This is a genomic window from Hymenobacter sp. 5516J-16, from assembly GCF_022919335.1.
GTDB lineage: Bacteria > Bacteroidota > Bacteroidia > Cytophagales > Hymenobacteraceae > Hymenobacter > Hymenobacter sublimis.
Genome location: NZ_CP095058.1, coordinates 4,115,301 through 4,171,915, shown reverse-complemented (window position 1 = coordinate 4,171,915; position 56,615 = coordinate 4,115,301). Strand labels below are relative to the sequence as shown.

Here is a 56,615-nt window from a genome sequence, read left to right as displayed (position 1 = left end):
CGGAGCAGCGCCAGCAGTTTGAATACGCCGGGGCCGGAGGCGGCTACCTCGATCAGCTTGGCTACCCCTTTTGCCGCGGCCGCCTCTTCGACACGTTGGAAACCGATACTGGCCAATACGACGACCCGCGGCCGGTGGCCTGGGCTACTGGGGCCTGCATGCTGGTACGGGCCGCTGCCTGGCACGAATTGGGCGGACTGGAGCCAACTTTCTTCGCCCACATGGAGGAAATTGATTTGTGCTGGCGCCTGCAGAATGCGGGCCATGAGGTATGGTACCACGGCGGAGCCACCGTGTTTCACGTGGGCGGCGGCACGCTGCACAAGTCCAACCCGCGCAAAACCTACCTCAACTTTCGCAACGGACTGGCTTTAGTCTACAAAAACACCCACTCGGCTGAGCTGCCCGGCGTCATGATCAGTCGAGTAGCCTTAGATTGGGTAGCTGCTGCGCGCCTGTTGCTGCAAGGTGCCACTGCTGATTTTCAGGCTATTCTGCGGGCCCACTGGCATTTCGTGCGGCAGCTTCCCTACTGGCGTGCCCAGCGGCAGAGGTTTCCGCCGCGCTTGCGCTCCACTGAGCGTAGGGGCGTATACCAGGGTAGCCTGGTCTGGTCGTATTTCGGGCAGGGCAAGCAGCGGTTTTCGGAGTTAAATCCGCAACAGCTAACCTGAGTTGCAGCCCTATAGGCTACCAAAAAAGCCCGCGGCTGCGGTGAAGCGGCGCGGGCTTTTCAAGAAGTTCAGTAAATCGGAGGCTGCGGCAGGCTACAAGTCCCAGACGGTGCTGCGCTGCCGGCGCATGGCCCGGCGCACGTTCATCCAAAAAGCCAAAGCGAAGTACAGTACGATGGGCGAGCCAAACGTAAAAAATGATGCGTACACAAAGGAAAGCCGAACGCTGCTGGTGGAAAAACCAACCCGCTTGCCGATGACGTCGCAGACGCCGAAGCTCTGCTTCTCAATAAAGTCGGTTAGTCGTTTCATAACTCCTGCTGTTTCAGTTGCCCGCGGTGGCTAACCTGCTTTCAAAATACAATGATTTGCGGCCTGTGTCAAGCACTTACGCAGGAAAGCTCCCGCAAGATACGTCGGTCGGCAGCCTTTTTCCGTTTGTTGTCTGAATTTCGCGCTACCCCTGCCTTCTGCTCATGAGAATTTTGTTGTTGCGTACTCTGCCGGCAGCGGCGCTACTAATTACTGGCGGCCTACTACCGGCCTGCTCTCCCCTATCGAAGGTGCTGAAAAACGCCCAGGCCGGGCAGGAAATTACGGTGCAGCCCACGGTGCTGGAAAGCAACGGCGAAAACGTGCTGTTCGAGGTGACGGCCAAGGTGCCCGCCAGCCACTTACGCAAGGGCGCGGCCTACAACCTGGGCCTGAGCTACCGCTACAACAACGGCCTGCGCGAGGACACCGTTGGGCGGCTCACCTTTATTTCGGGCGAGTACCTCTACGACGAGGAGCAAAAGAATAAGCTGGTTATTCGCAAGCAGTTCTCTTTTCCGTATTCGCCCCAGAAAAGCCCCGGCGAGCTGCTGGCCCTACCCGATGCCCGCGAAACCAAACCCAACGGCAAACGCGTGAAAGGCAAACAGCTGACGCTGGCCCGCGGCATCGTGACCACCAGCCGCCTAGTTGTGCGCCAGGACACGGCCATTACCCTGCTACCCGAAACGGTCGATAACAACATGAGCGGCACCCGGGTGCTGCCCTTTTTCTTTGACGCGGGCAAGGCCGAAATTCGCAATTACCTGGGCACCAACGTAGCCGCTCTAGAAGATTTTATTGAGGCCAACCAGCACACCGACAAGGTGATGATTGTGGCCGGCCACTCGCCCGACTCCCTGGACCGCCACGATGCGCGCCTAGCCGACAAGCGGGTACGGGTGCTGCTCAACTACTACAAAAAGCGCGTCGATACCGATTCCTACCTCAACAAGGTCAGTAACATCGACTTCGAGACGGAAGCCTACCACCGCCGCTGGGACCTGTTCCTGAACAAGGTGCAGCAGTCGGCCCTGAAGCCAGCGCAGGTTGATTCGGTGCTACTGCTGATTAACGATACGCCCGGCTCCTACGCCACCAAGGAAAAGAGCCTGCATCAGCTCACGTTCTATGATTACATCGAGCAGTACATCTACCCGGTGATGCGCTTTGGCACCATTGCCGTGCGCTACACCGCTCCCAAGCGCTACGACTCGGAAATCTATCTGCTGTCCAAAAAGATTGTGGAAAAGCAGACCGAGGCCGACGCCCTTACGCCCGAGGAACTGCGTTACTCCGCTACCCTCACGCCCCTGCTGGCCGAAAAGCAGCGCATTTACGAGACTTCCGTGGCTACTACGGGCCTCTGGCAGGCCTACCATAACCTGGCCGTAGTGCTGCTGCAGCGTTCCGAGAAGGAGGTGAACCCCAAGGTGCAGAAAGCCTACCAGCGCCGGGCCGCCGTGAACTTCACCCTGGCTGCCCACCGCAACCCCACCGCCGAGCTGTTCTACCGCGTGGGCAGCGCCTACCACCGTGCCGGCGACAAGCTCGAAGCCCTGCAGAATTACGACTACGCCATTAAGCTAGGCGGACCACGCCCGGTGCTGAGCAAGATATTCTCGGACAAGGCGGCCCTGGAAATTGAAGTTGGCCAGCTCGACGATGCCCTGCGCAGCTTGAGCTACAGCTCCAAAACCTACCAAACCATCATGAACCGGGCCCTCATCTACGTGCTGAAGGGCAACTACCAAGGCGCGGCCAACATTTACGCCGAAGCCATTGCCCTGCGGCCCCAGGACCCATTGCTATACTATTGCCTAGCCGTAGTGGCCGCACGCCAGCAGAATGAGTCGGCCATGGCCATGCACCTGCGTCGCGCCGTACAGCTAGACCGCGCCTATGCCAACCGCGCCGTTGAGGACCTGGAGTTTCGGGATTTCGCCAAGGGCAAGCAGTTTCTGGAGGCCTTGCGGTAAGCGCTACTTATTAGTCTTTAAATCTGCTACACGAGTGCATTGAAAGAAAATATTTATACTTGTAAGCACTTACGTAAACGTAATATACTGACACATGGATTTCTTTGAGCAGTTAGGACCCGCTGCCCTGGGCAGTCGGCTTCGGCGCCTTAGTGAGCAGATGACTGGGCAGGCTGCCGAGGTGTATTCCTTGTACCACGTGCCAGTGGAGCCGCGTTGGTTTCCGGTATTGTATGCAGTAGCAACCCAACCGGAGCGGCACGTGGGTGAAATAGCAGAACTGATTGGGCAAACGCACGCGGCTGTCAGCCAGGTGGTTAAAGAGCTGGTTAAGCAGGATCTGGTTAGGGTGCAGCGCGGTGAAGCGGACTTGCGCCGTAGCGTGGTTAGCCTCACGGAGAAGGGAGCAGCCTTGTGGCCCACGTTGCAGCAACAAACAGCCGATGTACGCCAGGCCACAGAGGCCCTACTGCACGAAACCCGGCACAACCTGTGGCTGGCCATTGGGGAAATGGAGTACGCGTTGTCGCGCCAGAGCTTGGCTAGTCGGGTAAAAGCTATTCGCGACCAGCGTGTGGCCGCTGAAGTACAGATTATAGACTATGCGCCGCAATATCAACCCGATTTCAAGCAGCTGAACGCGGAGTGGATTGAGCGGTATTTCCGCCTCGAAGCAGCCGACCTCAAAGCCCTCGACCACCCTGATGAGTACATTATTCAGCGCGGCGGCCACATTCTGCTGGCTGCCTACGGGGGGCAAATGGTAGGTACTTGCGCTCTAATTCCCATGGACAACACCACCTATGAACTGGCGAAAATGGCCGTATCACCCGCGGCGCAGGGGCTTGGCATTGGGTGGCGGCTGGGCGAGGCGGCCATTGCCAAGGCCCGCAGCCTGGGAGCTCAGCGTCTGTATCTGGAAAGTAATACCAAGCTGGGTCCGGCCCTGAGCCTGTACCACAAGCTGGGTTTTCGCAAAACGGTTTCCGGCCCGCCTTCGCCCTATGAGCGGTGCAATATTCAAATGGAACTGCCCCTGTTTCCTTAAGCTCCCAGGCAGGAGCTTGAAATGCCGCTGGAGGGTAGCAAAGCGTCTACTTCCCACTGGCACCTCAAACGCACTATTTCACCACTTCACAATTTCACCGTTTGCCCGTCCCGGCTAGTCGTTGTAGCTTTACGGGCCGGATTTGCGCCGGCTTTTGTTTCTGAACAGACCTTTTTGACTTTCCTACCGATTATGCGGACCATCCAATTCCGGGAAGCCCTGCGTGAAGCCATGTCTGAGGAAATGCGCCGCGACCCGCGCGTGTTTCTGATGGGCGAAGAAGTTGCCGAGTACAACGGCGCCTACAAAGTAAGCCAGGGCATGCTCGACGAATTCGGCCCGGAGCGCGTGATTGACACGCCCATTGCCGAGCTTGGTTTCGCTGGTATCGGGGTGGGTGCAGCGGCCAACGGCCTGCTGCCCATCATCGAGTTCATGACCTTCAACTTCTCGTTGGTAGCAATTGACCAGGTGATTAACTCGGCCGCCAAAATCTACTCCATGTCGGGCGGGCAGTACTCCTGCCCATCGTGTTCCGTGGCCCTACCGGCAACGCCGGTATGCTGTCCTCGCAGCACTCCCAGAACTTCGAGAACTGGTACGCCAATACTCCCGGCCTGAAAGTGGTAGTGCCCTCTACCCCTTACGACGCCAAAGGCCTGCTGAAAAGCGCCATCCGCGACGCCGACCCGGTTATCTTCATGGAATCGGAGCTGATGTACGGCGACAAGGGCGAGGTACCCGAAGAAGAGTACCTGATTCCGATTGGCAAAGCCAACGTGGTGCGCCCCGGCGAAAACGTGACCATCGTGAGCTTTGGCAAGATGATGAAGGTAGCCCTGGCTGCCGCCGACGAGTTGGCCAAGGAAGGCATCAGCGCTGAGGTTATCGACCTGCGCTCGGTGCGCCCGATTGACTATGATACCCTCATCGAGTCGGTGAAGAAAACCAACCGCATGGTGGTGGTGGAAGAAGCCTGGCCCCTGGCCAGCATCAGCTCGGAGCTGTCGTACATGGTGCAGCGCCGCGCCTTTGATTACCTCGACGCCCCCGTGCTGCGCATCACCAACATGGACGTGCCCCTGCCCTACGCTCCAACCCTCATTGAGGCCGCTTTGCCCAACGTGGAGCGCACCGTAAAGGCCGTGAAGGAAGTGCTGTACGTGAACAAGTAACACAGCTGGCATCTGGCGGTATTGTTCCGCTCAATGCAGTAGCAAAAGGCCCCGCCCGGTATGGTGCGGGGCCTTTTTAGTAGCTATTCTAGCCATCAGCAAACTCAGGTTTGGCGTTTGAGCAGGACCAGAGCAACTGCTTTGCTGTTTAAGCTATCCGGTACCTTGCGGGGTGGGTTGGCTTAGGGGAAGTGCCTGTGCGGGGTTCTCAACTAAGCTGGACAGGCAGATTTTACGTACCTTTTGCTCACAGCTACGCGTCTTTCCATCCCGACATGAACCACCGCCTACACCTTCGGTTTGAACAGCTTGAACGAGCTACTACCCAGTTATTTCACTCCGTGGAAGCCCTCGGTGACAAGGCCCGACAAGCGCCTGGCCCCGGGCAATGGTCTGCCGTGCAGGTAGTCCAGCACCTGGTGGTTGCGGAAACAGGCATTGGGCAGTACATGGAAAAAAAGCTGCTGCAGGCAGAGGGCTTGCACAAGGCGGGATTCGCCTCGTTCCTGAAGTCGCGGCTGCTGCGGGTGCTGCTGCGGCTGCCTTTTACGCGCTTTAAAGCCCCAGCGGCGCTGGCCAAGCTCACGCCCGCGGAGATTCCGCCCCTGTCTGAGTTGCAGGCCGAGTGGGAAGCGGTACGCCGCCGCTTGGAGCGCCTGCTCAATGAGTACCCGAGCAATCTGCTCGACCGCGCCATTTTCAAGCACCCCCGCTCGGGCATGCTCACCATTTACCAAACCCTGGACTTTATGCTCGACCACGTGTTGCACCACCAGAAACAGGTAGAACGCATCACAAAGGCCGTTGCGCTTAACAAAACAAACCCGGCGCTTTCCACCACGTAATGCGCGCACAGTAGCGGCATTAGTGGGCGGGAAGCGCCGGGCGGCACTGGACCCAAAGTCTATTTAACGGCCTATTTGGCCTTGCGCACAATATCGGCGTACGACTCGTGGCGGGGTAGCTGGCGCATGAGGTCGGTAATTTCGGGGGGTGGCACTAGCAGCTTACGCGCCCGCAGATCCAGCCAAGCACCCTCAACGGCTACCGTGGCGGCGGGCCGGCCATCGGCCTTGAATAAGGTGTGCAGGATGTTCCAGCGGCTGCCGTCCTCGCTCAGACCCGATAGTTCTCCCGTCACGCGCAGAGCTTCGTTGATGTGCAACTCCTTAAGAAAGCGCGTGTCCTCGCGAAATAAGATCGGGCCGAGGCCAAGCTGGGCAAAGCGCATGAGCGTGAAGCCGTGCTCAGCCAGGTATTCAATGCGGTGCTGGGCGGCGTAGTCGGCGTAGGCGGAATGACGCATGTGGCCGTTGGGGTCCATATCGGCCCAGCGTACGGTATAGGTTCTTTCGAAGGAAGCGGACATAAATTAGGTTCGTTGGCGGAAAGGTAAGCCGTCGGGGGGCAAATTAGTAGGCAAGCCTACTAGGTAGCAACCCAACTAGTGGGCCTAGCGCAGCGTGAGGCGCACCAGGTATTGTTGCTGGTCATCTTCTTCCAGAAACTCAACCTCATAGCCTGCCGCTTCGGCGTAATCCTGTAGCAGAGCTGGATCGGCGAAAATCCAGGGGAAGCTCGCGCCGGTTTCCGTGGCATACTGCATGGTGTATTCTACCTCCCCATAGTACGGACCGTTCAAGTCGAACACCAGAGCCCCATCCTCGTCCTCATAGAGGTAGCTGATGTCGGAGGAGGTAGCCAAGATCTGACCGCCAGGGGCCAGCAGGCCCTTGGCATGCTGCAGAAAGCGCTCCAGCCCCTCTAAGGTGCCCGTCAGCCCGATACCATTCATTAGCATCAGTAGCGTATCAAACTTCTCTCCCTGGGTCAGGACCGCGTCAAAAATATCGTGGCAGGCCACTTCGCGCAGCCCCCGCTCCTGCATCACCTGCACCGCGCCGGGCGAGATATCCACGGCTTTCACCGCAAAGCCCCGCTGCTGCAACTCCAGGGCATGGCACCCGGCCCCGGCGCCCAGATCGAGGATGCGGCCGCGGCATTCTTCCAGAGCCGTCCGTTCCATTTCGGGCATTTCCCACAGGGAGCGAAAAAAGTAGGCCGCGGGCAGCACTTCCTCGTCGGCCACGGAACTATGGACGGCCAAGGTGGCGCTCAGGTGGCCGCGCTGGTAGGCTAGCAGGGCGTGGCCCAGGGCATCGGGGGCAGTAGAAGCAGATTGTGACATGCGGCAAAGATAAGGCCCCTGATAGGGCCTAGCAGCGGTGGCCTTAAACTTGTGCCGCGCAATGCCGTTAGCTGGGTGGTATTTCAGCTCCTCCATGCCTGCCTCCAACCTGCCTAAACGCCTGACAAAGGGCAACCTACCCACCAAGATTTGCGCTACCTGCGGCAGGCCCTTCGAGTACCGCAAAAAGTGGCGCGCCTGCTGGGACGAGGTAAAATACTGCGGGGAGAAGTGTCAGCGGAACCGCCCCGCTACGGCTACTACCCCACGTAGCCCGCCAGGGGAAGAACGGTGGCCGCGGCGGGCGCATCTTTTCAGCGGCATCCTGCGTTCTGAAGCCCAACTTAACCTCTCAGTTCTCCCCTGCTATGGCTAGCAACCTCGACTACCTAGATCCTGCCCTGCAACCTTTGGCCGATAAAGTTCAGGCCTATATACAAGCCGAAAAAGAATTTCAACGGGCCGAAGTGGAGGCCGTGGCCACCACCCATCAGCCAGCAGACGCCGCTTCCCATACATCACCTCAGCCAGCTGCTAGCGGTAGTGCTGCCCAGCCCCTTGAGCAAATTCAGCTGAAACTCCAGCACTTACGCGAAGAGCTTCAGCAGCTACGCCAAGAAGTTATTGCCTTGCTGCCGGTCCGGGATGAGTGGGTAAAAATTAACCTAGGCTATGGCCCTAGCCGAGTAGGCGCCTTCTCTACCCCTGCAATAAACGCTACGGATGCTACCCCTGAATACGATTTGCGCGTTGTCGTGTAACCGTTTCCAACTTTTCGCAACGTAATCACCTACCCTGGGAAGGCTACTTCTCAGGGTAGTTTTTGTAAGGCCTAACCTTGAACAAGCGGTTTGCAAGGCTAACGCACTTTGTTGCCGGTCAAGATAATAAGCCGCCCTAGACTGCCTCTTTCGCAAACAAAACCAGCAAGCACCAGCGCCAAAATCAGAGGTATTATCTAATTAGAAACTCAAGCCTACGGCCGGACTCACCCCGAGGCTACTGCTTGCAACCATGAGGTACCTGTACTCATGCCCTCCTAAGTTAAAGCAGCAAGATGTGGTACAGAGTAACGGCAGATAACAGGTTATAGAATCATATAAACTTATTATTCAAGCGTATAAAAAAAGGGCGACCAACAGCCGCCCCCTTTTCCACAACCAAAACACCTAAAAAACTATTCTTTCATTTCTCAGAATATCAAATTCCGGGCCAGATTTCTCTTTTGCCGCAACAGCTATTCTGAGTGAGGAATAGTATTTATGTGTCTACACGATACAGAGTCGGGCAACTGGGGTCGGGGTTGCATGGGTAGCCGAAAATTTAATGCACTTGCATAGGAGTAAACTAGCAGGCAACAAAGGCTCGCTTGCATCCTCTATTCCGTGGCATTTAGGTGGTGAAGAATTCCACAAGCTGTATTTTGCGCAGTTTTTGACCGGGCTAACCGGTAAGTCAGTTTTCCTCATCCTTTGAAGCCCGTTCTATGGAAGCGCCCAACCCCGACTTTATGCGCGAAGCAATTCGCCTGTCAATTGAAAAAATGCAGGCCGGCTACGGCGGACCTTTTGGCGCCGTAGTGGTTAAGGACGGTCAGATTATTGCCCGGGGCTTTAACCAGGTTACCAGCACCCACGACCCTACCTGCCACGCCGAAGTAGACGCCATTCGGAAAGCATGCACGGCCTTGGGCACTTTTCAGCTCGATGAGTGCGACCTATACACCAGCTGCGAGCCGTGCCCTATGTGTTTGGGAGCTATTTACTGGGCCCGGCCCCGTCGCGTGTTCTACGGCAATACAAAGCAGGATGCGGCCGCTATAGGCTTCGATGACCAATTTATATATGAGGAATTGGAAAAGCCTTTGTCTGCTCGCCATATCCCAATGGTAGAATTACTCCGTGAGGAAGCTGGCGCTGGCTTCCGGGCCTGGGAGCAACACGAAGGCAAAACCGAGTATTAAACTTTATTTATACGCGAAGTTCCGCTATTTCCCAACGCGGGTGAGTCCATCCTATTTTCGGAATAGGATGGACTCGCTGTTTATACGGCTTCTGATCAACTAACTTTATTTCAGAATAGGATGAAACTCTTTTGGTGGCTTAGCTATTACAACTCCAATTTCCTATGAAGTCAGATCTAAAATTAGCACTAAATCAATAATAAGTTTTGAGACGAAAACTTTTACTAGCACTTCATTTTCTCTATTTTTTTATCTTCTCGGCTCACGCGCAAACCGGTAGCTGGAACCCCGCAGGAGCTACCTCAACCTTTCCCCGGACCTTGCTCACCGCGGCAGCTATTCCAGCGGGGCAGGAGTTTATAGCGCAACCGGCTAATCTGACGCTCTACGAAAGCGTGTACGGCAGCCTTGCGGCGGGTCTAGGCAGTGAGAATAGCTCAGCGGATGGGCGACGAGCCCGGGCCACTTTCGCCAAGAATGCTGCCTTTGTGCTGCTCATGGACCGCAAGCCTGACGCTGGTACCCTAACGGCCTTACTTACCTCAGAGCGCACGGCATATCAGCAGCAAGTGGTTGCTGCACTAGAAAGCCTTAACCCCGCCGTGGAAGCATTTGCCAGCTTTTCCGGCACTACGTACACGGAGTGGCAATGGCGCTCCAAGGAGCTAATTGATTACCTCATTGCCTACGACTTGCTGCGCGGCACGGGAGTGCCAGAATCACAGTTGCTGGTCAGCAAAGCCAAACTTCAGCAATTTGCCGGCAACCTGTACCGGGAGTCGAACCGAGCTTTTCTGGGAGTGTATTTTTACCGGCAAGTAAAGAACAACCACACTCTGATGACAGCCGCCGCGCTGGGCATGGCGGCTGTGGTGCTTAACGACGCTACCAGCCTCGACATTAATCAACAGCCCGTTAACTGGATTAACGCAGGCCTTTTTCACATTGATAATGTGCTTTGGGAAGATGCTCAGCGTCAATCAGACCCGGCAACCCTAGCGGGGTACGCGGAAGGGCCGTATTATTTCAAATATGCCTTTTTGAACTGCTTACCCTTCTTTCGGGCCCTTGGCAACTTTGCCCCGGATGCTAACTTCTCCTGCACTTACAACGGCACCACACGCAGCATCCGCAACCCGTATTTCGACCCGCGCTACGACCAGCTTTACGAGTGGATAACGGCCATTCTGATGCCAGACGGTCTTTTTCCGGCCCTTGAGGATTCGTACGTGGATATGGGAATGCCAGAACTGGCCCTCACGGGTAAGAGCCGCTACGTAGTGCCCCTGCATCTGCAACACCTGGCGCCCGGGCAACTCAATTCCCTTACGGCCCAGCTGCGCGATGTAACCGTGGATATGCGCGCCGCCTACCTAGCCGCCCAAATTACCCCAACTCCACGCTCCCGCCCTACCCTCACCCACCTGCCCCACAGCGGCAACCTCGTGCTGCAGGCCGGCCCCGATTCTGCCGCTACCTACCTGCACCTGTACGGTAAAAGTGGAGCCGTGCAAACGAACTCCGGAGGCCACAACCAAGCCGACGCCACCAGCTTTATTCTGCACGCTCAGGGCCAGCTGCTGGCCCTCGATGCCGGTTATCTAAGCTTTAACCGCCGGGCAGAGGTTGGCCAAGCCGCCAACCACAACCTAGTGCTGATTGACGGGGCCGGTCCGGCGATGGGTACTGCTGGGGCAGCCAACGAAGCTAGCACCTCCTTGCCGCGGGCCTTCGCGGCGGCGGGTCTGGCTTTTGGGGAAGCTCGGACTACTTACCAGAACGCTACCGTTACCCGCAAGGTGCTGTTTATTCGGAACCGCTATTACCTATTGGCTGATTTTGTGCAATCCGCCGCACCGCGCCGCTACACCTGGCAGTTGCACGGCTACGGGCTGGCCGGCGGCACGGCCCAAACCGGCACCTTTCAGAGCAGCCTAGCTCAGCACGAAGGCAGCTGGGAGAAAAACGGGGCTCGCCTGCAGGCCCACATTGCCACGCCTAGCCCCGCCGCAACTTACCGCACGGCTACTGGCGTGCACGAGCTGGTGTACAACACCCCCGAAAACCACACCACACTGCTGGTTGATCAAAGTGGGGCGGCCCAGACGCAGTTTCTAGCGGCCCTCTACCCTGGCACTGCTGCCGCCACTCCCGCCCACATTACGACCACTAGCACGGCCGCTACCGCCGCGCTAACTACTACCACCGATGGTTTTCGGGATGCCGCCTTCACCCAGTCCGATACGGTGCTGACTACTAATTCGGGGCTGACCCAGACCATCAGTTCTGATGCGCTGCTGACCTTTCTTTCGGTTGATGATGTGGATATGCCGGTTCAGGCCTTCCTGGATCAGGGGACGCAATTGCGCTACGGGTCGCACCTGTTGTTGCAATCCACGCGTCGGGTCACGATGAGTTGGCAGCAAACCGCTACCAGGTCATTCGCGGGCTACGTGAGCGGGGCTACTACGCTTCGCATCAGCCTGCCTTCTGGGGCCGCCGTTACCGGGCCTGGCGTTACTGCGTCAAGCTTTAATGCCGCAACCGGGCAGCTGGTCATTACGTTTTCGCAGGCCTCCAGCTTTGAGGTGCAGGTTGCCAGCCGGCCGCTTCCGGTAGAGCTAACATTCTTCGGGGCCCGCCGCCAAGGGGCAGCCGTGGAACTGAGCTGGCAAACCGCCACGGAGCTGCAGAACCAGGGCTTCGCCGTTCAGCGCAGCCTCGATGCGGGCCGCACGTTTCAGTTGGTAGCTTTCGTGACGGGCCGGGGCACTAGCACCCAAGCCGCTACCTACCGCTACACCGATAAAGCGGCTCCCGCCACACCTGTTCACTACCGTCTCCAGCAGCAGGATCTGGATGGCACCGCGCACTACTCGGCCGTAGTACGGGTAGCAGGCGCCACGCCCGCTGCTACCCTGACCGCCGCGCCGGTTCCCGCCCGCGACGTCCTCACAGTTTCCTTTCCTGACCCCAGCCAACTGGTTCACCTGCACCTGCTGGACAGCCAGGGCCGGGTAGTGGTGCGGCAGCAATTTCAGCACCAGACGCAGCTACACCTGCAGGCCTTGCCAGCTGGGCTCTACTACCTGCGCGCGCTAAATACCACCGGGCAGCTAATTGCGCCTGCGGTAAAAGTGCTGGTAGAGAAATAAAGCCTCGCACAAACACTAGAAAGCCCGAATATCAACGTATTCGGGGCTTTCTAGTGTTTGCGAAGGAGTTGACTGGCTAGCGGATAGGGCCTTTCATGCCCATCATACGGGCCATTTGCTGCATGCCACCTTTGGTCTGGCTCATCTTGTTCATAGTGCGCATCACTTTGCGCATGTCCTCGAACTGCTTCATCAAGTTGTTAACCTGCTGAATGTCAGTACCCGAGCCTTTGGCCAAGCGGCGGCGACGGGAGCCGTTTAGCAGCTCGGGCTGGGCCCGCTCCTTCGGCGTCATGCTCTTGATAATGGCCTCAATTGGCTTGAAGGCATCATCGTCGATTTCCACGTCTTTCAGGGCCTTGCCCATGCCCGGAATCATGCCCACCAGGTCCTTTAGGTTGCCCATCTTCTTAATCTGCTCTAGCTGGGAGAGGAAGTCGTCGAAGTTGAACTGGTTTTTGCGAATCTTCTGGTTGATGCGCTTGGCCTCTTCCTCGTCGAACTGCTGCTGGGCCCGCTCTACCAGCGAAATCACGTCGCCCATGCCCAGGATGCGCTGAGCCATCCGGTCGGGGTAGAACAGGTCCAGGGCTTCCATCTTCTCGCCCGTGGAAATGAACTTGATGGGTTTCTCCACCACGGCCCGAATCGAGAGAGCCGCGCCACCGCGCGAGTCACCGTCGAGCTTGGTTAGCACTACCCCATCAAAGTTCAGCCGGTCGTTGAAGGTTTTGGCCGTGTTCACGGCGTCCTGACCCGTCATGGAGTCCACCACGAACAGGGTTTCCGACGGGTTGATGGCCCGCTTCACCTGCTCAATTTCGGCCATCATCTGCTCATCCACGGCCAAGCGGCCGGCGGTGTCAATGATAACGACCTTCTTGTTGTTCTTGCGGGCAAACTCGATGGCGTTCTGCGAAATCTGCACCGGATTCTTGTTTTCCGGCTCCGAGTACACTTCCACACCTACCTGCTCACCCAGCACTTTCAGCTGGTCGATGGCGGCGGGGCGGTACACGTCGCAGGCCACCAGCAGCACGTTGCGGCCCTGCTTTTTGATGTGGCTAGCCAGCTTACCGGCGAAGGTGGTTTTACCCGAGCCCTGCAGGCCCGAAAGCAGGACCACGGCCGGCTCGCCCTTAATGACGATGTCCTGCTTTTCGCCGCCCATGAGCTGGGTCAGCTCATCATAGACGATTTTGGTCATCAACTGACCCGGCGACACGCTGATGAGCACGTCGCGGCCCATGGCCTCGTCCTTGATTTTATCGGTTACCTCCTTGGCTACCTTGTAGTTCACGTCGGCGTCCACGAGGGCGCGGCGGATTTCCTTTACGGTGGCGGCAACGTTGATTTCGGTGATGCTACCTTGGCCTTTAAGCGTCTTAAAAGCCCGGTCGAGTTTGGTACTGAGATTATCGAACATCGGTTGATGTGCTGATTTTTAATGTAATGATGGGCTGAGTTTAGTTAGGAAGCCTTGCGGAGCACAATGCTTTCAAGTACCTCCAAGCGGTGCAGCATATCGGCCTGGGTGGCTTGGTTGGCTTCTACCCGGGCCAGCCGCTGGTCAATCTGCTGCACATCGGTGCGCAGCCCGGCCACTTCTTCCTTGACACTAGTTACTTCCTGCTTCACGCCAGCTACCTCTTGTTTGACGCCGTCAATCTTCTTTTCCATGCGGGAAAAACCATCCGATGTAGCCTCGGCGAAACGGTTGAAGATGGCTTCAAATCGGTTGCCTAAGTCATCGATATTGCGCTTATTTTCCTCGGTCTGCCGGTCCACGGCGCGCAAGACGTCGCCCATGAGGGCCAGTAGGTCGGTGTAATCGGCAGCCATAGAGCAGTGTACGAAAGAGAAACCGGGTTCAGCCTCCAAAAGTAACCAGAAAACCCCGAAAGGCCGCAGGTGCGTACCTTCGCGGCTTCCTTGCTACCCTCACCTGTGCCCGTGTCCGCTGCTCGTCCGCTTCGCCTGCTTGTTATTACGTATTACTGGCCGCCTTCAGGCGGGGCCGGCGTGCAGCGCAGCCTCAAATTTGTGAAGCATTTGCCCCAGTTTGGGGTAGAACCCACCGTGCTTACCGTGGATGCCAGCCAGGGCGCCTACCCCGTCCTCGACCACTCGCTGGCCGCCGATGTGCCGCCCCAGGTGCGGGTAATCCGGACCGATACGTTTGAGCCCTTCGACAGCTACAAAAAGCTCACGGGCCGCCAGCAGGTGCCCTACGGGGGCTTTGTGGGCGAAAGCAAAACCAGCCTCGTGCAGCAGCTGTTCAAATTTGTGCGGGGCAACCTGTTCATTCCCGATGCCCGCCGGGGCTGGAACCGCTACGTGCTCCAAACCGTAGCCGACCTGCTGGCCGCCGGCGAGCAGTTTGACGCCGTCCTGACCAGCTCGCCCCGCACTCTACCCAACTCATTGGCCTGGAGTTGAGGCGCCGCTACGGCCTGCGCTGGCTGGCCGACCTGCGCGACCCATGGACCGACATTTACTACTATAAGGAGCTCAACCACCTGCCCCCGGCCCGCTGGCTTGATGCTCGCTACGAGCGGCAGGTACTGGAACAGGCTGATGCCGTGCTGGTTACCAGCCCCAGCACCAAGCGCCTGTTCCAGCATAAATCAGCCCGCATTGCGCCCGAAAAGATTCAGGTGCTACCCAATGGCTACGACGAGGCCGATTTCCGCCAGCCCAGCACGCCACCCCAGGATGCGCTGCTCATCACCCATACCGGCACGATTTCGGAAACCTACCACATTGAGCAGCTGCTGGCAGCTGGCGCCGAGTGCGCCCGCCGCTACCCCCAGGTACCGCTGCGCCTGCGCTTCGTGGGCAAAGTATCGAATGGACTGCGGCAGCAGGTGGTGGCCGCGGGCCTCAGGGAACAGACAGAGTTTATTCCGTTTGTGCCCCACGATGAATCGGTGGGCTATTTATTGCGCAGTACGGTGCTGCTGATGGCTATTCCGGATGTGGCGAATAACCGGGGCATTTTACCCGGCAAAGTTTTCGAGTACCTGGCCGCGCGCAAGCCCATCCTGTGCGTGGGCCCCAGCGGCTCCGATGCCGACACTCTGCTCCAGGAATGCGGCGCGGGCCCGGCCCTGCCCTACACGGATTACGCGGCCATGCTAGCGCGGCTGGAAACCCTGGCCGCCCAGTGGCAGCGCAACCCCAACCTCGACCTTGCGGGCACTGGTTACACCCGTTATTCCCGCCGGGCCCTAACGGAGCAGTTGGCTAAGGTCGTAGCCGCGAAATAGCGGGTACGCTGGTCTATCATGACGTCGCGCTGCTTGCTATGATGGTATTATTTAAACAGCCCGCGCAGCTTGCCAGGCACTAGGCTTGCGGCCCGGGCTTTCAGGTCGGTCCAGGAGGAATGGGCTAGGTGCTGGCCGCGCCACTCGCCAATGGCCGTGGCGAGGCGCTGGGCCAGGGTACGGTAGTGCTGGCGGTGGTAGTGGCGCAGGTTGTTGGTTACGTCAGCGGGGGTTCGGATGAAGTCGCGTACGTCTAGTACGTAGCAGTTAGGCGCAGCGGCGGCAAACGCAGCCAGCGCCCGGTTCAGTACGATGTGGCGCTCAGCGGCTCCGGTTTCACTGGAGCTAGGCACATCAATTTCAGCACCGTTAAGAAAGAAAATAGGCACTTGCGCGGGCACCTGGGCCCGTAGCCACTGCAGGTTTTCGGTGAACTGAGCCGGCGTAATCTGGCCTACTAGCTCGAATTCCTGCTGAAATTGGCGCAAAAAATCCTCACTCATACCCTGAAACCGGCGCTGCGTGTACTTCGCAGCCTGTGCCGCGGGCTCCACCGCAGTCAGGTTCTGGTAGCCGCCGAAGGGAATGGCGCGGCCGGTGACCTTTTCACGGTACAGCTCCTGGGTGTAGTCCATCAGGGGGCTGTACACCAGCACATCGTAGCTGGCCTGCCACAGTTGGGTTTCGAAGGATTCCCGGCCGAGGAAGGGTAGCGCGGCGGCCAGGCGCTGCTGCTCCGCTGCCGGCCACTCGCGCCCAGCCCGCAGCAGGGCCGTATGCTCCAGATGCACTGGAATCTGGTTTTCATTATTGTAGTTGAACTCCTCTACCACGTCCAGCTCGAAAGCCTGCAGAAATGGCGTCAGCTGGCCCAGGTCGCAGCCTCCTTTGAGCAGCACCCGCAGCCGAGCCTCGGCGGGCGCCGTGACATCTACTCCCGAGCTGGCTGCTACCTTCGGCGCATTAGTAGGGTCTACTATGGTAATCCAGTCGGGACTTTCCGTGGTATTCAGGTGGGTGGCTACTTCGCCCTGCACTTCCAGGGCCGGAAAGCCCAAGTAGGCGTAGGTAAATTGCTCCACGCCCAGATGCAGGATGCGGCAGGAAAACACGAGTTGCTCCAACTGCTCCGTCTCGGTATTGAGGCAATAGACGCCTACTAGCCCGTAGTCCCCGAATCGGTCGTGCACGCGCACGGTGCCCCAGCGGCGGGCTGGATCTTCCAGACTAGCCTGCACCTCTTCTTTCCTGACGCGACGCTTGGTGAAATTCAGCTGATTGGAGCGGTTGATGAGCTCCTCTATCCGGTCCAGATCGGGCAGTATGGCCTCACCCTCGCGAAACTCGATGCGCACTTGTGCGTCGTGCAGGAAGGCCAGGTTGTCGTTGTACTGGGTGCGGGCCTGTTGCTGGCGCTCCAGCAGCTTGTACTGCTCCAGACGCGAAAACGTGGGGTCGGGCTTGCCAGTGGCCCGCAGCTGGGGGATAGTGCGGGCAGGTCGGTGGGGTCGGCTACCTGCAATTCGGGGTTGTAGTACTGAGCCTCGGCCCGGTTCATGGAGTTATCGTCCAGGAACAGAGCGTTGGGCGCGCGTAGCTGCATCTGCTCCAGCAACTGCTTAATAATGGGGCCCTTGGGCTGCCAGCTAATTTGCGGAAACACGAACAGCTCGCGAATGCCGAGCTCCACGAGCTTGGCCTCGGCGGGAGCAAAATCATTTTTGGAAACAATGGTGTGCACAATGCCGCGCGCGGCCGTGTCGCGCACTAACTGTACGTTCTCCTCTAGCGCCTCTACCGCGCCTTCCGAGAGCGTGCCCTTCCAGAAGGTATCATCCAAATCCCAGATGATAACTTTTACGGGGTGGGGTAAGACGGGGGAAGAAGCAGGAGAAGGAGGCGTCATGCTGAGCGAAATGAAGCATCTCTCCCGCTTCGGTGAATTATTGCTGCAACGAAGCGGGAGAGATGCTTCAACTTCGCAGACGTCAGATCAAGCAGGACAGGAAGCGCCCTTTCCGTCCGAACTACAAAAGTACGCAAGCTCCGGGCGGAATGTCTACTTTTGCCCTCCTTACCCCGGAGGTCAGGTTCAGGTGACGTTTCACCTCTGCTCCTTCTCACCTCATTACTTCCAATGGCCCTCGACCTCAATCATAAATCCATTCTGGTAACCGGCGGCACCGGTTCGTTCGGTAAGCAGTTCGTGCAGACGGTGTTCGAGAAATACCCCAGGTAAAGCGCCTGGTGGTGTATTCCCGCGACGAGCTGAAGCAGTTCGAGATGTCGCAGATTTTCCCCCACTCGCAGTACCCGGCCATTCGCTACTTCATTGGCGACGTGCGCGATGCGGAGCGCATGAAGCGGGCCTGCGAGGGCATCGACATTATTGTGCACGCCGCGGCCCTCAAGCAAGTGCCCGCCGCCGAGTACAACCCGATGGAGTGTATCAAAACCAACATCTTCGGGCCGAAAATGTGATTAACGCCGCCCTGGACTGCGGGGTGAAGGACGTGGTAGCCCTGAGCACCGACAAAGCCGCCGCGCCCATCAACCTCTACGGCGCCACCAAGCTCTGCTCCGACAAGCTGTTTGTGGCCGCTAACAACATGAAGGGCTCCCGCGACTTGCGTTTCTCGGTAGTACGCTACGGCAACGTAATCGGCTCCCGCGGCTCGGTGGTGCCGTTTTTCCTGCAGCGCCGCCACACCGGCGTACTACCCATCACCCACCCCGACATGACCCGCTTCAACATCTCCCTGGAGGAAGGCGTGGACCTGGTACTTTATGCCCTGGAGCACAGCTGGGGCGGGGAGATTTTTGTGCCCAAGATTCCGAGTTACAAAATCACGGAGGTAGCCAAAGCCATTGGTCCCGACTGCCGCCAGGAAATTGTGGGCATCCGGCCCGGCGAGAAGCTGCACGAGGAAATGATTACCGAAACCGACGCCCTGAGCACCGTGGAGCTGGATAAGTACTACGTTATCCTGCCCTTTACCCGCGCTGGGACGTCGACGACTTCATCAAGCACTTCGGGGGCCGCCGCGTGGAGCCCGGCTTCCATTACGACTCCAGCAACAACACCGAGTGGATGGACGCCGAGCAGATTCGGGAGGAAATCCGCCTGCACGTGGACGCGGGATTTGCGGTGTAGTATCGTCGCTTTAGCAAAACTGAAGGCCGTTTTCTGAGGAGAGCGGCCTTTTTTGCTTTCCGAGTTGTTCTGGCACCAGCTACCTTTGAATCTACTATGCCAGCTACCCCTTCGTTCCTACCCGCCCCATTGCCTACGGCCGCCAGCAAATCACCCCCGAAGACGTGCAGGCCGTCACGGAAACACTCTACTCCGACTACCTCACCCAGGGCCCCAAAGTGGCGGAGTTTGAGGAGAAGTTTGCCGCCTACGTGGGCGCGAAGTACGCGGTAGCGGTAGCCAACGGCACGGCGGCTCTGCACCTGTGTGCCCTAGCCCTGGGCGTGCAGTCGGGCCAGCGCGTGATTACTACCCCCATTACCTTCTCGGCCTCGGCCAATTGCGTGCGCTACTGCGGCGGTGAGGTGCATTTTGCTGATATCGACCCGGCTACCGCTCTGCTTGACTTGAAAGCCGTGCGCCGTCTGTTGGAAAGTCACCCCAAGGGCCATTTCCACGGCCTGATTCCGGTTGATTTTGCGGGCCTGCCGGTGAATCTGGAGGAAGCGCGTCAGCTTTGTGAGGAATTTGGCTTGTGGATGATTGAGGATGCCTGCCACGCGCCGGGCGGCTTTTTTACGGACAGCCAGGGTCAGGAGCAGCGCTGCGGCAACGGGCAATTTGCTGACCTGGCCATTTTTAGCTTCCACCCCGTCAAGCACATTGCTACTGGCGAGGGCGGCATGATTACCACCAACCGCCCCGACCTCTACGAGCACCTGCTGCGCCTGCGCACCCACGGCATCACGAAGGAGCCCGCGCAGATGAGTCGCAACGAGGGCGGCTGGTACATGGAAATGCAGGAACTAGGCTACAACTACCGCCTGCCCGACATGCTCTGCGCCCTGGGCATCAGCCAGCTCACCCGCGCCAACGAAGGCCTGGCCCGCCGCCGCGCGCTGGCCGCCCGCTACGATGCCGCTTTTGCCGAAATGCCCGGCGTACAGCCCCTGCTGCCCGCCGCCGGCCATGCCTACCACCTCTACGTTATTCAGGTAGCCGACCGCAAAGGGCTATACGATTTCCTGCGCACCCGCCAGATTTTCGCCCAGGTCCATTATATCCCGGTGCACACCATGCCCTACTACCAGCAGTTCGGCTGGCAACCCGGCGACTTTCCCCTAGCCGAAACCTATTACGCCCACTGCCTCAGCATCCCGCTGTTTCCCAGCCTCACCGATGAAGAGCAGTTGTATGTACTTGACTGCATCCGGGAGTTTGTGGGGTAGCGACGTAACCTTCCCTGTCTCACCTTTCACCTATTCCTCCCTTGACCAAAGTCGGCATTATCTCCCAGGCCCGCATGACCAGCACCCGCCTGCCGGGCAAGGTGCTACACCACGCCGCCGGCCGGCCCTTGCTGGACTACCACGTCGAGCGGCTGCGCCAGAGCCAGCAGCCGCTTTACTTAGCCATTACCGCCAATGCCACTGATGATGCCCTGGCGGCCTACGCTCAGCAGCACGCCCTACCCTGCACCCGCGGCTCCGAAGACGACGTGCTGGCCCGCTTCCTGCAGTGCGCGCAGGAGCACGATCTGGACGTTGTTGTGCGCGTAACCTCCGACTGCCCGCTGCTAGATGGGCAGTTGATTGGGCAAGCCGTAGAGCAGTATCGGGCGGCGAATAATCCGCGGCTTTACCTCTCTAATGTGCTGGAACGCACGTTTCCGCGGGGGTTTGACTTCGAGATTTTTTCCAGGGAGCTACTGGAGGAAGCCTTCCGAGCCGCTACCCTGCCCGCCGAACGGGAACACGTGACTCCCTACATTCATCAGAACCGCTCCGGCCGGGTGACGTTTAGCCATGTGCGCCGCCCTGAGGACCGCAGCACCTACCGCCTCACGGTTGACACACCCGATGATTTCGTGTTAATCAAAACATTGATTGAGGACTACCGGGCGGCGGAACTATCGGGAAATGAACTGATTGCTTTGCTGGACGCCCACCCCGAGCTGGTCGCGCTGAATGCCCACATCGAGCAGAAGAAAGTCTGACTAGGTCTTGCCCGCACGCCAGCTTCGGGTGAGTTTCTACCTTCGCGGCATGGAAACTTCAGCCCCTACCCATTCTGCTACCCGCCGTGCCGCGCCGCCTGCCCGCCTGATTCTGCGCGCCGATGGGAATTCCCGCATCGGGCTGGGGCATGTGATGCGGCTGCTAGCCCTGGCGGAAATTCTGCGGCCGGTTTTCGCGGAGCAGATTTTTCTGATTCGGGAGCCCGGCCCAGCCCTGGCTGAGCAGTTGCGGGCGGCTGGGCTGCAGGTGCGGGAGCTTCCCGGCCAGCCCCTGCCCGAAGAAGCCGCCTGGCTGGTGCGCCAGGAACTGCGCCCGACTGATGTACTGGTGCTGGATGGCTACGATTTCCGCTACGACTACCAGAACACGGTGCGCGGTGCCGTCGCCCGCCTGGTGTATCTGGATGACCTGCACGCCTTTCCGTTAGCAGCTGACCTGATTCTGAACCCGGCCGGGGCCTGACGCTGCAGCAGTACGAGCTGCGCCAGCCGGGCGGCCGCCTGCTCAGTGGGCCGGCATTTGCTCCCTTGCGGGAAGCGTTTCGGGCTAGCCCAAGCCCTACGTCGGGCGCTGCCCTGCCCGATACCGTGCTGGTGTGCTTGGGCGGAGCCGATCCAACCCACCAAACCCAGCGCATAACCGCGGAGCTGCTGGCCCTGCCTTCGGTGCGGCTGGTGCACGCGGTGGTGGGCGGGGCCTACCTGGGCTGGACCGGCCTGAGTGCCTGGGCCGAGGACCAACCCCGGCTCCAACTGCACCGCAACTTGTCGGGCCCGGAGCTGGCGGCCCTGATGCGGCAATGCGGCGCGGCCGTGTGTTCGGCTAGCACCGTCAGCTACGAGTACGCCGCGGCCGGGGGCGGGCTGCTATTTGTGCTGGCCACGGTTGATAATCAGCGGGATATTGACTTCTACCTGCGCAGTGCCGGCCTGGCCCTACCCTACACCTCAGCCGCCAACGTGCTGACCTCGCCGGAGGCTGAGCGCCTGACCAGCCGCCTGCGCCAGCAGCAACAGCGGGTTTTCGATGGCTTGGCTCCCGCCCGGCTGCGCCAGGAGTTTCGGGCCCTGCCCTTGCCGACGGCCCCCTTTCACCTGCGCCTCGTTACGGCCGCCGATTCTGAGCAGCTGCTAACCTGGACCAACGAGCCGACGGTCCGGCAGTTTTCATTCAACCCCACTCCCGTTGCCCGGCCCGACCATGAGCAGTGGCTGAACGCTCGGTTGCAGGACCCCAACGCCCTGTTGCTACTGGCCCAGGATGCGGCTACGGGGCGGCCGGCTGGTCTGATTCGGTTTGCGGTTACGGAGGGCGAGCAAGAGGCTACGCTAAGCTATTTGCTGGATGCTGGTTTCCGGGGCCGAGGCTTGGCGCCGCTGCTGCTGCTGGCGGGCACTCGCCGCCTGCTGGCGCAGTTTCCGGCAGTGCGCCACGTGGTAGGCCACGTCCAACCGGCCAATGTCGCCTCGGTGCACGCATTTGAACGGGCCGGGTTTTACCGGCGGCCAGCCCCAGCCGATGATGCCTCGCTTACCTACGTCTGGTACGGGGTTGGTGCGGCCTAGCAGCGGCGGCGACGAATCCATCCGCACCTTGTATTTTTACGCATGCAGATTTCCCTTGGCTCCCGTCTCATTGGCCCCGATCAGCCGCCGCTTATTATTGCCGAACTCAGCGGCAACCACAACCAGGACCTGAACCGCGGCCTTGCTATTGTAGACGCCATGGCCGCGGCCGGTGCCCACGCCATCAAGCTCCAGACCTATACCGCCGATACCATGACGCTGCCCGGCACCTACCGCATCGACGACCCTAACTCCCTGTGGTACGGCCGGGAGCTGCACGAGCTCTACCAAGAAGCCCACACGCCCTGGGAGTGGCACAAGCCTCTGTTTGACAGGGCCCGGCAGCACGGGATGCTGGCTTTCAGCTCGCCCTTCGACGAAACTGCCGTGGATTTTCTGGAAACCCTGGACGTGCCGGCATATAAAATTGCCTCCTTCGAGAATACCGACTGGCCGTTGCTCCGCCGGGTAGCAGCCACGAGCAAACCCGTGATTATGAGCACCGGAGCTAGTCAGCTGGCCGAGGTAGCGGAGGCCGTACAGGTGCTGCGCGAGGCTGGTTGCCGCGAGCTAGTGCTGCTGAAGTGCACAAGCACCTACCCCGCCACGCCCCAGAACACCAACCTGCGCACCTTGCCCCACTTCCAGCAGCTTTTCCCCGATGCGCTGGTGGGCCTCTCCGACCACACCATGGGGGTAGGCGCGGCCGTGGCCGCCGTGGCCCTGGGCGCGTGCGTGGTGGAAAAGCACGTGACCCTGCGCCGCGCCGATGGCGGTGTAGACTCCGCTTTTTCCCTGGAGCCGGAAGAAGTGGCCCAATTAGTTACCGAAACGGAACGCGCTTGGCAGGCCCTGGGCCAGGTGCAGTACGGCGTGCAGCGGGCCGAGGAGAAAAGCCGCCTCTACAAACGCTCCTTGTATGTAGCCCAGGATATTGCCAGCGGTGAGGTGTTCACCAAGGACAACCTGCGGGTGGTGCGGCCCGGCGACGGGTTGCCTCCGCGCTACTACGATCAGCTCTTGGGCAAGCCGGCCCGTCAAAACCTGAGCGCCGGCACCCCGCTCACCTGGGATGCCCTGTAATATTCCATAACGCAAGCTTTCTGATGGCGCGCTGCTCCCGGGTGGCGCGCTATTTTTGTGCATCATGCCCGATTCTGCCACTGCCCGCCTGCGCGACATTTTGCAACTGCGTTTCACCGACCTGTTTGCGTCCCTGCCGCCGCATATGCTAGCGACTATTTCCCCAGCCAGCCCCTGGAAGCGCCTGGCGAAGGTGCTGGGGTACGCCGGCCTGCGGCTGGTAGGCAACCTGTTTCGGCCGGTGCGCAACCCGGAGCAATTGCGCGGCGCCGTGTGGCTGTACGTGGTCAGCCAGAACAACTATGACTCGCTGCATTTCCTGCGGGAGGCCTTGCCGGGAGCGTGCTGGTGGCGGGTCAGAGCAAGCAGATTGGACGCTACAACAAGGCAGTAAACCGCTTATCGTTGCGGCGGAAACTGCTGTATTACGGTCAATTTCCGGGGGTGTACTACGGGTTGAAGCGCACGGAAGGCCCGCGGGCGTGGCGCTTTTTCGACCTGATTTTCAACGCCATTGGGTACTACGAGGTGTACGTGCGGGCCCTGCGCCATTACCGCCCCCGCGCCATCGTCTTTGCCAACGACCACAACGACGACGCCCGGGCCCTACTGCTGGCGGCCCGCGCTTGCGGCGTGCCCACGGCCTACGTGCAGCATGCCAGCGTGAGCACCAACTTCCCGCCGTTGGGTTTTGATTTTAGCCTATTGGAAGGCCAGGATGCGTTGGATAAATACCGGCAGTGCGGTCCGGTTTATGGGCGCACCGAACTAGTGGGCATGCCCAAGGCTGATGCGTTTCTGGCGCGTAAAAACCAGAACCCCACCGTGCAGCGGGTAGCTATAGCCATCAACACCCTCGATGACGCGGAAGCAGTAGCGGCGGCGGTTGACCACCTGCTGCGCGAATTTTCGGGTCTCATCTTCACCTTGCGCCCCCACCCCGGCGACACGCGCGACTTTTCCTTTCTGCGCCGTCAGTATCCGCAGCTCCATTTTTCCGATGCCCGCCAGCAAACCGTATTCGAGTTTCTGGCCGAACACGACGCTCTAATTGCCGCCGACACGAGTACTCACCTGGAGGCTACCCTGCTCAACTTGGCCAGTATCTACTTCCGCTTTGGCACCCACGGCGTGGCCGAGGATTATTACGGCTATGTCGCCCACGGCCTCGTGGAGCGCGCCCACACCCTACCTGAACTGTCGGCCGCGTTACGCCGCTACCAGCAGCACAAACCCGCTGATTTGTACCACCGGGCGGCCTACTACAACGCTACCCTCGGCACGCCCGACGAAGGTCATAGCCAGCAGCGGGCCGCACGGTTGCTTTCCGAGTGGCTGGGCAAAGCGGCCCCTACCCCAACTGTCACCACGTAACGCGGCGGCTAGAGGAGAAAGAATAGAGTTGCGCCATCTGGCTTACTTTGCAGCTATGCTGCCTCCCCCGCTTCCCGCAGTGGCTCCCGTTGCCGCAGAAACCCGCATTGCCTACGTGCTTCGGCATTTTCAACTGGCATATGAAGCCGTGCCGCTAGTTTCTATCGGTTACGCTGACACGCAGCCGCACATTGAAATAGCGGAAGCCGCCGGGAGCTTTTTCGAGCAGCAACAGCCCTACCCCTCGGAGCCTACTTGGCGGGAGTGGCAGGGTCAGCGAATTCCCGTTTTCTTTGATTCTGAGCCGCAGAAACCACTTCTGGAGCTGCTTTCTGACGGCCACGCGCTTATTCACGCCGACATCCTTTCGGGAGCTTTCTACCTGCTCAGCGGCTGGCAGGAGTTTTTTTCGGAGGAACGGGACCAGCACGGCCGTTTCCCCTACGCCGCCAGCGTGCAGCACCGTTTTGGCTTCGTGACCATGCCGGTGGTAAACTACTATTTCGACGTGCTGAAAACAGCCGTGGAGCACGTTTCAGGTAAACCCCTACGGCCCCGCTGCTGGCCCAACGGCGCCACTTGGGCCGCCTTCATCACCCACGACATTGACAACCTGCAGAGCGCCTGGAAAGCGCCCGCCAAAGCTGCTCTGCGCCAAGGCCAGCTCTTAAGTTTCGGGCGCCAGCTGTGGCGACATTTCACTACCCCGACGCCTGGGACAACCTTCAACAGGTGCAGGAAACGGTGGCCAGCTACGGGCCAAAAGCACGTTCTTCTTCCTGCCCGAACATCGTCCTGGCACCGACGGCACACCCAACTCCGATTACAAGTTGCTGAAGGTATGGCCCCAGGCAGCAGCAGCCATTGGCAATTCTGAAATTGGGCTGCACGGCAGCATAGGTCGTACAATACGAGGTGGGCTCCGGAAAGAGGAAGAACATTTATTGCAGCACGTACGGCAAGGGATAAAAGCCGACGGTATCCGGTTTCATTATTTGGGCTGGGAACCACGGATTACACCTGTAATCCTTGATACTCTGCGCTACAACTACGACTCGACCCTAGGCTTTGCCGAGCACTACGGCTTTCGAAATTCATATTGCCTGCCGTTCTACCCCTTCAACTTCGCCAGTGGCGAAGCCTGCCGCTTCCTGGAAATTCCGCTCAACGTGATGGACGCTACCCTCCACCATCCGCGCTACCTGCAGCTAACCCCGGAGGAAATTCTGCCAGCCCTGACGCCGATGCTGCAGGAAATTGAGCGGTTTGGTGGCGTATGCACGGTGCTTTGGCACAACGAGAACTTTGACCCGGCCAACGAAACCACGGGCCCCCGACAGTTCGCCGAAATCATGGAGTACCTTCGCAGCCGCAACGTGGCCTTCGTTAATGGCCAGGATGTCTGTGAGATGGTGCACTAGTGAAAAGGTGAGGTTGATGTTCAGATGGCGTCACTTGTGCGAATAGAACGTCAACCTCACCTTCTCACTAGTTTACCATCTTACCACCTTACCACCTCACTAGTTCACCACTTGGGTATCGTTCAGCGGCAGGGGCTGCGCAACACCATTATTTCCTACATCGGGCTGGCGCTAGGCTTTGTAAGCACGGCCCTGGTGCTGCCTAATTTTCTGGAGCCCCAGCAGTTGGGCGTGACGGCCACGCTAGCCTCGGTGGCCACGCTATACGCCCAGATTGCGGCCTTTGGCTTTGCCAGCGTGGGCATCCGGTTTTTTCCCTACTTCCGCCACCCGGAATCGGGCCACCGGGGTTTCTGCCGCTACTTGTGGGCGTGCCCTTGCTAGGATTTGCCGTAGTCACGGCCCTGTATTTCCTGGGAGAGCCCCTGCTCCTGCCCTGGTACGGCCGCGATGCGCCCCTGCTCGCGCCCTACTACGCCTGGGGCGCCGTGCTGGCCTTCTTCACCATGCTCTACTCGGTGCAGGACGCCTATTTGAAAGCGCTGTATCACACGGCCTTTTCCTCCTTCGTGCAGGATATTCTGCTGCGGGTTCTGATTGTGGCGGGCGCCTTTCTGTTTGGCTTGGGCTACCTCTCGTTTACGGGTTATGTGTTGTGGTTTGTGGGCGTGAACAGCGCCCTGGCCCTGCTGCTAACGGGTTACGTGGCGGCCATTGGGGAGCTGCACTGGCGACCTACGCGGCAGGTACTCGCGGTACGGCCCCTGCGCGAGATGCTGGGCATGGGCGCCTTTACCCTGCTCGGAAGCCTGTCGGGCAGTATTATCCTGTACATTGATACCTTGATGGTAGGCGCGCAGGTGAGCGTGGCGGCGGCGGGCATTTACGTGGTGGCCAGCAACATCAGCACGGCCCTGGCTATTCCGGCTCGCTCGCTCAACAAGATAGCCTTTCCCCTGTTGGCCGACTATTGGAAGCAGCAGGATCTGCCCCGCATGGCCGATTTCTACCGCCGCGCTACCCGCCTCAACACGCTGTTAGGCTGTTTTTTGTTTCTGGGTATCAGCCTGAACCTGGACTTTATCTACTCCCTGATGCGCAATGCCCGCTACGCCGAAGGCACGGTGGTGGTACTGCTATTACTGGGTAGCAAACTCTTCGACGGCATCACGGGCGTCAACGGCTTGATGGTGGTAACCTCTCCCCGCTACCGCTACGATCTGATTTTCAACGTGTCGCTGGCCGTGCTTACTATTCTGCTCAACGGATTACTGATTCCGCGCCTAGGCATGGTGGGGGCTGCGGTAGCTGCCTGTGTGGCTCAGGTAAGCATCAATGTGGCCCGTACCTGGTTTGTGTGGCACAGCTACCGCATGCAGCCGTTTACGTGGCGCATCCCGTTGATTCTGGGCATTGCGGCCGTTGCCGGGGTAGCTGGCTGGCTCATGCCCACGCTGGCTTCGCCACTACTCACTATGCTGTTGCGCTCCACCGTGCTAACCGTGGTCTACGCTGCCCTGATTTTGGCTACTAAATCTTCCCCCGAAGCCACTTTATTTTTAGAAAAGCTTCGGGCGCGTTTTTCATAAAATTAAAATTGTACAATCCGCATATAATTCTTAAAATTAAACTACGCTTAAACGGCAACTGCAGAGTTGTAGCTTTCTGTGCCTGGCTTATCTCAACGGCTGGTTTCAGCTAAAAAAGGTGCAGTTAATACAGCTAGCAAACAACCCCAGCAATTTTCAATATTTCCGCTAGGCACGCCCTCCCGTCTAGTCCTACCACTCTCGCTGTAGTGACCCGTCCGGGCTGGGGAAACGCTACTGCAGAAAAAATAAAATTTGGTAGTGTAAAATTCTGACCACTACTTTTGCCCTACCAATTCTTTACCCACAAAGGATTGTTTTTATACAGAGGCGCGGAGAGACAGGCTCGACGAAACGCCGGCAACCAGCGGACCATCCGAAACGGTGCCAACTCCTGACCATATAAAAACAACTAGCCGTGAACCGCTTGTCCAACTCCGCCGCCGCATCCGCCACCGCCTCTGCTCTACAGCATGGGTGTTGTGCCATGATGGGCATGCCGTGTTGTTGCTAAGCGCTTCCAACCTCCTTTCTTCTGGTTTGTGCGCCCCGTTACGCGGCTGACACGGCTCTTTCGTGTAGTCAGGTTTCGGCGCACGCCCACTTTTTCGCCCGGCTGTTTTCTAGCTAGTTGCTGCCCGTAGCGGCGCCGCTACCTTGTGCCAGGGCCTTTGTTTGGCTGAAATCCGCGCCTACGACGTCGGTTTCCCTTCCTTTCTTCTGATATGTCCGCAGCAACTGCTGCGCCGGCCGTCCACGCGTTGCTGGACGACCTGCGCCCCCGGCTAATCCAGGCTTCGGCCTTGGAGCGGCTGCGCCTCGTGGCGGAGTACTTCCCGAGCAAGCCGTTTTCTCGACCTCCTTCGGTCTGGAAGACCAACTCATCAGCCACCTGATTTTCGCCCACGAGTTGCCCATTCAGGTGTTCACCCTCGACACGGGTCGCAATTTTCAGGAAACTTACGCTACCTGGAATAAGACCTTGCTGAAGTACGGCCAGCCCATTGCGGTGTACTACCCCCAGCGGGAAAGTGTGGAGCAGCTCATGCTGGCGAAAGGCCCGAACAGCTTCTACGAAAGCGTGGATAACCGCAAGGAATGCTGCTTTATCCGCAAGGTGGAACCCCTGAATCGGGCCCTGGCTGGCAAAGCCGCCTGGGTTACGGGCATCCGCGCCGAGCAGTCGCAGAACCGCCAAACCATGGACCCGGTGGAATGGGACGCGGCCCACAACCTGGTGAAGATTCACCCCTTGTTCGACTGGACCTGGGACCAAGCCGTGGCCTTCACCAAGGAACACAACGTGCCGGTGAATACGCTGCACCAACAGGGCTTCGTGAGCATTGGATGCGCCCCGTGCACCCGCGCCATCCGGCCGGGCGAGGACTTCCGCGCTGGCCGCTGGTGGTGGGAAGACCTCTCCGCTAAAGAGTGTGGCCTGCACGCCACCGCCCACCACAACGGCCCCGACCCGGTGGTAGAGCCCGTGTGACCCCACCCCAACCCCTCCTCGGTGGGGAGGGGCTTATGCTAGTACCACAACGACTTTGACTGGTAGCGTTGCCAAACCAAAGTAACCTAAGCCCCTCCCCACCGGGGAGGGGTTGGGGTGGGGTCACACGACACCTTTCGGCGCTAAGAACTGACATCCAGAACTACATGAGTACTTCCTCTTTTGATTACCTCGACCGGCTCGAAGCCGAAGCCATCCACATCCTGCGGGAAGTAGCCGGCCAATTTGAGCGCCCAGCCCTGCTGTTCTCGGGTGGCAAAGACTCCATCGTGCTGACTCGTTTGGCCGAAAAAGCCTTTCGGCCCGGCCGCTTCCCCTTCCCACTGGTGCACGTAGATACCGGCCACAACTTCCCGGAAGTGCTGCAGTACCGCGACCAGCTGGCCGAGCAATTGGGTGAAAAGCTCATTGTGCGCCAGGTAGAAGACACCATCAAGCGGCAGCGCCTGCGCGAGCCGGGTGGCAAGTACCCCAGCCGTAACCCGCTGCAGACCTACACGCTGCTGGAGGTAATCGAGGAGTTTGAGTTTGACGCCTGCATTGGCGGGGCTCGCCGCGACGAGGAGAAGGCCCGCGCCAAGGAACGCATCTTCTCCGTCCGCGACGAGTTTGGCCAGTGGGACCCCAAGCGCCAGCGCCCCGAGCTCTGGAATGTGTACAACGGCCGTATTCAAAAAGGCGAAAATGTGCGCGTATTCCCAATTTCGAACTGGACGGAGCTGGACGTGTGGCGCTACATCCAGCGCGAAAACATTGCCCTGCCCGACATCTACTTCGGCCACGAGCGCCGCTGCGTGGTACTCCCCACCGGCCAATTGCTGGGCCTTTCCGAGCACCTGCGCCTTGATGAGGACGACGAAATCGTGACTCGGCAGGTGCGCTTCCGCACCGTGGGCGACTCTACCTGCACCGCCGCCGTGGAAAGCGACGCCAGCACCGTGGAAGACATCATCCAGGACCTGCTGCTAGCCAAAGTGAGCGAGCGGGGCGCCACCCGCCTCGACGACAACATCTCCGAAGCCGGCATGGAAGACCGCAAACGCAACGGGTATTTCTAGGTGGTGAACTAGTGAGATGGTGAAATGGTGAGCTTGATGTGCGGACGGCGCGACTGGCGCTAACGAACAAGCAAAACTCTTATCACCAACCCACTAGAACGACAACTCACCATTTCACCATCTCACTATTTCACCTCATGGACCTTCTCCGATTTATCACTTGCGGTAGCGTGGACGATGGCAAAAGCACGCTGATTGGCCGCTTGCTCTACGATTCCGAATCCGTGTCGCTGGACGTGCTGGCGGCGCTGGAAAAGCGCCAGGCATCCAACGGCACCGTGGATTTGGCTTTGCTGACGGATGGTTTGCGGGCCGAGCGCGAGCAGGGCATCACCATTGATGTGGCCTACAAATATTTCACTACCCCGCGCCGCAAGTTCATCATCACCGATGCGCCGGGCCACGTGCAGTACACCCGCAACATGGTAACCGGCGCCAGCAACGCCGACCTGGCCATTGTGCTGGTGGATGCCCGCCAGGGTGTCATTGAGCAAACCCGCCGCCACACGCTTATTGCCGCCCTGCTCGGCATTCGGCACTTTGTGCTGGCAGTGAATAAGATGGATTTAGTGGGCTACGACGAAGCCGTTTTCGCCCGAATTGCCACCGACTACGCCGAGCTGACCAACCACTTCAACCTGCCCGCGGCCACGGCTATTCCGCTCAGCGCCCTCAACGGCGACAACGTGGTGAAGCGCTCGGTGCACCTACCCTGGTACGCGGGCCCGAGCCTGCTGGAACACCTGGAAAACGTGCCCGGCGCTTCGGAAACGGCCGCTCCGGCCCGGTTCCAGGTGCAGTACGTCATCCGCCCCCAGACCGCCGAGCTGCCCGACTACCGCGGCTACGCCGGCCAGATCCAGAGCGGCCAGTACCGCCGCGGCGACCGGGTAAAGGTGCTGCCTTCGGGCCTGGAGTCGGAAATTGAAGCCATTGAAGTAAGTCAGCAGGAAGTAGAAACAGCCTCCGCGCCGCAGGCCGTGGTCCTCCGCCTGCGCGACGACGTGGACGTGAGCCGCGGCGACTCCATCGTGCCGCTGGCCGAGGCCCCTACCCTCACCCGCGAGCTGGAAGCCACCCTGTGCTGGATGAGCGAGCAGCCCCTGTGGCCCGGCCGCAAGTTGCTGGTGCAGCACCACTCGGCCCTGGTGAAGGCGGCCATTCCGGCCATCCTCTACAAGGTGAACGTGCACACCTTCGCCCGCAACGCCGCCGACTCTGCCCAACTCAACGACATCGTGCGGGTGCGGCTGAAAACGGCCCTGCCTTTGGCCGTGGATACCTACCTCGAAAACCGCGCCTCCGGCTCCTTCATCCTAGTCGATGAACTTACCGGCGATACCGTTGCCGCCGGCCTAGTGGAAGCGGCTAACTCGGAGTACTTCACCCTACCTATCGGCCCGCCGGTAGCTTTTTCGATCTAAGGTGACGCCAGCCGAACGTCAGGCTGACGCAGGAAGCATCTCGCTTGTTGAGGCCCGAACGATGTAGAGACGCGACACTTCGCGTCTCGGCGTCAGAACGACCAGGAACCGCATAGTATACACAACGTCAGCAACGACAAGACGCGAAGTGTCGCGTCTCTATATCGTTCGGGCCTTTCTTCTTGGCGGAGCCCAGGCGGCCCAAGCAAGCTACTCTGCTGACAACCATTCTCCTACCCCCATGCCCCTCACCAAACTACCTCGTCTTACGGTTCTCGGGGCCGGCCCTGGCGACCCGGAGCTACTCACGCTCAAGGGTGCGCGGGTGCTGGCCGAAGCCGACGTCATTCTCTACGATGCCCTGGCCAATCACGCCCTGCTCCAGCACGCCCGCCCCGAGGCCGTGGCGGTGCCGGTGGGCAAGCGCCGGGGCATGCGCAGCCACTCGCAGGACGAAATCAACGCCCTGATTGTGGAGTACGCCCACCGCTACGGGCACGTGGTGCGGCTAAAAGGCGGCGACCCGTTCGTGTTTGGGCGGGGGCGGGAGGAAATGCTGTACGCCGAGGCGCACGGGCTGGCCACCGACTACGTGCCCGGTATCAGCAGCGCCGTGGCGGCGGCGGGCAGCGTGGGCATTCCGGTGACGCATCGGGGCCTGAGCGAAGGATTCCGGGTAATTACAGCCACCACGGCCACCGGCGAGTTATCGGGCAGCGTGACGGAGGCGGCCCGTTCCCGGGCTACTACCGTGCTACTCATGGGCTTGGGCGAGCTGGAAAACATTGTAGATGTGTTCAGCCGGCATGGGCAGGCTGATACGCCGGCGGCCATCGTGCAGAACGGAACCCTACCCCACGCTCAGCTGGTAACGGGCCCGGTGGCGGAGCTGCCGGCCCTGGCCGCGGCAGCGGGTATTGGCGCCCCGGCCATTATCATCATTGGTGAGGTGACTCGCCTTGCCACTGCCGCCAGCCTGGCGGCCACGCTACCGCCCGCCGCTTTTGCGGTTACTATCCCCGCCTCCTACGCCAAGGTCGCCTGATTGACTTTCTGTTCAGCCTCGCGCTTTTCACCGCCAGAATTCCTCTCGTCATGTCTTCCTCTTCCATTACCCTACCCATCGGCTTTGATGAAGCCACGCTGCAGCAGCTGACGGCGGGTCTTACGGACCGCCAACTGCTCTGGCTGAGCGGCTACCTCTACGGTCGGGTGGGCGCCGATACGGATGCCGCCGTCAGCGCCCCAGCTACGGCCGCCGCGCCCGTTACAGCAGCGACGCCGGCGGCTCCCAGCCTCACCATTCTCTACGGCTCCCAGACCGGCAACAGCAAGAAAGCGGCTGGTATTGTGGCCGAAGCGGCCCGGCAGCGCGGCTTGGTGGCCTCGGTGCGCGACATGAACGACTACCCCACCAAGGACCTCAAAACCGAGCAGCAACTGCTGGTGGTGGTCAGCACTCAGGGGGAAGGCGACCCACCCATTGCCGCCGAGGAACTGCACCAGTTCTTGCTCAGCAACCGCGCCCCCAAGCTGCCGGAGCTGCACTTCGCGGTGCTGGCCCTCGGGATAAAAGCTACCTGCAGTTCTGCCAGACGGGTTTTGAGTTCGATCAGCGCCTGGCCGAGCTGGGCGCCAAACGCCTCCTAGAGCGGGTGGACTGCGACGTAGAATTCGAAGCCGAAGCCCGCCGCTGGGCCGAGCAGGTGCTGGGCCTACTTGCCAAACCGGCGCCGGAGGTAGTAGTTCCAGTAACGGCCAATGCGCAGGTAAAGCCCGTTGCCCTTCAGGCTCTGGTAGGCGGCGCGGAAGTGGAATTGGAGGAGCCAGTAGAGTACACCAGTCGCAACCCCTTCGAGGCTGAGTTGCTGGAAAAGATTCAGCTCAATGGCCGCGGCTCTACCAAGGAAACCTACCACCTGGAGTTTTCCCTGGTGGGCTCGGGCATTGCGTATGAGGCCGGTGACGCCCTAATGGTGCAGCCCCACAACCGCCCCGGCTTGGTGCAGGAGGTGCTGGATGCCGCCCGCCTGGACGCTACCGCCCCCGTGCGCCTGGAAAGCTCTGAACTGGACCTGACCACCGTCCTGACGGAGCGCCTCGAACTTTCCGTCGTGACCCGCGACGTGCTGGAACGCTACGCAGCCCTGGCCCGCACTATCCTAAGCTGCGTGAAATTCTGGCCGACAAAGCCCAGCTGCCCGCCTACCTCTACGGCCGCGATGTGGCCGATTTGCTTCAGGAGTTTCCGGTGGAGCTGTCGGGGCAGCAGCTGGCGGCGGTGCTGCGGCCCCTGCCGGCCCGGGCGTACTCTATTGCTTCTTCTCTGCTGGCTCACCCCGAGGAGGTACACCTGACCGTGGGCGCCGTGCGCTACCAGAGCAACGGCCGCCACAAGCACGGCGCCTGCTCCAGTTTCCAAGCCGACCACCTGCTTATCGGCGACACGGCCCGGGTGTGGGTGGACCGCAACGAGTACTTCAAGCTACCCCAGGACCCCAGCACCAACATTATCATGGTGGGTGCGGGCACCGGCATTGCGCCGTTCCGGGCGTTTGTGGAGGAGCGGGCCGAAACGGGGGCTTCGGGCCAGAACTGGTTGGTGTTCGGCAACCCCCACTTCACCACCGACTTCCTCTACCAAACCGAGTGGCAGCAGCACCTCAAGCGCGGCACGCTCAGCCGCCTCGACGTAGCCTTCTCCCGCGACCAGGAAGCAAAAGTCTACATCCAGCACCGCCTACTGGAGCAGAGCCGCCGCCTCTATCATGAACTAGAAAACGGCGCCAGCTTCTACGTCTGCGGCGACAAAAACCGCATGGCCGCCGACGTGCAACGTGCCCTACTCACCGCCATCAGTCAGGAAAGCGGCCAGGACGAAGCCTACGCCGCCGACTACCTCAAGCAACTCCGCAAGTCCCGCCGCTACCTAGAGGACGTGTATTAGCAAACCCCACCCCAACCCCTCCCCGGTGGGGAGGGGCTTAGGTTAGCATTACAACGATTTTGTTCACGGTCGTTAGCTGACATTGCCACAGTAACCTAAGCCCCTCCCCACCGGGAGGGGTTGGGGTGGGGTCCACCCAGCAGCACAACAAAGCGGTAGAGATGCTTCGACTTTGGCTACGCACCCTGGCTTGATGCGCCACATGCTCAGTATGACGGCCTGACAACACCTCTTATCAGCTAACATTCCTCTTCCTCACTACTCCGATGATGCGCCTTCTGCCAAGACGATGTTGTTGTAGCCGGTAATTGCTGCCGCCTGGCCTGATGCGAGCAGTTCCTCTGTTTGACCTAGCTGTGGCATTGCAAATTTCCTAGCTGCCAAGCGCGCTAAGGTCAGCCCTACCCTTCTTCCTTCCAGAATCTTATCAGATTAGTGATGAAGCACGTATACGCTTCCCTCCTGCTACCGGCCGTATTCCTCGCCAGTACTACCTCCCTTCACGCCCAGGAGGCTTTGATTTCCATTAGCGGGACCGTTCGGGAGAAAGGTACCCAGCAGCCGCTGCCGGGCGTGAGCATCAGCGTGAAGGGCGGCTCGGCCGGCACGCTCAGCGACGGCGACGGGCAGTTTGCGCTTAAGGCCAAGCTGCGGTTCCCGTTTACGCTGGTGTTCAACATTCTGGGTTATGAGGCCCGGGAGCTGGAAATTGCCAGCGGCAGCCAGCCCATTGCCATGCAGCTGGAGTCGAAGGCAGTGGCTATGAACGAGGTGGTCGTGTCGGCGTCGCGGGTGGAGGAGAGCCGGCTGACCTCGCCGGTGGCCATTGAGAAGCTGGATATTCGGGCCATCAAGGAAACGCCCGCGCCGAGCTTTTATGACGCGCTGGAAAACGTGAAGGGCGTGCAGATGACTACCTCCTCGCTGACCTTCAAGGTGCCCAACACCCGCGGCTTTAACATCCCCAACAACTTCCGCTTTATGCAGCTGGTGGATGGGGTGGATATGCAGGCGGCTACCCTCGGCGTGCCCCTGGGCAACGCCATCGGGCCCACGGAGCTGGATATTGCCAGCGTGGAAATCACGCCCGGCGCGGCCTCGGCATTGTACGGCATGAACGCCATCAACGGCATGGCCAACCTCAGCACCAAAAGCCCCTTCGCCTACCAGGGCCTGAGCGTGTACCAGAAGGTAGGCGTCAACCACGTGGATGGCAAAGACCGGGACCCGAGCGTGCTCACGGAAACGGCCGTGCGCTGGGCCCAGGCCTTGGGCGGCGCGCAGCGCTGGGCCTACAAAGTGAATCTGAGCTATTTGCGCGGCACCGATTGGCTTTCTAACACCCAGAACGACCAAAACCCCCAGAACCTGTCCTCCGCCAATCCGCGCTTCCCGGAGCTGAGCGGGGCCAACAACCCGGCCGCCGACCTTTGGAACCGCTACGGCGACGATAACGCGGGCAACGTGAGCATCACCATCCCCTACCAGGGCCGCAACGAAACCTTTAATATCCGCCGCACCGGCTACTACGAGCGGGATTTGGTGAATCCCATCGTGCGCAATATCAAGGCCGATGCCAGTCTGCACTACAAGCTCACCGACAAAATGGAGCTGAGCTACGGCTACCGGTTTGGGCTCATGGATGGCGTATTTCAGCGCGGCAACAAGATTCAGCTGGATGGCGTGACGGTGCAAAACCACAAGCTGGAGCTGCGCGGCCAGGATTTCACGGCCCGCGCCTATATGCTGGTAGAAAACACCGGCGACTCCTACAACCTCAACCCGCTGGCCCTGAATCTGGACCTGCAAAACGGCTCCAACGCGGCCTGGGGCGCCAAGTTCCGCACGGAATTGCAGAGCCAGCTGGGCGCCGGCGCACCCCTGGCCGCGGCCATGCGCCAAGCCCGCACCGTGGCCGATGCCGGCCGCGCCGTGCCCGGCACGCCGGATTTCAATGCCCTTAAGAATCAGATTACCAGCACCAACAACTGGGACAGCGGCGTGAACGTGCCCGGCGCGCCCATTCCCGGCGGGGCCGCCCTTACCCAGCGCAGCCGTACCTACCACACCGATGTGCTCTGGAACCTGGGCGAGCGGGTGAAGTTCCTGGATGTGGTGGTGGGCGCCGACGCCCGCCTGTACGAGGTCATCCCCGACGGTAACAACTTCGTGGATTTCAGCCGCCCCCTCTCGGAGCGCACCCAGCCCGGCGGCAGCAACCAGTATTACAAGAAAGTGGGCGGCTTCGGGCAAGCTACCAAGCTGTTGCTCCAGGACCGCCTGAAGCTCACCGCCTCCCTCCGCCTCGATTACAACCCCGAGTTCGACCCCAAGCTGAACCCGCGCCTGGCGGCCGTGTACACGCTAGCAGCCCGGCACAACTTCCGGGCGTCCTACCAGAACGGCTGGCGCTTCCCCTCGCTGTTTGAGGCGTTGTCTTTCGTGAACAATGGCAACGTGCGCCGGGTGGGGGCCTTGCCCGCGTGAATGAAGGCCTCAACTACCTCGACAACTCCTACACGCTCACCTCAATTTCTACCTTCAACGCCGCCGTGAATGCCTACGTGGCGGCCAACTCCGGCACCACGGCTTCGCAGGCGGCCCTGCGCCCCGAAATCCGGAGTCTGCTGCAAGTCGGTAACCTACCCACCGAGCAGCCCGAGCAGATTAACGCCTACGAGGTGGGCTACCGTAGTGTGCTGCTGGACAACCGCTTGTCCATCGACGCCGATGCGTATTACAACATCTACTCCGGTTTCCTGGGCCAAGTGGAAGTAAGCGTGCCCAAAAATACCAGTGGTCAGCAGGTGACGGTAGGTTCCGATGACGCCGTACTGGCCGCTTTGGCCACCAACCGCGCCGCCCGCCAGGACCGGTACCGCGTGTACACCAACGCCCGCAACAACTACCACAGCTACGGCTCCACCCTGGGCCTGACCTACAACTTCTACCAGAAGTTCACGGTGGGCGGCAACGTTAACTACAACGCCCTGTCTGACAACGAGGACGCCGACATCTTCGTGACCGGCTTCAACACCCCGCACTGGGTAACGAACGTGAACTTCGGCAACCGCGAAATCGTGCGCAATGTGGGCTTCAACGTGGTGTGGCGCCGCCAGAGCACGTTCACTTGGGAAAGCCCCCTGGCCAACGGCCGGGTGCCCGCCTACCAAACCGTGGACGCCCAAGTGAACGTGCGCCTGCCCAGCCTGAAATCCACTATCAAAGTGGGCGGCGCCAACCTCTTCAATAACCGCTACTTCCAGTACGCCGCCGGCCCTACCATCGGTGGGCTGTACTACGTGGCCCTCACCTTTGATAACACCGTGCTGCGGTAGCCCCCTCACTCCAGCCTCTCCCCGTTGCCCCCTCTCCCGCAGGGAGGAGGAACTAGCTCTAAAAACTTTTAGAAAGCTAAGACTAGAGCCCCTCTCCTTTTCCGGAGAGGGGTTGGGGTGAGGCGACTATAACTAGCTATGAAACACCTCCTACCTCTCCTGTGCTTCCTCCTGCTGCTGACCTCGCCCCTACGAGCTCAGAAGCAGTACGTGCGCGAGCAGCAAACCTGGGTCGGTGTGTTCAACCAGACCCGCTTTTCGCCGCGCTGGGGCACCTGGACCGACCTGCAACTGCGCCTGCACGACCACTACGTGCGTGACCTCGCCCAGGGCCTGACGCGGGTGGGCCTGACCTACTACCTCACCGATGATGTGCGCCTGACGGCCGGCTACGCCTACGTGCACCACTTTCCCGAAGGCACCCGCACCATCAGCCAGGCGGAGCACCGGCCCTGGCAGCAGGTGCAGTGGTTTACCAAGTTTCCGCAGGCCCGCCTGATGCAGTGGGTACGGCTGGATGAGCGGTTCCGGCGCACCATTCAGAATAATGAGCGCACCGATGATTTCAACTTCAACTACCGCGCCCGCTACAACGCGGCGCTGTTTCTGCCCCTCACCAACAAGGGCTTTACGCCCGGCGGGCTGCAGTTTCTGCTCAACAACGAAGTGATGATGAATTTCGGCCAGGAGATTCGCCTCAATTACTTCGACCAGAACCGGCTGTTTGCCGGCCTGGTGTACCAACTGAACCCGCACGCCCAGCTGCACGGGGGCTACATGCACCTGTTTCAGCAGCTGCCCGCTGGTAGCACCTACCGCAATCAGCACACCATTCGGGTGTTTTACTTCCACAACTTCGACCTGCGGCCTACCCCGCCGCCGGCACCGACTACCCCAACTTCTGCCCCGTAACCTCATGGCTGATACTCCCAAACTTTCCGAAGTCGAGCACGTCAAGCAGGCCAGCAACTACCTACGCGGCACCCTGGCCGAAAGCCTGGTGAACCCCATTACTGGCGCCCTCTACCCCGACGATACCCACCTCATCAAATTCCACGGCTCCTACCAGCAAACCGACCGGGACCTGGACTCGGAGCGAAAACGCCAGAAGCTGGAGCCCCTGTACTCGCTCATGATTCGGGTGCGGGTGCCGGGTGGCATTGCGACCCCAGCCCAGTGGACGCGCATGGACGAGCTGGCCGACCACTACGGCAACGGCACGCTCAAGCTCACTACCCGCCAGGCCTTCCAGCTGCACGGCGTACTCAAGCGCAACCTCAAGAAAACCATCCAGGGCTTCAATGATGCCTTGCTAGACAGCATTGCCGGCTGCGGCGACGTGAACCGCAACGTGATGTGTAACCCCAACCCGCACGAAAGCCAGGTGCACGCGGCAGTGTACGAGGTGTCGAAGCAGATTAGCACTCACCTTACCCCGCGCACCTCAGCTTACTGGGAGCTGTGGCTGAATGGCGAATCCAAGTTCAGCAGCGTGCCGAATGAGGGTGAAGAAGACGCCGAGCCGATTTACGGCCGAACCTACCTGCCTCGCAAGTTCAAAATTGCCCTGGCCATTCCGCCCCAAAACGACACCGACATCTTCGCTAACGACCTGGGCCTGATTGCCATCGAGGAAAAAGGTCAGCTCGTAGGCTTTAACGTGGCCGTGGGCGGCGGCATGGGCATGACCTTCGGCATGCCCGAAACCTACCCCCGCCTGGCCAGCCTCATCGGGTTTGTGCCTGCTGATAAGGTAGTAGACGTGTGCGAGAAGATAGTCACCATTCAGCGCGACTGGGGCAACCGCGAAAACCGCAAGTTCAGCCGCCTCAAATACACCCTGGACCGTGTGGGCCTCGACGTGTTCAAGACCGAGCTCGATCAGCGCCTGGGCTTTGCCTTGGAACCAGTGCGCGCCTACCAGTTCAAAAGCTCCGGCGACGCCTTCGGCTGGAGCCAGAGCCCCGATGGTGCCCACCACCTGACCCTGTTCGTGGAAGGCGGCCGCGTAGCCGACCGGCCCGGCCACCAGCTCAAAACCGCCCTGCGCGAAATTGCCGCCTTCCACCGCGGCGACTTCCGCCTGACCGGCAACCAGAACCTAGTGCTGGCCAACGTGGCGCCCGAAGACCGCCTGACCATTGAAACCATTCTGGCTCAGCATGGCGTGGCCGTGGCCACGTCCTCGGGCCTGCGGCGCGGCGCGCTGGCCTGCGTGGCCCTGAACACGTGCTCTTTGGCTTTTGCCGAAGCGGAACGCTACATTCCGCAACTTATTGATAGATTGGAGCCTATCCTGGCTTCTCACAACCTCACCCACGACGACATTCTGATTCGGATGACGGGCTGCCCCAACGGCTGCGCCCGGCCCTACCTGGGGGAAATCGGGTTGGTGGGCCGCGCGGTGGGGCGCTACAACCTCTACCTCGGCGCCGCTTTCAACGGGGAGCGGATGAACAAGCTCTACAAGGAAATGTTGGACGAGGACGGCATTGTGGCCGAACTCACCCCGCTTTTCGCCGATTACGCCCAGAACCGCCAGCCCCAGGAGCACTTCGGTGACTTCATGATCCGGCGGGGCTACGTGCAGGCCACCACCAGCGGCCTGAATTTTCATGAGTAGGAACCTGCTCGTCAGGTGACCACCTGAACGTCATTCCGCGCTTGCCGAGGCATCTTGCTCACTAGTAATCAGATTAGTTTGGCGACGTCAGCACGCGAGATTCCTCGACAAGCGCGGAATGACGTTCGACTTATTCCATACTGCCCCCTGCCTCCTCTCCAACCAACACCAACCAATGCCTCTTTCTAACGAACTTCTTCCCCAGCCGGAACCGCCGCCGCACACGAGCAACCGGCTGTTTCCCGTCTTTCTGAAGCTCGAGCAGCTGCACGTACTACTGGTGGGCGGGGGCTACGTCGGGCATGAAAAACTCGCGGCCTTGCTCTCGAACAGTCCGGCGGCCGCGGTAACGGTGGTGGCTACCTGGTTTTCGCCGGAGCTAAAAGCCCTGGCCGCCCGCCACCCGCTGGTGCAGTTGCGGGAGCAGCCCTACCACACCACTGACCTTGTCGGCCACGACTTGGTGATTGTAGCTACCAACGACAAAGCCCTGAACCTCAGTATCAAGGCCGATGCTACCCGCCAGCGCCTGCTTTGCAACGTGGCCGATACACCCGTGGCCTGCGACTTCTACCTGGGCTCCATCGTGCAGAAAGGCGACCTGAAAATTGCCATCAGCACCAACGGTAAGTCGCCGACCATTGCCAAGCGTCTGCGCGAAATGCTCACCCAAGCCCTTCCCGATGAGCTGCACGACGTGCTCCAGCGCATGTCCATCATCCGGGACAAGGTTGGCGGCGACTTCGCCCACAAAGTGAAGTCCCTGAACGCCGTTACGGCCGAGCTGACGGGTGGGCCAGCCTACGAGTCGCCGGCGGCGGCGCGCTGGCGGCGCATTGCTACCACGGCGCTGCTGGCGTTTGCGGCCATGCTGGTGTTCAACATTCTCTCCTACTACTTCACTTGGCAGCAGGTGTGGGGCGCCGCTACCCACTCGAACACGTTCTGGCTGTTCGTGGTCATTGGGTTCGGCGCCCAGCTGATTGACGGGCTGCTGGGCATGGGGTACGGGGTTGTCACGGCCATCAGTCTGATGAGCCTGAATATTTCCCCGGCGGCGGTGAGTGCCAGCATTCATACGGCCGAAATGTTTGCCAGCGGGGCCTCGGGCTACCACCACTACCGCTTCGGCAACGTGAACAAGCGCCTGTTCAAAGTGCTCTTGATTCCGGGCGTGCTAGGAGCCATTACCGGTGCCTACCTGCTCTCGAAATTCGGGGAAACCTATGCGGCCTACGTCAAGCCGTTGCTGGCGGTGTACCTGCTGCTGCTAGGTGTGCGCATCATCTCCAAGGCCTTTTCCCAGCCCGGCCCGCGCCAGAAGCACAAGAAGCTAGGGTTGCTGGCCGCGGCCGGCGGCTTCCTGGATTCGTTTGGCGGCGGTGGCTGGGGCCGCTGGTAACCAGCACACTCATTGCCGGCGGCCGCACCCCACAGTACGTTATCGGCTCGGTCAGCGTCACGGAGTTTTTCGTCACGTTTGCCAGCGCCGTCACGTTTTTCGCTACCCTAGGTATCTCACATTGGCAGATTATTTTGGGCCTAATTGTGGGCGGCGTGGCAGCTTCTCCCCTAGCCGCCCGCCTGGCCGGCCGCATTCCGGTCCGCTGGATGTTCGTGGGCGTGGGCCTGATGGTGATTGTGTGGAGTGTGTGGGCCCTGCGGAAGGTGTTTATGTAGTACCCGGTGTGTATGAAACCACATAAAAAAGCCTCACCGATAAACCGGTGAGGCTTTTTTATGTGGTTGAGAGCCGTATCTACGCAACTTGCCGCCGCGCTTCTTGCCCTAGCTTGCTGTGCCGCTTGCCGTAGCCAAAGTAGATAGCCAGCCCGATGGCCAGCCACACGGCCAGGCGCAACCAGGTTTCCCAGGGCAGGGACACCATCATTACCAAGCAGGTTAGGATGCCCAAGATGGGCACCAGCGGCACCAGCGGCGTGCGGAAGCCGCGGGGGCATTGGGTTCTTTCTTGCGCATGATAAGCACGCCGATGCACACCATCACGAAGGCCAGCAAAGTGCCGATAGACGTCATTTCGCCAACTACCGCAATGGGCACGAATCCAGCGAATAGGGCAATAAACAAGCCCAGCAGCAGCCCCGATTGTAAGGGCGTGCCGAACCGCTCGTGCACGCGCGCAAACACCGGCGGCAGCAGCCCATCCTTGGCCATGGCAAAAAACACGCGAGTCTGGCCCAGCAAATCCACCAGAATTACGGAGGTGTAGCCGATGATGATGGCCAGAATAACGGCCGACGAAAGCCAGGCGTAGGGCGTTTTCTCGATGGCAATGGCTACAGGGGCGGCACTGTTTTTGAACTCGGTGTAGTTAGCCAGGCCCGTGAGTACGTGTCCAAATAGCACAAACAGCACCGTACAAATCAGTAGGGAGCCGATGATGCCGATGGGCATGTTTTTCTGCGGATTCTTGGTTTCCTGGGCCATGGTGGCCACAATGTCAAAGCCGATGAATACGAAGAACACCACGCCCGCCCCGCGCAGAATCCCACTCCAACCAAACTCCCCGAACTCCCCCGTATTCTGCGGAATGTAGGGCTGATAGTTGGCGGGGTCGATGTACTGCCACCCTAAGGCAATAAACACGAGCACCACCGACACTTTTAGCGTAACCACAATGGCGTTAAACCACGCTGAGCCTTTGGTGCCGCGCACTACAATCAGTGTGATAATCAACACAATAAGCATGGCCGGAATATTTACCAGACCATGTACTTCGGTGCCGTTGGCCAACTTGGCCGTCTCGAACGGCGACATCACCAGCTGCGGGGCAGGTGAATGTTGTACTTGCTTAGAAACTTCAGCAGATACTGCGACCAGCTAATGGACACGGCCGCCGCCCCCACAGAGTATTCCAGAATCAAGTCCCACCCGATAATCCAGGCAAACAGCTCGCCCATGGTAGCGTAGGCGTAGGTGTAGGCCGAGCCAGCCACGGGCACCATGGCGGCAAACTCAGCGTAGCACAGGGCTGAGAAGGCGCACCCCACGGCGGCTACCACAAACGAGAGCGTCACGGCCGGACCGGCATTGTTGGCGGCAGCAATGCCGGTCAGCGAAAACAGGCCCGCGCCGATAATTACCCCAATGCCAATGGCAATCAGGCTGAAGCCGCCCAGACTTCGTTTTAGGGTGTGGGCGCCGGTTTCGGCCGCCTCCTGCCGTAGCAGTTCCAATGATTTTTTGAGCATAAAAAGCAAGCGCCAACTTCCTGGTTGGCTGGTAAAAAAGAGTTCGGTTGTAGGACTACTCCAGGTGCCGACGGAAGGCATTGCGCACTAAGTCCGCTTGGTTATTAAACTAGGCTGTGGCGGTGCGCAAAAAATGCAAGCCAACAATTAAGCGGCTCTTAGACCGAAGCCACACCCCCAGAGAAAAACCACGGGCAACCTCACTACTACCTGTTTAGGCCAAGTAGCCATGCCGGTTACGCGGGTAGGCGACTTAACTTCAGCAGCAACAACACCCGCTGCCACACCACCGCTGCTCTCGGGCAGACGCGCGGAAGCGAGCAGTAAAAACTACGAAACGGGCACGACGGCAGGGGCAAAAGTCCACGGCTTGTTGTTTTTATATGGTCAGGAATTGGCACCGTTCCAGCAGTTGCGGATGGTTGCCGACGCGTCAGTGAGCCTGTCTCTCAGCGCCTCTGTATAAAAACAATCCTTTGGGCTAGAAAGAATTGATGGGGCAAAGGTAGAACCGGAATGCGGGTCCTGCAAACGAGAAGCTCAACGCCCGGTTTACCCTACCTACCGGCCTGGCTCAGGACCCAGGCAATAGATAAAACAACTATCTCTCTTACCTACTAACTACTTGACCGCAAGCACCTTATACGCAACGATGTATTTTCTTGGGCAAGGTTTAACCTAAAAATTTAAATTTTTTCAGAACCTGTTAAGCTCCCCTTCTGGTCAAAGTTGGCATCTGAGTTGCCTACTGACGTAGCAGAAGCACAAAAGCCTGTTCCGGACCACGGCCTGCTTCTTTCACTGAATTTAACCTATCCAACATAGCCATGAAAAAGCTCCTCGTTCTCTTCGCCGCTTTCTCCTTTTCCGTTGCCGCCGCCTCGGCCCAGACTACGCCCGTAAAAGCGGCCCACGGCCAGCACCACAAGGGCGCCAAAGCCAACAAAACGCCCGAGCAGCGCGCCGAGCAAAAAGCCAAGAGCCTAAGCCAGAAGCTCGGCCTCACGGCGGCCCAAACCGAGCAGGTGCGTCAGCTGCACTTAGCCCGCTTCCAGGAAATGCGGGCCCAGCGCACCCAAACGGCCTCGGCCGCCGATAAGCAGCAGCGCCACCAGGCCATGAAAGCCAGCAAGGATCGGTACGAAGCCCAGCTCAAGCAGATTTTGAGCGCCGAGCAGTACACTAAGTATGCGCAGCTACAGGCACAAAAGCAGGCCAAGCACAAAGGCCAGCACGAGCAGCGCAAAGCCAAAAGCTAAACCTGTTGTTCCCTAAAAAAAGCCCCGTTTCCTTGCAGGAGATGGGGCTTTTCTGTTGGTGTAGCATCCGCGTGTACTGGCTTTAGGCTGAGTGGGGCCAGCATTCATTGAGCTGTTCAGGTCACGGGAACAGGGGTAGCGGGGGTAGCTTCGTTGGCGGCGTGTAGCCACCGCAGGCGGTAGCAGTTCATGGCCGTATCACCGAGCTGCTCTAGCAGGCGGTAGTTGGCCACGGCGCCCACGGCGGCCCCAATGACGGGCACCAGTTGGGCCATCTTGGCTAAGTCGATGTAGTCGCGGTACTCCTGTTGGAAGGTGCGCCAGTCGAACTCGTGCACGTCGGTGGGCAGGGTGTGGCGGTAAGCGTCCCAGTTGGCCACGCGCTGGTACACGTCGTTGCGAGTGTGCTGGCTGCTGAACGCCAGTTGAAAGATGTGAAGCAAAAACAGGCGCTCAGTATAGTCGCGCACATCGTAGCCATACAGCGCCGCTACGTCGAACAGAAATTTTAGCTTCAGGCCCAGCAGCAGCGGAAAGTCGGCCAGCCCGAGCAGGAAGCCACCGGCCCCGGTCACGGCGCCCTCGGCGGCAGCCGTGTTGCGGTAGTAGCGCAGGGTGCTGCGCACGGCCGCCTCCCGCTCGGCCAGCGTGGCTGTTGCCTCCGGGCGGCGGGTGGTGTGCGTGGAGCCGAAGAGCACCCCGCGCACCGTTTGCTTAATGGCCGTCGTAATGGCCGCGTGCACCTTCTCCGGTAGCAAGGCATTGAGCCGAGCCTGGGCCCGCCGCGTCAGGCGGCCTAGCAAGGTAGGCTTCTGCTGCATGCGGCGCTGCCAGGCGCGCAGTTCCGTAAGCGCCGGTTCTTCTAGTGCAGCCATACGAAAAGGTGCTTCCGCCACGTACACAAGGTTAGTCTACGGCTTGCCTTGAAGATACAGAATCTCCCGGTTCATAAAGATGGTATCGGGGCCAGGATAACGCTCATTATAATCAAGCTCAACCTTGTACATCCACTCGTGGGCCTTTATTTCGCCTGATTTAACATTCTTCGCAGTTGGGGTGAACCGCACGATGCCGGTGTCGCCAACCATTACTGCCGTGTCGTAGGCGGGGCTTTCTAGGGAAGGACGGTACGTGATGCGGATTGTACGCGGCTTGCTTTCAGCCGGAGCAATGGCAGCCAGCACCCGCGGGTCCACATAGACCCGGGTGGAAAATTCCTGCCCCGTAAGCACGGTGTCACGGCCGCGGGAGCTGACGGCGCTGGCCGTTGGCGGCGGTGGTGGGGTAGCCTGAGCCTGCACGGCCCGTTTTTCAGAATCGGCGGAGCAGCCGGCCAGGAGCAAAGCGCAACCTAGCGCGAGAAATAGGTAGTTCATGGATGGTGCTTAATCAGAGGCTGAGGGCTGACGCAAGCTATAGATGCGCTCAATTATTTCGACCACCTTCAGGCCTTCCAGGGCATTAGTGGTGGCACAGCTGCGGTTTTGAATGGTGTCGACTACGTTTTCAATTACCTGCACGTGGTTGGCCGCGCTACCCTGATAAGAGCCGTAGTTGTTCGCGGGGTTGGTGGGGGTAGCGGAGGCAGTTGGTAGTCGCGCAGGTGGCAGTAGTCCACTTTGTCGAGGTATTGGCCGCCGAGGCGGAGGCTGCCGTGCTCGGCGACTACCGTCAGGGAGCTTTCCAGGTTTCGGTCCCAGACGGCCGTGCTGTACTGGAGCGTGCCGCTACCCCCGCGCACGAGGTCGAAGGTTACCAGGCCGCTATCCTCGAACTCCGTGAGGTTCTGGTGGTTGAAGTCGCGGAAGCGGGCCGAGATATTGGTAATGTCGCCAAATACCCAGTACAGCAAGTCAACGAAATGACTGAACTGAGTAAACAGCGTGCCTCCATCCTGAGCTTGGGTGCCGCGCCAGCCGCCGGGGCGGTAATAGCGGGCGTCACGGTTCCAAAAGCAATTGAGCTGCACCAGATACACCTGTCCCAATTTACCTGCCCCGTAGAGTTGCTTGAGCCAGGCAGCCGGCGGCGAATAGCGGTTTTGCATCACCCCAAACACCAGTCGGTTCATTTGTGCCGCTGCGTGCACAATGGCCTCTGCATCTACTTTGCACAAGGCCATGGGTTTCTCAACGACGACGTGCAGCCCTGCTCGCAAACCGGCTATAGCTTGAGGCGCATGCTGGTAATTTGGTGTAGCTATAGTTAATACATCAGCGTCAGAACCGCCCCTAAAGTATTCATCCAGAGTAGAGTACAGCGGCACGCCGGGAAATTCAGTGGCTAATGCCGGAGCCAACGCCGGGTCTGTATCGACTAAGGCCACGAGGGTAGCGCCTGGATGGCGGGCCACCAATGCCGCGTGCCGGCGGCCAATGTGGCCCACTCCACAAATAACGAAACGAACAGCAGCACCAGAATCAGCCAAGGCAGAGGAAGTAAACGCGGCGGGAACATCGCCGCCGCAAGCTCCGAAAAAACCACGGCTTATCGATGCAAAAAGCCCGTAGCGCCTACTATGGCACTACGGGCTCCAGGGGTTTCCTTACTGGAAAGCGGGTACAGTGACGTTACAACAGCCGCTTCAGCTCATTGAAGTTATTGTTGCTTACGTTTTTGCCGGTGCAGCCTAGCTGTTGGGCACTGCGCTGAATGCTTTGGATGCGGGAGCCGGGATTGGGGTGAGTACTCAGAAATTCGGGGTGCCCGCCGCACCTTGCTTTTCGGCCTTGATGAAGAAGCCCGCGGCCCCGTCGCAGGAGTAGTAGCGGGTGCCGTTGAGGTAGATAGTGGAGTACTTATCGGCTTCGGTTTCAAAGCTGCGGCTGAATTTAAGCTGGCCCAACCCGGCCGCAATTTGCACCAGCTGGTTGGAGGAGCGGTTACCCAAAATCAGGCCCAGTAATAGGCTAGTGCCGTATTGCTGCTGAAGCTGTTGGGTGCTGTGGCGGCGGTCGGCGTGGGCAATTTCGTGGCCCAGCACCCCGGCCAGCTGGTTTTCATTGTCCAGAAATTTAATCAGTCCCGAAAACACATAAATGTGCCCCCAGGCGTGGCAAAAGCGTTTTGCGTCTGGTCATCCTTGATGATCTGCACGTCCCAGGGAATTGGGTGCGGTACTTCAGGTTGCCGTTGTCGAGGACGCGCTTTACTACCCCATCGAGGAGCTGGTAGGCACGAGGGTTGCGGGAGCGTTCCAGCAGCTGCCCTTGGCGCGGTAAAGCGAGTCGGTTTGCTTGGCCACCTGGGCCCCGAGGGCAATATCCTGGTTGATGGAAAACAGGTTGATGCCCTGGTGGGGTTTGTTGATGGCCGCCGTGGTCAGCCCGGCAACCACGGCCAGGGGAAGAAAAAACTTCAGGAAGGAAGGACGCATAGTACAACGAGGGGAAAATATGACGGAGGTAGTACGAGAAAAAGAAAAAACAGTGCCAGCAAAATACCTACCTGGTTTGAGCCGCTGCTGCCTGCTCTATAAGACGAGTAAAACCGGCCTATGCTTCTGCCCAGTTGCGCACCACTTCTGCCACGTAGGCTACCTGCTCAGGCCGTAGCGTAGGGTGAATGGGCAAGGAGAGCACCGTGCGGCACAACCGCTCGGCCACCGGAAACTGCCCGGCTTGGTAGCCTAGGTACTGGTAGGCGGGCTGGGCATGCACCGGCACCGGATAATACACGGCGCTGGGCACGCCGTGGGCCGCCAAGTGCTGCTGGAGCGCGTCACGCCGGCCGGGCTCGTCGGCCACGGTTATGGTGTATTGATGAAACACGTGCGTACTCCGGGAGTCACGCTCCGGCACCTCTACGCCGGACACCGGGGCCAGCGCCGCATCGTACTGGGCCGCTACCTGCTGGCGGGCGGCGGTCCACTCCGTGAGGTAGCGCAGCTTTACGCTGAGCAGGGCGGCCTGAAGGGTGTCGAGGCGGGAGTTGAGGCCAATCTGCTCGTGGTGGTACTTGCGGCTCTGGCCGTGGTTGGCAAGCTGGCGCAGGGTAGCGGCGCGCCCGGCGTGGCGGGTAAACAAGGCTCCCCCGTCGCCGAAGCCGCCAAGGTTTTTGCTGGGGAAAAAGGAGGTGGTGCCTACCTCCCCTACCGTGCCGGCCCACCATGTTTCGCCGCTGCGAGCTGTAAACTGGGCGCCAATGGCCTGGGCGTTATCCTCAATTAAGGCAACTCCACGTTCATCAGCCATATGGCGAAGTACCTCCAAATCAGCACATTGCCCAAACAGGTGCACAGCTACTACAGCTCCGGTACGGGAAGTTAGGGCGGCGGCAACGGCGGCGGGGTCGAGGTTAAAGGTGCCGGGCAGCACGTCCACCGGCACGGGCCGCAGCCCCAGAACGGCCGCCGCCTCCAGGGTAGCTACGTAAGTGAAAGCGGGCACAATGACCTCGGCTCCGGCCGGCAGCTGCAGGCTCATCAGGGCCAGCTGCAGGGCGTCGGTACCATTGGCGCAGGGTAATACGTGGGTGCCCCCGAGGTAGGTGCTCAGTTCCTGAGCAAATTTGCCCACAGCGGGACCCTGAATAAAGGCCGCTTCCTCCAGGGTACGCGCCACGGCGGCATCCAACTCAGCCCGAAGCGGAGCGTGCTGGGCCACTAGGTCGAGCAGGTGAATGGGAGGATGCGAAACAGGGAGTACCGACACGAACAAAGCACTAAAAAGAGAAGGAAAAGCAGGCTTCAAAGATAGAGGAGCAGCAGAAACTCCAGGGACGGGGCAGGGCGTAACCAGGAAAGTAGCTGTTGCGTTAAGCAACTCACGGGCTACATCGTGGCCTTTCTATATTCTCCCTCTCCCTACCTTCCCTACCTTCCCCATGTTCAGGAAAACCCTCACCGCCAACGCCCTTTCCGCCCTGCTTGTGCTGGGCGGCGGCGCCCTTGCCACCAGTTGCAGCCAGAACCAGCAAAACGAGGCTTCGGCTGATGCCGACCAGGCTTACAACGACTTCAAAACCTTTGTTTCGGAAACGGAAACGAAGACCGAGGCCGTAGCTTCCGAAGCCGAAGCTGACTACGAGCAGGAAACGGCTCAGCTAAAGTCTGACTTTGATGCCAAGGTAGCAGCCGTAGACAAGTACGCGGACCGCTACGACGATGCCCGCCGCCAGGAAATTGAACAGTTGCGCACGCGCTACACCACGGCCTACGACAAGCGCGTAATGGCCTGGAAAAACCGTCCCGGTGTAACCAGCGCCATGTCGGGCTCGGCCAGCACCACCGCCGGCAGCACGAAAATGGGCCAGTATTACAAGCCCACCAACCCGGCTGCCCAACTCACGGCCGCCAACGCGCGCCAGACGTACGAGGCGTTTGTGCGCGACATCCAGGTTAACGAAAACAAGTACGACATCGACGATTGGCGCAACATCAACGCCGAATGGCGGGCCCTCGACGAAGCCTATGACAAGGTAAAGAAAGACATTCCGGCCCGCGACTTAGCCGAGATTCAGAAGGAAAAGCTGAAGTATGCTGCCTTCAAATCCTACGATAAAGCCGAAGCTCGCGTGGCCCAGGGCGCCGACGCCACGGAGCGCGGTGCGGAAAACGTAGCTGCCGAAACGCAGGATGAGCGCTCGGCCGTGGGCCGGGCCGCCAGCAACACGGCTGATGACGTGAAAGAGGCCGGCAAAGACGTAGGTCAAGGTGCCGCGAAAGTGGGCAAGAAAGTAGGAGGTGCCGTGAAGGGCGCCTACAAAGAAGTGAAGTCGGAAGTTAAAAACACCGACAACGACTAGGCTTCTTCTTTCTTTAGTCTTAGCGCCGGTTCTTCTACGGAAGGGTCGGCGCTTTTTTGTGCCATCCGGCTGCCTCCCGGCTGCGAGGGCGCGCTACCGTGCAGCTCACTGAGCAACCAGTACAGCTTCAGCGCATCCAGCTGGCGCAAGCTGGGGCGGCCGGAAAGCAGGTTGCGGCGCACTTGCTCCCGGCGCAGGCTAAACGCAGCCCGCACGGCATGGCTCAGCCCCCAGCGCTGCAAACGAAGTGCTGCCCGCAGCAGCCGAGTATCGGCACCTAAGCCCTCGGCCCGGTAGAGCTGCACCAAGTTGCGTACAGCGTCGTGGCTTTTCTGCAGGAATACTGGAGCAGGCTCCAAACCGTTGTGCAGCACGGGGTTATCCAGGTGCACTACCCTAATGCCCGAATGACGGAGCAGCCACCCAAACTTTGTGTCCTCGTGCCCGTAGCGGGTCAGGCTCTCATCTAGGCCCAGGCGACGAAATACCTCGGCCCGGATCAGTAGGTTGTTGAGGGTAAGCTGCCCGTGGGGCGCCTGCTGGCGCACGGCAGCCGGCCGGGCCTCGCGGCGGCACCCATACAGCCAACGCAGCCGCAGGGCCTCCTCCCGCGGTGGCAAGGCCTCATAGATAGTTCCTCCCGACAGCACCCGCGCCCGGGTGCGGGCCGCTGCGTAACGGGCTAGAAAGTGAGCATCAGGTAGCAAACTATCGTTGTCGAGCAGCAGGAGCCACTCCTGGCGGGCAGCGGCAGCCAGCTGGTTCCGAATGGCCGCCCGGCCCACGTTGTACTCCAACTCGTGGTATTCTACTCCGGGTAGGGCCGCCAGTTCCCGGTTTTTCAGCCGATATATGGAATCAGAACCATCGTCGAGGCAGTGAATATCAACCGGGCCGCGCCAGTTCGGGACCTGGGCCAGCAGGGCGCGCACCAGGGGCCGCACATCGTGGTTGAACACCGGAATAAGCACGGATAGGCCCGTCATGCTGCTGCGAGAAAAAAAGGAAGCAAAATGCCGAAGGCAGCGTAATATCGGGGTTTTCGCGCACTTTCCTGCTAGTGCTGCCCGGCCACTTACCGCTGGCCGGCCTTGTGCAGCACTACTGAGTAGCTTACAGAGCCAGCTCGAAGGGAGCTACGGCCGAGTCGAGCAATTGGCCTTGCTCGCACTTCAGCACCCGCCGCGGATACTGCCGGATGATCTGGTAGTTGTGGGTAGCCATCAGAACGGCCGTGCCGGCGTTGTTGATTTCCACGAACAGGCGCATGATGCTGTCTGCCACATCGGGGTCAAGGTTGCCGGTGGGTTCGTCGGCTAGCAGCAACAGGGGTTCATTCAGCAAAGCCCGGGCAATGACGACCCGCTGCTGCTCGCCCCGGAAAGCTGATGCGGCATCTTGGAGGCCGCATTGGCCAGGCCTACCCGCATCAGCACCTCAGAAATCCGCTGCTGCTTCCGCGCCTTCCCCGACCAGCCGGTGGCGTTCAGCACAAACAGCAGGTTGTCGGCTACGGAACGGTCGAACAGCAGCTGAAAATCCTGGAAAATGATGCCCAGCTTGCGCCGCAGAAAAGGCACCTTGTCGCTGCTGCTGAGCTTGGGCAAAGGAAAACCCGCTACGGTGCCGGAGCCGGCGGGCAGTGGCAAATCGGCATACAGCGTTTTGAGCAGGGAGCTTTTCCCCGACCCGGTCCGACCCACCAGGTATGCAAACTCCCCTTTCTCCAGCGTAAACGTGACTTTTTGCAGCACTGTGTTTACATCCTGCATGATGTAGGCGTCGTGCAACTCAATAACGGGCGTGGCAGAGGTAGGCATAGAAAGCGAAGATACAGGGCAGGCTTCAGAAACACGTATTCCGAGCGCTACGGCAAAAGCTTGCGAAATAGCTTTTCCCCTAGCGCTCGGAATCCTTTGGCAACAAGCAGCTTACAGTTCGAGCTTTTGCAGCTTGCCAAACTCCAGCCCCTCAATGACGGTAGCCAGTTCAACTTCCTTGCCCTCCAGCCCGTAGCGGTGCAGGTCCTTCAAGGGCCGGTCGGCGCGGAAATAGGCAATAAGCACGAAGTGCTCATCCCGCAGCTGAATGTAGTCCGGAATCTTGGCCTTGCCTTTTACTTTGATGATGTACATGATTGAATTAGGAATGAAGAATGAAGAATGAGGAATGAAGAGTCTGATGTTCTTCCATTCCTCATTCTTCATTCCTAATTGAGTACTAGCCATTCACCTTCTTGTGGTCGGCTAGGAAGGTAGCCAGGCCTTTGTCGGTGAGCGGGTGGTTAAGCAGGCCCGTAATCACGTTCAGGGGCAGGTTACTACGTCGGCGCCCAGCTCGGCACACTGAATCAGGTGGGGCACGTGGCGCACGGAAGCCGCCAGCACCTGGGTGGGGTAGCCGTAGTTCGAGAAGATGTCGACGATCTGCTGAATCAGCAGTAGCCCATCATGGCCGATGTCATCGAGGCGGCCGACGAAGGGCGACACGTAGGTAGCGCCGGCTTTAGCGGCCAGCAGGGCCTGCCCAGCCGAGAAAATCAGAGTGCAATTGGTTTTGATGCCTTTGTCGGAGAAGTAGCGAATGGCCTTCACACCGTCCCGGATCATGGGCACTTTCACTACAATATTGGGGTGCAGTTCCGCCAGCGCCTCGCCCTCGCGGATAATGCCTTCCAAATCAGTGGCAATAACTTCGGCTGACACGTCGCCGTCCACGATTTCGCAGATTTGCTGGTAGTGAGCCATCACGGCATCAGTGCCTTTGATGCCTTCCTTAGCCATCAGCGAAGGGTTGGTGGTCACGCCGTCGAGCACACCAAGCTCCACAGCTTCCTGAATTTCCTTCAGGTTGGCAGTATCAATGAAAAATTTCATGCGAATAGATTGGGAACAACGATGCCCAAAGCTAATCACGGATTAAACGGATTTTTCGGATTGCGCGGATTTTATACTGTTTGGCTTACGGCGCACCGTTGGCTAGGAGCCAGAAACACAACAAGAGCCCTCCGGTGGAAGGCTCTTGCGGGTACTAGGCAGATAAAGAACGAGTCCGTGCAATTCGACGAATTCGCCTACATCCGTGATAAAAAAAAGCGAGCCAAAATCGCACCGCTCAACCGTCTACCCTTGCTACCTTCCGGTCCTGGGGAGTTCAACAGGAGCTGGTCGTTCTGACTCGCCGGGGCAAAGGTAAGCACCTATTTCGGCAGAAAGTACACCGGCACCCGATATTTTTTCTACTGGCACGGGTAGCGTTAAGAGTATCAGGCTCTTTTATTCGAGTTGTCTACCGTCATCCGGCAGCGTCTCACCGTTTTCAGGCGCTAAAATTGGCCGCATCTTGCTTTTTAAGCTGAGGTCGTAGCAGTGAGCAAGCTGCAGGCCTGGCATACAGTAGTAGGTTAGCGAGGCCACGGGCTTGACTAGCGAAACAGTGGAGAGCAGCCCCCGCGGCGAGGCGACTTTTTAAGCGGCCAGTAGGTCAGTAACTGTGCCAGCAGCAGGAATGGGGTCAAGCTGGGTAGAATCTTCGGACTGCTGGGTGAGGCTGTCAACCGGCAGCACCAAGGCGCCTAGTAGCGACAAAGCAAGGAGGGGAGCGGGGAACACATAAGGCAGAAGCAGAAAACAAGAAATTACTTTCGACAAAGTTGTACCTACATGGCTCCTCCTGTAAAGGCAGTATACGCTTGATTTGTGACTAGTATTACCTTAAGAAACTGATAGCACTATAGACAGTACATACCCCTTGCCTTCGATGTGAAGCAGTTTTTCGATGCATCAAGTCAGCGCACACTCTCTTAATTTGTGACCTTGTTTGCAGCCGCTTTAACTCCACCAAAGAAGCTGGCCCGCGCCGGGCGGGGCGGAACCTATTCTCACGCGGTAGCCGCATGCACCCGATTTAGAGAGTAGAAAAGTCTGTCAGTAAATCGGTGGGTGTGCTTCAGGTCTGAAATCTGCGCCGTACTTTTGCCCATGCCTCAACAGATTCTCATTCTCGATTTTGGGTCGCAGTACACGCAGCTCATTGCCCGGCGCATCCGGGAACTGAACGTCTACTGCGAAATTCATCCTTATACGCACGCCCCGGACCTCACTGAGGACATCCGGGGCGTTGTGCTTTCGGGCTCGCCTTGCTCCGTGCGCGACGCCGACTCGCCCAACCCCGACCTTTCCCGCTACCTGGGCCGCGTGCCGGTACTGGGCGTGTGCTACGGTGCTCAGCTGCTGGCCTACCAGCAGGGCGGCGAGGTGCTGCCGGCTACCATTCGGGAGTACGGCCGCGCCCGCCTCGCGCGCGTCCATCACAGCTCGCCCCTGCTGCACGGCGTCCCTACCGATTCGCAGGTGTGGATGTCGCACGGCGACACCATCAAGACCCTTCCGGAAGGGTTCGACATTATTGCCAGTACTCCGGAGGTAGCCGTGGCCGCCTACCACATCCAGGGCCAGCCTACTTACGGCATCCAGTTTCACCCCGAGGTAACCCATTCCGCCGACGGCAAAACCTTGCTCCAGAACTTCGTGGTGAACATCTGCGGGCTAGACCAGAGCTGGACTCCGGAGCACTTCGTGGACAGCATGGTGGAAACCCTGCAGCGTACCATTGGCCAAGAGGATCAGGTAATTCTGGGCCTTTCGGGGGGGTTGACTCCTCGGTGGCGGCCCTGCTGCTGCACAAGGCCATTGGTAAGCGCCTGCACGGCATTTTCGTGAACAACGGGCTGCTGCGCAAGAATGAGTACGAGGATGTGCTCCACTCCTATAAAGACCTGGGCCTGAACGTGCGCGGCGTGGATGCTTCTGAGGAATTCTACGCGGCCCTGCAGGGCCTCACCGACCCCGAGCTGAAGCGCAAAGCCATTGGCCGCACTTTTATTGAGGTGTTCGACCGGGAAGCGCAGAAAGTGGACGGTGCTCGGTGGCTGGCCCAAGGCACTATTTACCCCGACGTGATTGAGTCGGTATCGGTGAAAGGCCCGGCCGTGACTATCAAGAGCCACCACAACGTAGGCGGTCTGCCCGAGAAAATGAATCTGCGGATTGTGGAGCCGTTGCGCGCGTTGTTCAAGGACGAAGTGCGCGAGGTAGGCCACACCCTGGAGCTGCCCGAGAACATCCTGCACCGCCACCCCTTCCCGGGCCCGGCCTGGGCATCCGCATCCTCGGCGACATTACGCCCGAGAAAGTAGACCTGCTCCAACGCGCCGACGCCATCTTCATCAACGGTCTGAAAGACCACGGCCTCTACGAGAAGGTATGGCAGGCCGGCGTGATGTTGCTCCCCGTGCAGAGCGTGGGCGTAATGGGCGACGAGCGCACCTACGAGCGAGTGGTGGCCTTGCGCGCCGTAACCAGCGTGGATGGCATGACCGCCGACTGGGCCCACCTACCCTACGAATTCCTGGCTGAAATCAGCAACAAAATCATCAACCAGGTCCGCGGCATTAACCGCGTAGTGTACGACATCAGCTCCAAGCCCCAG

At 59.6% G+C, this 56,615-nt stretch carries 56 protein-coding genes, 1 other RNA gene, 5 pseudogenes and 2 riboswitches (2 of these 64 cut by a window edge); of the genes and pseudogenes, 40 read left to right on the top strand and 22 right to left on the bottom strand.

Annotation, left to right across the window (positions count from 1 at the left end):
- A protein-coding gene (locus MUN84_RS20665; protein WP_244699077.1) for a glycosyltransferase family 2 protein crosses the window boundary here: on the top strand, positions 1–674 show its 3' portion. It extends 433 nt beyond the left edge of the window; 674 of the gene's 1,107 nt are visible here — the last part of the coding sequence; its start codon lies beyond the left edge, outside the window; it ends in the stop codon at positions 672–674.
- Between the two features lie 93 nt (positions 675–767).
- On the opposite strand, the gene MUN84_RS20660 is transcribed toward MUN84_RS20665, so the two are convergent.
- Positions 768–986 (bottom strand): PspC domain-containing protein, encoded by a 219-nt coding sequence (locus MUN84_RS20660; protein WP_188557508.1) that lies wholly within the window; start codon positions 984–986, stop codon positions 768–770.
- A gap of 164 nt (positions 987–1,150) precedes the next feature.
- Here MUN84_RS20660 and MUN84_RS20655 point away from each other — a divergent pair, with 164 nt between their 5' ends.
- The 4 genes and pseudogenes from MUN84_RS20655 (at position 1,151) to MUN84_RS20640 (ending at position 6,033) form a co-directional block, all read left to right on the top strand.
- The gene (locus MUN84_RS20655) at positions 1,151–2,965 is read left to right on the top strand and encodes a tetratricopeptide repeat protein (protein WP_244695806.1); all 1,815 of its coding nucleotides are present in this window, start codon (positions 1,151–1,153) and stop codon (positions 2,963–2,965) included.
- A 94-nt stretch (positions 2,966–3,059) separates the two neighbouring features.
- The gene (locus MUN84_RS20650; RefSeq protein WP_244695805.1) at positions 3,060–4,013 is read left to right on the top strand and encodes a bifunctional helix-turn-helix transcriptional regulator/GNAT family N-acetyltransferase; all 954 of its coding nucleotides are present in this window, start codon (positions 3,060–3,062) and stop codon (positions 4,011–4,013) included.
- A gap of 192 nt (positions 4,014–4,205) precedes the next feature.
- Positions 4,206–5,188, top strand: a pseudogene (locus MUN84_RS20645) (pyruvate dehydrogenase complex E1 component subunit beta).
- Positions 5,189–5,463: 275 nt separating this feature from the next.
- Complete coding sequence (locus MUN84_RS20640; RefSeq protein ID WP_244695804.1) at positions 5,464–6,033, top strand: DinB family protein; 570 nt, start codon at positions 5,464–5,466, stop codon at positions 6,031–6,033.
- 71 nt (positions 6,034–6,104) lie between these two features.
- Here the strand turns inward: MUN84_RS20640 and MUN84_RS20635 are convergent, their stop codons facing one another.
- On the bottom strand, positions 6,105–6,557 hold the full coding sequence (locus MUN84_RS20635) for an acyl-CoA thioesterase (RefSeq protein WP_244695803.1): 453 nt from the start codon (positions 6,555–6,557) through the stop codon (positions 6,105–6,107).
- Between the two features lie 84 nt (positions 6,558–6,641).
- Positions 6,642–7,376 carry a class I SAM-dependent methyltransferase gene (locus MUN84_RS20630; RefSeq protein WP_244695802.1) on the bottom strand — a complete coding sequence of 245 codons (735 nt, stop codon included), beginning with the start codon at positions 7,374–7,376 and terminating at the stop codon, positions 6,642–6,644.
- Between the two features lie 94 nt (positions 7,377–7,470).
- On the opposite strand from MUN84_RS20630, the gene MUN84_RS24240 reads away from it, so the two are divergent.
- The 4 genes from MUN84_RS24240 to MUN84_RS20610 all read left to right on the top strand — a co-directional run bounded on the left by MUN84_RS24240 (position 7,471) and on the right by MUN84_RS20610 (position 12,494).
- Positions 7,471–7,752 (top strand): DUF2256 domain-containing protein, encoded by a 282-nt coding sequence (locus MUN84_RS24240; RefSeq protein WP_317239026.1) that lies wholly within the window; start codon positions 7,471–7,473, stop codon positions 7,750–7,752.
- Positions 7,745–8,137, top strand: coding sequence for a hypothetical protein (locus MUN84_RS20620; protein ID WP_244695801.1), 393 nt, complete (start codon positions 7,745–7,747; stop codon positions 8,135–8,137). Before MUN84_RS24240 ends, MUN84_RS20620 begins: the two co-directional genes overlap by 8 nt.
- Before the next feature lie 725 nt (positions 8,138–8,862).
- On the top strand, positions 8,863–9,339 hold the full coding sequence (locus tag MUN84_RS20615) for a nucleoside deaminase (protein ID WP_244695800.1): 477 nt from the start codon (positions 8,863–8,865) through the stop codon (positions 9,337–9,339).
- A gap of 320 nt (positions 9,340–9,659) precedes the next feature.
- Complete coding sequence (locus MUN84_RS20610; protein ID WP_244695799.1) at positions 9,660–12,494, top strand: heparinase II/III family protein; 2,835 nt, start codon at positions 9,660–9,662, stop codon at positions 12,492–12,494.
- Between the two features lie 76 nt (positions 12,495–12,570).
- Here MUN84_RS20610 and ffh read toward each other — a convergent pair whose 3' ends face one another.
- Positions 12,571–13,920 carry a signal recognition particle protein gene (ffh, locus tag MUN84_RS20605; protein WP_188557493.1) on the bottom strand — a complete coding sequence of 450 codons (1,350 nt, stop codon included), beginning with the start codon at positions 13,918–13,920 and terminating at the stop codon, positions 12,571–12,573.
- Between the two features lie 44 nt (positions 13,921–13,964).
- Positions 13,965–14,336 carry a hypothetical protein gene (locus MUN84_RS20600; protein ID WP_244695798.1) on the bottom strand — a complete coding sequence of 124 codons (372 nt, stop codon included), beginning with the start codon at positions 14,334–14,336 and terminating at the stop codon, positions 13,965–13,967.
- A gap of 105 nt (positions 14,337–14,441) precedes the next feature.
- Here MUN84_RS20600 and MUN84_RS20595 point away from each other — a divergent pair, with 105 nt between their 5' ends.
- Positions 14,442–14,933: a hypothetical protein gene (locus tag MUN84_RS20595; RefSeq protein WP_244695797.1), complete on the top strand. Its 492-nt coding sequence runs from the start codon at positions 14,442–14,444 to the stop codon at positions 14,931–14,933.
- Positions 14,930–15,763 (top strand): glycosyltransferase, encoded by an 834-nt coding sequence (locus tag MUN84_RS20590; protein ID WP_244695796.1) that lies wholly within the window; start codon positions 14,930–14,932, stop codon positions 15,761–15,763. The genes MUN84_RS20595 and MUN84_RS20590 overlap by 4 nt, the downstream gene beginning before the upstream one ends.
- A gap of 47 nt (positions 15,764–15,810) precedes the next feature.
- Here MUN84_RS20590 and MUN84_RS20585 read toward each other — a convergent pair whose 3' ends face one another.
- Both MUN84_RS20585 and MUN84_RS20580 read right to left on the bottom strand, forming a co-directional pair.
- On the bottom strand, positions 15,811–17,118 hold the full coding sequence (locus tag MUN84_RS20585) for a hypothetical protein (protein WP_244695795.1): 1,308 nt from the start codon (positions 17,116–17,118) through the stop codon (positions 15,811–15,813).
- Positions 17,064–17,669, bottom strand: coding sequence for a hypothetical protein (locus MUN84_RS20580; protein ID WP_244695794.1), 606 nt, complete (start codon positions 17,667–17,669; stop codon positions 17,064–17,066). The genes MUN84_RS20585 and MUN84_RS20580 overlap by 55 nt, the downstream gene beginning before the upstream one ends.
- Positions 17,670–17,900: 231 nt before the next feature.
- Here MUN84_RS20580 and pseB point away from each other — a divergent pair.
- The 26 genes and pseudogenes from pseB (at position 17,901) to MUN84_RS23285 (ending at position 42,589) form a co-directional block, all read left to right on the top strand.
- Positions 17,901–18,917 (top strand): annotated as a pseudogene (pseB, locus tag MUN84_RS20575) (UDP-N-acetylglucosamine 4,6-dehydratase (inverting)).
- A gap of 89 nt (positions 18,918–19,006) precedes the next feature.
- Positions 19,007–20,185 (top strand): UDP-4-amino-4,6-dideoxy-N-acetyl-beta-L-altrosamine transaminase, encoded by a 1,179-nt coding sequence (pseC, locus tag MUN84_RS20570; RefSeq protein WP_262920725.1) that lies wholly within the window; start codon positions 19,007–19,009, stop codon positions 20,183–20,185.
- 41 nt (positions 20,186–20,226) lie between these two features.
- Positions 20,227–20,952, top strand: coding sequence for a cytidylyltransferase domain-containing protein (locus MUN84_RS20565; RefSeq protein ID WP_244695792.1), 726 nt, complete (start codon positions 20,227–20,229; stop codon positions 20,950–20,952).
- A 49-nt stretch (positions 20,953–21,001) separates the two neighbouring features.
- Positions 21,002–21,436 (top strand): hypothetical protein, encoded by a 435-nt coding sequence (locus MUN84_RS20560; RefSeq protein ID WP_244695791.1) that lies wholly within the window; start codon positions 21,002–21,004, stop codon positions 21,434–21,436.
- Positions 21,437–21,501: 65 nt separating this feature from the next.
- Positions 21,502–22,539 (top strand): bifunctional UDP-2,4-diacetamido-2,4,6-trideoxy-beta-L-altropyranose hydrolase/GNAT family N-acetyltransferase, encoded by a 1,038-nt coding sequence (locus MUN84_RS20555; RefSeq protein ID WP_244695790.1) that lies wholly within the window; start codon positions 21,502–21,504, stop codon positions 22,537–22,539.
- Between the two features lie 42 nt (positions 22,540–22,581).
- Positions 22,582–23,622, top strand: coding sequence for a pseudaminic acid synthase (gene pseI / locus MUN84_RS20550; RefSeq protein ID WP_244695789.1), 1,041 nt, complete (start codon positions 22,582–22,584; stop codon positions 23,620–23,622).
- Between the two features lie 64 nt (positions 23,623–23,686).
- Complete coding sequence (locus MUN84_RS20545) at positions 23,687–24,016, top strand: hypothetical protein (RefSeq protein ID WP_244695788.1); 330 nt, start codon at positions 23,687–23,689, stop codon at positions 24,014–24,016.
- Positions 23,965–24,996 carry a hypothetical protein gene (locus MUN84_RS20540; RefSeq protein ID WP_244695787.1) on the top strand — a complete coding sequence of 344 codons (1,032 nt, stop codon included), beginning with the start codon at positions 23,965–23,967 and terminating at the stop codon, positions 24,994–24,996. Before MUN84_RS20545 ends, MUN84_RS20540 begins: the two co-directional genes overlap by 52 nt.
- A gap of 55 nt (positions 24,997–25,051) precedes the next feature.
- Entirely contained in the window at positions 25,052–25,873 is an 822-nt protein-coding gene (locus MUN84_RS20535; RefSeq protein WP_244695786.1) for a DUF7033 domain-containing protein, read from the top strand.
- Between the two features lie 118 nt (positions 25,874–25,991).
- Positions 25,992–26,417 (top strand): hypothetical protein, encoded by a 426-nt coding sequence (locus MUN84_RS20530; protein ID WP_244695785.1) that lies wholly within the window; start codon positions 25,992–25,994, stop codon positions 26,415–26,417.
- A 111-nt stretch (positions 26,418–26,528) separates the two neighbouring features.
- Entirely contained in the window at positions 26,529–26,801 is a 273-nt protein-coding gene (locus MUN84_RS20525; protein ID WP_244695784.1) for a hypothetical protein, read from the top strand.
- Positions 26,783–28,006 (top strand): lipopolysaccharide biosynthesis protein, encoded by a 1,224-nt coding sequence (locus MUN84_RS20520; protein ID WP_244695783.1) that lies wholly within the window; start codon positions 26,783–26,785, stop codon positions 28,004–28,006. The genes MUN84_RS20525 and MUN84_RS20520 overlap by 19 nt, the downstream gene beginning before the upstream one ends.
- Before the next feature lie 317 nt (positions 28,007–28,323).
- Positions 28,324–28,415, top strand: a riboswitch (SAM riboswitch).
- Positions 28,416–28,731: 316 nt separating this feature from the next.
- The gene (locus tag MUN84_RS24235) at positions 28,732–28,902 is read left to right on the top strand and encodes a hypothetical protein (RefSeq protein WP_317239025.1); all 171 of its coding nucleotides are present in this window, start codon (positions 28,732–28,734) and stop codon (positions 28,900–28,902) included.
- Positions 28,875–29,498, top strand: coding sequence for a phosphoadenylyl-sulfate reductase (locus MUN84_RS20515; protein ID WP_317239235.1), 624 nt, complete (start codon positions 28,875–28,877; stop codon positions 29,496–29,498). The genes MUN84_RS24235 and MUN84_RS20515 overlap by 28 nt, the downstream gene beginning before the upstream one ends.
- Before the next feature lie 155 nt (positions 29,499–29,653).
- Positions 29,654–30,577, top strand: coding sequence for a sulfate adenylyltransferase subunit CysD (gene cysD, locus MUN84_RS20510; RefSeq protein ID WP_262920724.1), 924 nt, complete (start codon positions 29,654–29,656; stop codon positions 30,575–30,577).
- 137 nt (positions 30,578–30,714) lie between these two features.
- On the top strand, positions 30,715–32,001 hold the full coding sequence (locus tag MUN84_RS20505; protein WP_244695781.1) for a sulfate adenylyltransferase subunit 1: 1,287 nt from the start codon (positions 30,715–30,717) through the stop codon (positions 31,999–32,001).
- Between the two features lie 241 nt (positions 32,002–32,242).
- Positions 32,243–33,046, top strand: coding sequence for a uroporphyrinogen-III C-methyltransferase (gene cobA, locus MUN84_RS20500; RefSeq protein ID WP_244695780.1), 804 nt, complete (start codon positions 32,243–32,245; stop codon positions 33,044–33,046).
- A gap of 50 nt (positions 33,047–33,096) precedes the next feature.
- A complete protein-coding gene (locus MUN84_RS20495; RefSeq protein ID WP_244695779.1) occupies positions 33,097–33,651 on the top strand; it encodes a flavodoxin domain-containing protein in 555 nt (184 codons plus the stop codon).
- A gap of 5 nt (positions 33,652–33,656) precedes the next feature.
- The gene (locus MUN84_RS20490; protein ID WP_244695778.1) at positions 33,657–34,358 is read left to right on the top strand and encodes a hypothetical protein; all 702 of its coding nucleotides are present in this window, start codon (positions 33,657–33,659) and stop codon (positions 34,356–34,358) included.
- Entirely contained in the window at positions 34,253–34,948 is a 696-nt protein-coding gene (locus MUN84_RS20485) for a hypothetical protein (RefSeq protein WP_317239234.1), read from the top strand. Before MUN84_RS20490 ends, MUN84_RS20485 begins: the two co-directional genes overlap by 106 nt.
- Positions 34,949–35,386: 438 nt before the next feature.
- The gene (locus MUN84_RS20480; protein WP_244695777.1) at positions 35,387–37,435 is read left to right on the top strand and encodes a TonB-dependent receptor; all 2,049 of its coding nucleotides are present in this window, start codon (positions 35,387–35,389) and stop codon (positions 37,433–37,435) included.
- Positions 37,432–38,286, top strand: a complete 855-nt coding sequence (locus MUN84_RS20475; RefSeq protein WP_244695776.1) for a TonB-dependent receptor — start codon at positions 37,432–37,434, stop codon at positions 38,284–38,286. Before MUN84_RS20480 ends, MUN84_RS20475 begins: the two co-directional genes overlap by 4 nt.
- Positions 38,287–38,424: 138 nt before the next feature.
- Complete coding sequence (locus tag MUN84_RS20470; protein WP_244695775.1) at positions 38,425–39,198, top strand: DUF2490 domain-containing protein; 774 nt, start codon at positions 38,425–38,427, stop codon at positions 39,196–39,198.
- 4 nt (positions 39,199–39,202) lie between these two features.
- Positions 39,203–40,909, top strand: a complete 1,707-nt coding sequence (locus MUN84_RS20465) for an NADPH-dependent assimilatory sulfite reductase hemoprotein subunit (protein WP_244695774.1) — start codon at positions 39,203–39,205, stop codon at positions 40,907–40,909.
- Between the two features lie 175 nt (positions 40,910–41,084).
- Positions 41,085–42,311: a TSUP family transporter gene (locus MUN84_RS24230; RefSeq protein ID WP_317239024.1), complete on the top strand. Its 1,227-nt coding sequence runs from the start codon at positions 41,085–41,087 to the stop codon at positions 42,309–42,311.
- Positions 42,312–42,466: 155 nt separating this feature from the next.
- Positions 42,467–42,589 (top strand): hypothetical protein, encoded by a 123-nt coding sequence (locus MUN84_RS23285; protein WP_262920589.1) that lies wholly within the window; start codon positions 42,467–42,469, stop codon positions 42,587–42,589.
- A 79-nt stretch (positions 42,590–42,668) separates the two neighbouring features.
- Here the strand turns inward: MUN84_RS23285 and MUN84_RS24225 are convergent, their stop codons facing one another.
- Genes MUN84_RS24225 through MUN84_RS24215 form a run of 3 tightly spaced genes read right to left on the bottom strand, consistent with a single transcriptional unit; the run spans position 42,669 to position 44,121 of the window.
- Positions 42,669–42,800, bottom strand: a complete 132-nt coding sequence (locus MUN84_RS24225; RefSeq protein WP_317239023.1) for an amino acid permease C-terminal domain-containing protein — start codon at positions 42,798–42,800, stop codon at positions 42,669–42,671.
- An 11-nt stretch (positions 42,801–42,811) separates the two neighbouring features.
- Positions 42,812–43,687 (bottom strand): APC family permease, encoded by an 876-nt coding sequence (locus tag MUN84_RS24220; RefSeq protein ID WP_317239233.1) that lies wholly within the window; start codon positions 43,685–43,687, stop codon positions 42,812–42,814.
- A complete protein-coding gene (locus tag MUN84_RS24215) occupies positions 43,687–44,121 on the bottom strand; it encodes an amino acid permease (RefSeq protein ID WP_317239022.1) in 435 nt (144 codons plus the stop codon). Before MUN84_RS24215 ends, MUN84_RS24220 begins: the two co-directional genes overlap by 1 nt.
- 376 nt (positions 44,122–44,497) lie before the next feature.
- Positions 44,498–44,590, bottom strand: a riboswitch (SAM riboswitch).
- Positions 44,591–44,948: 358 nt separating this feature from the next.
- Between MUN84_RS24215 and MUN84_RS20445 the strand changes: the two genes are divergently transcribed.
- Positions 44,949–45,380 carry a DUF4890 domain-containing protein gene (locus tag MUN84_RS20445; RefSeq protein WP_244695773.1) on the top strand — a complete coding sequence of 144 codons (432 nt, stop codon included), beginning with the start codon at positions 44,949–44,951 and terminating at the stop codon, positions 45,378–45,380.
- A gap of 116 nt (positions 45,381–45,496) precedes the next feature.
- On the opposite strand, the gene MUN84_RS20440 is transcribed toward MUN84_RS20445, so the two are convergent.
- The 7 genes from MUN84_RS20440 to MUN84_RS20415 form a co-directional block, all read right to left on the bottom strand.
- Positions 45,497–46,255: an EcsC family protein gene (locus MUN84_RS20440; RefSeq protein WP_244695772.1), complete on the bottom strand. Its 759-nt coding sequence runs from the start codon at positions 46,253–46,255 to the stop codon at positions 45,497–45,499.
- Between the two features lie 36 nt (positions 46,256–46,291).
- Positions 46,292–46,756 (bottom strand): hypothetical protein, encoded by a 465-nt coding sequence (locus MUN84_RS20435; protein WP_244695771.1) that lies wholly within the window; start codon positions 46,754–46,756, stop codon positions 46,292–46,294.
- Between the two features lie 9 nt (positions 46,757–46,765).
- Complete coding sequence (locus MUN84_RS23280) at positions 46,766–46,900, bottom strand: hypothetical protein (RefSeq protein ID WP_262920588.1); 135 nt, start codon at positions 46,898–46,900, stop codon at positions 46,766–46,768.
- Positions 46,891–47,808, bottom strand: a complete 918-nt coding sequence (locus MUN84_RS20430) for a Gfo/Idh/MocA family protein (RefSeq protein WP_244695770.1) — start codon at positions 47,806–47,808, stop codon at positions 46,891–46,893. Before MUN84_RS20430 ends, MUN84_RS23280 begins: the two co-directional genes overlap by 10 nt.
- A 261-nt stretch (positions 47,809–48,069) precedes the next feature.
- The gene (locus MUN84_RS20425) at positions 48,070–48,414 is read right to left on the bottom strand and encodes a M48 family metalloprotease (RefSeq protein WP_244695769.1); all 345 of its coding nucleotides are present in this window, start codon (positions 48,412–48,414) and stop codon (positions 48,070–48,072) included.
- Between the two features lie 117 nt (positions 48,415–48,531).
- On the bottom strand, positions 48,532–48,756 hold the full coding sequence (locus MUN84_RS20420) for a hypothetical protein (protein WP_244695768.1): 225 nt from the start codon (positions 48,754–48,756) through the stop codon (positions 48,532–48,534).
- A gap of 118 nt (positions 48,757–48,874) precedes the next feature.
- Positions 48,875–50,032 carry a DegT/DnrJ/EryC1/StrS family aminotransferase gene (locus MUN84_RS20415; RefSeq protein WP_244695767.1) on the bottom strand — a complete coding sequence of 386 codons (1,158 nt, stop codon included), beginning with the start codon at positions 50,030–50,032 and terminating at the stop codon, positions 48,875–48,877.
- A gap of 172 nt (positions 50,033–50,204) precedes the next feature.
- Between MUN84_RS20415 and MUN84_RS20410 the strand changes: the two genes are divergently transcribed.
- Positions 50,205–51,125 carry a hypothetical protein gene (locus MUN84_RS20410; RefSeq protein WP_244695766.1) on the top strand — a complete coding sequence of 307 codons (921 nt, stop codon included), beginning with the start codon at positions 50,205–50,207 and terminating at the stop codon, positions 51,123–51,125.
- On the opposite strand, the gene MUN84_RS20405 is transcribed toward MUN84_RS20410, so the two are convergent.
- The 5 genes and pseudogenes from MUN84_RS20405 to ffs all read right to left on the bottom strand — a co-directional run bounded on the left by MUN84_RS20405 (position 51,122) and on the right by ffs (position 54,309).
- Positions 51,122–52,111, bottom strand: coding sequence for a glycosyltransferase family 2 protein (locus MUN84_RS20405; RefSeq protein WP_244695765.1), 990 nt, complete (start codon positions 52,109–52,111; stop codon positions 51,122–51,124). The two genes, MUN84_RS20410 and MUN84_RS20405, sit on opposite strands and share 4 nt — an antisense overlap.
- Before the next feature lie 127 nt (positions 52,112–52,238).
- Positions 52,239–52,945, bottom strand: a pseudogene (locus MUN84_RS20400) (cell division ATP-binding protein FtsE).
- Positions 52,946–53,056: 111 nt separating this feature from the next.
- Positions 53,057–53,260 (bottom strand): fructose-6-phosphate aldolase, encoded by a 204-nt coding sequence (locus MUN84_RS20395; protein WP_244695764.1) that lies wholly within the window; start codon positions 53,258–53,260, stop codon positions 53,057–53,059.
- Positions 53,261–53,345: 85 nt separating this feature from the next.
- Positions 53,346–54,001, bottom strand: a pseudogene (gene fsa, locus MUN84_RS20390) (fructose-6-phosphate aldolase).
- Between the two features lie 212 nt (positions 54,002–54,213).
- Positions 54,214–54,309, bottom strand: an RNA gene (ffs, locus tag MUN84_RS20385) — signal recognition particle sRNA small type.
- Between the two features lie 796 nt (positions 54,310–55,105).
- On the opposite strand from ffs, the pseudogene guaA reads away from it, so the two are divergent.
- Positions 55,106–56,615 (top strand): annotated as a pseudogene (guaA, locus tag MUN84_RS20380) (glutamine-hydrolyzing GMP synthase); it runs 20 nt beyond the window's last position.

Coding starts and splice junctions, on each gene's coding strand:
- MUN84_RS20545 (WP_244695788.1), top strand. CDS start 23,687: ATGCCCGATTCTGCCACTGCCCGCCTGCGCGACATTTTGCAACTGCGT.
- MUN84_RS24215 (WP_317239022.1), bottom strand. CDS start 44,121: ATGCTCAAAAAATCATTGGAACTGCTACGGCAGGAGGCGGCCGAAACC.
- MUN84_RS20440 (WP_244695772.1), bottom strand. CDS start 46,255: ATGGCTGCACTAGAAGAACCGGCGCTTACGGAACTGCGCGCCTGGCAG.
- MUN84_RS24240 (WP_317239026.1), top strand. CDS start 7,471: ATGCCTGCCTCCAACCTGCCTAAACGCCTGACAAAGGGCAACCTACCC.
- MUN84_RS20395 (WP_244695764.1), bottom strand. CDS start 53,260: ATGTACATCATCAAAGTAAAAGGCAAGGCCAAGATTCCGGACTACATT.
- MUN84_RS20535 (WP_244695786.1), top strand. CDS start 25,052: ATGCTGCCTCCCCCGCTTCCCGCAGTGGCTCCCGTTGCCGCAGAAACC.
- MUN84_RS20620 (WP_244695801.1), top strand. CDS start 7,745: ATGGCTAGCAACCTCGACTACCTAGATCCTGCCCTGCAACCTTTGGCC.
- MUN84_RS20615 (WP_244695800.1), top strand. CDS start 8,863: ATGGAAGCGCCCAACCCCGACTTTATGCGCGAAGCAATTCGCCTGTCA.
- MUN84_RS20405 (WP_244695765.1), bottom strand. CDS start 52,111: ATGACGGGCCTATCCGTGCTTATTCCGGTGTTCAACCACGATGTGCGG.
- MUN84_RS24225 (WP_317239023.1), bottom strand. CDS start 42,800: ATGATGGTGTCCCTGCCCTGGGAAACCTGGTTGCGCCTGGCCGTGTGG.
- MUN84_RS20560 (WP_244695791.1), top strand. CDS start 21,002: ATGGAAACTTCAGCCCCTACCCATTCTGCTACCCGCCGTGCCGCGCCG.
- MUN84_RS20580 (WP_244695794.1), bottom strand. CDS start 17,669: ATGACGCCTCCTTCTCCTGCTTCTTCCCCCGTCTTACCCCACCCCGTA.
- pseI (WP_244695789.1), top strand. CDS start 22,582: ATGCAGATTTCCCTTGGCTCCCGTCTCATTGGCCCCGATCAGCCGCCG.
- MUN84_RS20420 (WP_244695768.1), bottom strand. CDS start 48,756: ATGCGTCCTTCCTTCCTGAAGTTTTTTCTTCCCCTGGCCGTGGTTGCC.
- MUN84_RS20470 (WP_244695775.1), top strand. CDS start 38,425: ATGAAACACCTCCTACCTCTCCTGTGCTTCCTCCTGCTGCTGACCTCG.
- MUN84_RS20445 (WP_244695773.1), top strand. CDS start 44,949: ATGAAAAAGCTCCTCGTTCTCTTCGCCGCTTTCTCCTTTTCCGTTGCC.
- MUN84_RS20635 (WP_244695803.1), bottom strand. CDS start 6,557: ATGTCCGCTTCCTTCGAAAGAACCTATACCGTACGCTGGGCCGATATG.
- MUN84_RS20495 (WP_244695779.1), top strand. CDS start 33,097: ATGTCTTCCTCTTCCATTACCCTACCCATCGGCTTTGATGAAGCCACG.
- MUN84_RS24235 (WP_317239025.1), top strand. CDS start 28,732: ATGTCCGCAGCAACTGCTGCGCCGGCCGTCCACGCGTTGCTGGACGAC.
- MUN84_RS20465 (WP_244695774.1), top strand. CDS start 39,203: ATGGCTGATACTCCCAAACTTTCCGAAGTCGAGCACGTCAAGCAGGCC.
- MUN84_RS20600 (WP_244695798.1), bottom strand. CDS start 14,336: ATGGCTGCCGATTACACCGACCTACTGGCCCTCATGGGCGACGTCTTG.
- MUN84_RS20640 (WP_244695804.1), top strand. CDS start 5,464: ATGAACCACCGCCTACACCTTCGGTTTGAACAGCTTGAACGAGCTACT.
- MUN84_RS20410 (WP_244695766.1), top strand. CDS start 50,205: ATGTTCAGGAAAACCCTCACCGCCAACGCCCTTTCCGCCCTGCTTGTG.
- MUN84_RS20505 (WP_244695781.1), top strand. CDS start 30,715: ATGGACCTTCTCCGATTTATCACTTGCGGTAGCGTGGACGATGGCAAA.
- cobA (WP_244695780.1), top strand. CDS start 32,243: ATGCCCCTCACCAAACTACCTCGTCTTACGGTTCTCGGGGCCGGCCCT.
- MUN84_RS20650 (WP_244695805.1), top strand. CDS start 3,060: ATGGATTTCTTTGAGCAGTTAGGACCCGCTGCCCTGGGCAGTCGGCTT.
- MUN84_RS20655 (WP_244695806.1), top strand. CDS start 1,151: ATGAGAATTTTGTTGTTGCGTACTCTGCCGGCAGCGGCGCTACTAATT.
- MUN84_RS20630 (WP_244695802.1), bottom strand. CDS start 7,376: ATGTCACAATCTGCTTCTACTGCCCCCGATGCCCTGGGCCACGCCCTG.
- ffh (WP_188557493.1), bottom strand. CDS start 13,920: ATGTTCGATAATCTCAGTACCAAACTCGACCGGGCTTTTAAGACGCTT.
- MUN84_RS20660 (WP_188557508.1), bottom strand. CDS start 986: ATGAAACGACTAACCGACTTTATTGAGAAGCAGAGCTTCGGCGTCTGC.
- MUN84_RS20435 (WP_244695771.1), bottom strand. CDS start 46,756: ATGAACTACCTATTTCTCGCGCTAGGTTGCGCTTTGCTCCTGGCCGGC.
- MUN84_RS24220 (WP_317239233.1), bottom strand. CDS start 43,687: ATGTCGCCGTTCGAGACGGCCAAGTTGGCCAACGGCACCGAAGTACAT.
- MUN84_RS24230 (WP_317239024.1), top strand. CDS start 41,085: ATGCCTCTTTCTAACGAACTTCTTCCCCAGCCGGAACCGCCGCCGCAC.
- MUN84_RS20480 (WP_244695777.1), top strand. CDS start 35,387: ATGAAGCACGTATACGCTTCCCTCCTGCTACCGGCCGTATTCCTCGCC.